This window comes from Streptomyces sp. NPDC086080 (assembly GCF_044540255.1).
In the GTDB taxonomy this organism is placed as follows: domain Bacteria; phylum Actinomycetota; class Actinomycetes; order Streptomycetales; family Streptomycetaceae; genus Streptomyces.
The window spans coordinates 1-57,671 of sequence record NZ_JBITRU010000021.1; the positions used below are offsets into that span (position 1 = coordinate 1).

Annotated in this window: 48 protein-coding genes and 1 pseudogene (1 of these 49 running past the window's edge); 15 read left to right on the plus strand and 34 right to left on the minus strand. The window is 69.6% G+C overall.

Translation table 11 applies throughout. The features are described 5' to 3' along the window. Positions 1 to 257: 257 nt before the first annotated feature. The 3 genes from ACIF9R_RS23670 (at position 258) to ACIF9R_RS23680 (ending at position 4,161) form a co-directional block, all read left to right on the plus strand. Complete coding sequence (locus tag ACIF9R_RS23670; protein ID WP_399983431.1) at positions 258 to 1,475, plus strand: thiolase family protein; 1,218 nt, start codon at positions 258 to 260, stop codon at positions 1,473 to 1,475. Further along, positions 1,472 to 3,601, plus strand: coding sequence for a 3-hydroxyacyl-CoA dehydrogenase NAD-binding domain-containing protein (locus ACIF9R_RS23675; RefSeq protein WP_399983433.1), 2,130 nt, complete (start codon positions 1,472 to 1,474; stop codon positions 3,599 to 3,601). Before ACIF9R_RS23670 ends, ACIF9R_RS23675 begins: the two co-directional genes overlap by 4 nt. 188 nt (positions 3,602 to 3,789) lie before the next feature. Beyond that, positions 3,790 to 4,161: an NTP pyrophosphohydrolase gene (locus tag ACIF9R_RS23680; protein ID WP_399983436.1), complete on the plus strand. Its 372-nt coding sequence runs from the start codon at positions 3,790 to 3,792 to the stop codon at positions 4,159 to 4,161. Positions 4,162 to 4,321: 160 nt separating this feature from the next. Here ACIF9R_RS23680 and ACIF9R_RS23685 read toward each other — a convergent pair whose 3' ends face one another. From ACIF9R_RS23685 to ngcE, 9 genes are all read right to left on the minus strand, one after another. Continuing rightward, complete coding sequence (locus tag ACIF9R_RS23685) at positions 4,322 to 5,845, minus strand: amino acid permease (RefSeq protein ID WP_399983438.1); 1,524 nt, start codon at positions 5,843 to 5,845, stop codon at positions 4,322 to 4,324. Positions 5,846 to 5,992: 147 nt separating this feature from the next. Continuing rightward, positions 5,993 to 7,924, minus strand: a complete 1,932-nt coding sequence (dxs, locus tag ACIF9R_RS23690) for a 1-deoxy-D-xylulose-5-phosphate synthase (RefSeq protein WP_399983440.1) — start codon at positions 7,922 to 7,924, stop codon at positions 5,993 to 5,995. A 262-nt stretch (positions 7,925 to 8,186) separates the two neighbouring features. Next, on the minus strand, positions 8,187 to 9,479 hold the full coding sequence (locus ACIF9R_RS23695) for a sugar ABC transporter permease (protein ID WP_399983443.1): 1,293 nt from the start codon (positions 9,477 to 9,479) through the stop codon (positions 8,187 to 8,189). Then, the gene (locus ACIF9R_RS23700) at positions 9,476 to 10,267 is read right to left on the minus strand and encodes an ATP-binding cassette domain-containing protein (RefSeq protein WP_184761552.1); all 792 of its coding nucleotides are present in this window, start codon (positions 10,265 to 10,267) and stop codon (positions 9,476 to 9,478) included. The genes ACIF9R_RS23695 and ACIF9R_RS23700 overlap by 4 nt, the downstream gene beginning before the upstream one ends. 179 nt (positions 10,268 to 10,446) lie before the next feature. Beyond that, positions 10,447 to 11,559, minus strand: coding sequence for a sugar ABC transporter substrate-binding protein (locus ACIF9R_RS23705; RefSeq protein ID WP_399983447.1), 1,113 nt, complete (start codon positions 11,557 to 11,559; stop codon positions 10,447 to 10,449). A gap of 120 nt (positions 11,560 to 11,679) precedes the next feature. Continuing rightward, on the minus strand, positions 11,680 to 12,891 hold the full coding sequence (locus ACIF9R_RS23710) for an ROK family protein (protein ID WP_399983450.1): 1,212 nt from the start codon (positions 12,889 to 12,891) through the stop codon (positions 11,680 to 11,682). A gap of 182 nt (positions 12,892 to 13,073) precedes the next feature. Beyond that, positions 13,074 to 14,009, minus strand: a complete 936-nt coding sequence (locus ACIF9R_RS23715; protein WP_399983453.1) for a carbohydrate ABC transporter permease — start codon at positions 14,007 to 14,009, stop codon at positions 13,074 to 13,076. A 15-nt stretch (positions 14,010 to 14,024) separates the two neighbouring features. Further along, positions 14,025 to 14,954, minus strand: coding sequence for a carbohydrate ABC transporter permease (locus ACIF9R_RS23720; protein WP_399983456.1), 930 nt, complete (start codon positions 14,952 to 14,954; stop codon positions 14,025 to 14,027). Between the two features lie 76 nt (positions 14,955 to 15,030). After that, positions 15,031 to 16,503 (minus strand): N-acetylglucosamine/diacetylchitobiose ABC transporter substrate-binding protein, encoded by a 1,473-nt coding sequence (ngcE, locus tag ACIF9R_RS23725; protein WP_399983458.1) that lies wholly within the window; start codon positions 16,501 to 16,503, stop codon positions 15,031 to 15,033. A gap of 375 nt (positions 16,504 to 16,878) precedes the next feature. Between ngcE and ACIF9R_RS23730 the strand changes: the two genes are divergently transcribed. Then, positions 16,879 to 20,691, plus strand: a complete 3,813-nt coding sequence (locus ACIF9R_RS23730) for a GH92 family glycosyl hydrolase (RefSeq protein ID WP_399983461.1) — start codon at positions 16,879 to 16,881, stop codon at positions 20,689 to 20,691. A gap of 302 nt (positions 20,692 to 20,993) precedes the next feature. Here ACIF9R_RS23730 and ACIF9R_RS23735 read toward each other — a convergent pair whose 3' ends face one another. The 4 genes from ACIF9R_RS23735 to acnA all read right to left on the minus strand — a co-directional run bounded on the left by ACIF9R_RS23735 (position 20,994) and on the right by acnA (position 26,519). Further along, positions 20,994 to 21,368: a hypothetical protein gene (locus ACIF9R_RS23735; RefSeq protein WP_399983464.1), complete on the minus strand. Its 375-nt coding sequence runs from the start codon at positions 21,366 to 21,368 to the stop codon at positions 20,994 to 20,996. A 248-nt stretch (positions 21,369 to 21,616) separates the two neighbouring features. Further along, complete coding sequence (locus ACIF9R_RS23740) at positions 21,617 to 22,783, minus strand: caspase family protein (protein WP_399983466.1); 1,167 nt, start codon at positions 22,781 to 22,783, stop codon at positions 21,617 to 21,619. A gap of 13 nt (positions 22,784 to 22,796) precedes the next feature. Further along, a complete protein-coding gene (locus ACIF9R_RS23745; protein ID WP_399983468.1) occupies positions 22,797 to 23,276 on the minus strand; it encodes a hypothetical protein in 480 nt (159 codons plus the stop codon). A 519-nt stretch (positions 23,277 to 23,795) separates the two neighbouring features. Further along, a complete protein-coding gene (acnA, locus tag ACIF9R_RS23750; protein ID WP_399983470.1) occupies positions 23,796 to 26,519 on the minus strand; it encodes an aconitate hydratase AcnA in 2,724 nt (907 codons plus the stop codon). Between the two features lie 540 nt (positions 26,520 to 27,059). Here acnA and ACIF9R_RS23755 point away from each other — a divergent pair. Together ACIF9R_RS23755 and ACIF9R_RS23760 are read left to right on the plus strand one after the other, a co-directional pair. Then, entirely contained in the window at positions 27,060 to 27,260 is a 201-nt protein-coding gene (locus tag ACIF9R_RS23755) for a DUF4236 domain-containing protein (protein WP_399983472.1), read from the plus strand. A gap of 70 nt (positions 27,261 to 27,330) precedes the next feature. Beyond that, positions 27,331 to 28,860: a helix-turn-helix domain-containing protein gene (locus ACIF9R_RS23760; RefSeq protein WP_399983475.1), complete on the plus strand. Its 1,530-nt coding sequence runs from the start codon at positions 27,331 to 27,333 to the stop codon at positions 28,858 to 28,860. 27 nt (positions 28,861 to 28,887) lie between these two features. Here ACIF9R_RS23760 and ACIF9R_RS23765 read toward each other — a convergent pair whose 3' ends face one another. From ACIF9R_RS23765 to ACIF9R_RS23780, 4 genes are all read right to left on the minus strand, one after another. Then, entirely contained in the window at positions 28,888 to 29,361 is a 474-nt protein-coding gene (locus tag ACIF9R_RS23765; RefSeq protein WP_399983477.1) for a DsrE/DsrF/DrsH-like family protein, read from the minus strand. Between the two features lie 37 nt (positions 29,362 to 29,398). Beyond that, positions 29,399 to 29,716: a TusE/DsrC/DsvC family sulfur relay protein gene (locus ACIF9R_RS23770; protein ID WP_399983479.1), complete on the minus strand. Its 318-nt coding sequence runs from the start codon at positions 29,714 to 29,716 to the stop codon at positions 29,399 to 29,401. Positions 29,717 to 29,755: 39 nt separating this feature from the next. Continuing rightward, on the minus strand, positions 29,756 to 30,997 hold the full coding sequence (locus ACIF9R_RS23775) for an NAD(P)/FAD-dependent oxidoreductase (RefSeq protein WP_399983481.1): 1,242 nt from the start codon (positions 30,995 to 30,997) through the stop codon (positions 29,756 to 29,758). 91 nt (positions 30,998 to 31,088) lie between these two features. After that, positions 31,089 to 31,301 (minus strand): hypothetical protein, encoded by a 213-nt coding sequence (locus tag ACIF9R_RS23780; RefSeq protein WP_399983483.1) that lies wholly within the window; start codon positions 31,299 to 31,301, stop codon positions 31,089 to 31,091. A gap of 234 nt (positions 31,302 to 31,535) precedes the next feature. On the opposite strand from ACIF9R_RS23780, the gene ACIF9R_RS23785 reads away from it, so the two are divergent. Beyond that, positions 31,536 to 31,988 carry an OsmC family protein gene (locus ACIF9R_RS23785; protein ID WP_399983485.1) on the plus strand — a complete coding sequence of 151 codons (453 nt, stop codon included), beginning with the start codon at positions 31,536 to 31,538 and terminating at the stop codon, positions 31,986 to 31,988. Between the two features lie 2 nt (positions 31,989 to 31,990). Further along, positions 31,991 to 33,697: an aminotransferase class V-fold PLP-dependent enzyme gene (locus ACIF9R_RS23790; protein WP_399983487.1), complete on the plus strand. Its 1,707-nt coding sequence runs from the start codon at positions 31,991 to 31,993 to the stop codon at positions 33,695 to 33,697. Between the two features lie 22 nt (positions 33,698 to 33,719). On the opposite strand, the gene ACIF9R_RS23795 is transcribed toward ACIF9R_RS23790, so the two are convergent. From ACIF9R_RS23795 to ACIF9R_RS23835, 9 genes are all read right to left on the minus strand, one after another. After that, positions 33,720 to 35,096 carry a phosphomannomutase/phosphoglucomutase gene (locus ACIF9R_RS23795; RefSeq protein WP_399983489.1) on the minus strand — a complete coding sequence of 459 codons (1,377 nt, stop codon included), beginning with the start codon at positions 35,094 to 35,096 and terminating at the stop codon, positions 33,720 to 33,722. After that, a complete protein-coding gene (locus tag ACIF9R_RS23800; RefSeq protein WP_399983491.1) occupies positions 35,093 to 36,739 on the minus strand; it encodes a glycoside hydrolase family 13 protein in 1,647 nt (548 codons plus the stop codon). Before ACIF9R_RS23800 ends, ACIF9R_RS23795 begins: the two co-directional genes overlap by 4 nt. Further along, positions 36,736 to 36,897: a hypothetical protein gene (locus ACIF9R_RS23805; RefSeq protein ID WP_399983493.1), complete on the minus strand. Its 162-nt coding sequence runs from the start codon at positions 36,895 to 36,897 to the stop codon at positions 36,736 to 36,738. Before ACIF9R_RS23805 ends, ACIF9R_RS23800 begins: the two co-directional genes overlap by 4 nt. Then, positions 36,894 to 37,910, minus strand: coding sequence for a glycosidase (locus ACIF9R_RS23810; RefSeq protein ID WP_399983626.1), 1,017 nt, complete (start codon positions 37,908 to 37,910; stop codon positions 36,894 to 36,896). Before ACIF9R_RS23810 ends, ACIF9R_RS23805 begins: the two co-directional genes overlap by 4 nt. A gap of 63 nt (positions 37,911 to 37,973) precedes the next feature. Next, on the minus strand, positions 37,974 to 38,867 hold the full coding sequence (locus tag ACIF9R_RS23815; protein ID WP_399983496.1) for a carbohydrate ABC transporter permease: 894 nt from the start codon (positions 38,865 to 38,867) through the stop codon (positions 37,974 to 37,976). 1 nt (position 38,868) lies between these two features. Continuing rightward, positions 38,869 to 39,828 carry a carbohydrate ABC transporter permease gene (locus ACIF9R_RS23820; protein WP_399983498.1) on the minus strand — a complete coding sequence of 320 codons (960 nt, stop codon included), beginning with the start codon at positions 39,826 to 39,828 and terminating at the stop codon, positions 38,869 to 38,871. Between the two features lie 9 nt (positions 39,829 to 39,837). Beyond that, positions 39,838 to 41,118 carry an extracellular solute-binding protein gene (locus ACIF9R_RS23825; RefSeq protein ID WP_399983501.1) on the minus strand — a complete coding sequence of 427 codons (1,281 nt, stop codon included), beginning with the start codon at positions 41,116 to 41,118 and terminating at the stop codon, positions 39,838 to 39,840. A 105-nt stretch (positions 41,119 to 41,223) separates the two neighbouring features. Further along, positions 41,224 to 42,240, minus strand: a complete 1,017-nt coding sequence (locus tag ACIF9R_RS23830; RefSeq protein ID WP_399983503.1) for a LacI family DNA-binding transcriptional regulator — start codon at positions 42,238 to 42,240, stop codon at positions 41,224 to 41,226. A gap of 790 nt (positions 42,241 to 43,030) precedes the next feature. After that, positions 43,031 to 44,167 (minus strand): site-2 protease family protein, encoded by a 1,137-nt coding sequence (locus ACIF9R_RS23835; RefSeq protein ID WP_399983505.1) that lies wholly within the window; start codon positions 44,165 to 44,167, stop codon positions 43,031 to 43,033. A gap of 258 nt (positions 44,168 to 44,425) precedes the next feature. Here ACIF9R_RS23835 and polX point away from each other — a divergent pair, with 258 nt between their 5' ends. Beyond that, positions 44,426 to 46,153, plus strand: a complete 1,728-nt coding sequence (gene polX, locus ACIF9R_RS23840) for a DNA polymerase/3'-5' exonuclease PolX (RefSeq protein WP_399983507.1) — start codon at positions 44,426 to 44,428, stop codon at positions 46,151 to 46,153. Between the two features lie 44 nt (positions 46,154 to 46,197). Here polX and ACIF9R_RS23845 read toward each other — a convergent pair whose 3' ends face one another. After that, complete coding sequence (locus tag ACIF9R_RS23845; RefSeq protein WP_399983509.1) at positions 46,198 to 46,398, minus strand: hypothetical protein; 201 nt, start codon at positions 46,396 to 46,398, stop codon at positions 46,198 to 46,200. A 158-nt stretch (positions 46,399 to 46,556) separates the two neighbouring features. Between ACIF9R_RS23845 and ACIF9R_RS23850 the strand changes: the two genes are divergently transcribed. From ACIF9R_RS23850 to ACIF9R_RS23870, 5 genes and pseudogenes are all read left to right on the plus strand, one after another. Beyond that, positions 46,557 to 48,047, plus strand: a complete 1,491-nt coding sequence (locus ACIF9R_RS23850; RefSeq protein ID WP_399983511.1) for an ATP-binding protein — start codon at positions 46,557 to 46,559, stop codon at positions 48,045 to 48,047. 102 nt (positions 48,048 to 48,149) lie between these two features. Continuing rightward, a complete protein-coding gene (locus tag ACIF9R_RS23855; protein ID WP_399983513.1) occupies positions 48,150 to 48,821 on the plus strand; it encodes a CBS domain-containing protein in 672 nt (223 codons plus the stop codon). 115 nt (positions 48,822 to 48,936) lie between these two features. After that, positions 48,937 to 49,545: a dihydrofolate reductase family protein gene (locus tag ACIF9R_RS23860; protein WP_399983515.1), complete on the plus strand. Its 609-nt coding sequence runs from the start codon at positions 48,937 to 48,939 to the stop codon at positions 49,543 to 49,545. 190 nt (positions 49,546 to 49,735) lie between these two features. Continuing rightward, complete coding sequence (locus tag ACIF9R_RS23865; protein WP_399983517.1) at positions 49,736 to 50,740, plus strand: hypothetical protein; 1,005 nt, start codon at positions 49,736 to 49,738, stop codon at positions 50,738 to 50,740. A gap of 151 nt (positions 50,741 to 50,891) precedes the next feature. After that, a pseudogene (locus tag ACIF9R_RS23870) lies at positions 50,892 to 51,074 on the plus strand (hypothetical protein); the annotation flags it as partial. Positions 51,075 to 51,266: 192 nt separating this feature from the next. Here the strand turns inward: ACIF9R_RS23870 and ACIF9R_RS23875 are convergent. From ACIF9R_RS23875 to ACIF9R_RS23905, 7 genes are all read right to left on the minus strand, one after another. Then, positions 51,267 to 52,736, minus strand: coding sequence for a phytoene desaturase family protein (locus ACIF9R_RS23875; RefSeq protein WP_399983520.1), 1,470 nt, complete (start codon positions 52,734 to 52,736; stop codon positions 51,267 to 51,269). 10 nt (positions 52,737 to 52,746) lie between these two features. Continuing rightward, complete coding sequence (locus ACIF9R_RS23880) at positions 52,747 to 52,953, minus strand: hypothetical protein (RefSeq protein WP_399983523.1); 207 nt, start codon at positions 52,951 to 52,953, stop codon at positions 52,747 to 52,749. Between the two features lie 40 nt (positions 52,954 to 52,993). Beyond that, entirely contained in the window at positions 52,994 to 53,845 is an 852-nt protein-coding gene (locus tag ACIF9R_RS23885; protein ID WP_399983525.1) for a serine hydrolase domain-containing protein, read from the minus strand. A gap of 21 nt (positions 53,846 to 53,866) precedes the next feature. After that, a complete protein-coding gene (locus ACIF9R_RS23890) occupies positions 53,867 to 54,895 on the minus strand; it encodes an HTTM domain-containing protein (RefSeq protein ID WP_399983532.1) in 1,029 nt (342 codons plus the stop codon). Continuing rightward, positions 54,892 to 55,533 (minus strand): DUF5819 family protein, encoded by a 642-nt coding sequence (locus ACIF9R_RS23895; RefSeq protein WP_399983535.1) that lies wholly within the window; start codon positions 55,531 to 55,533, stop codon positions 54,892 to 54,894. The genes ACIF9R_RS23890 and ACIF9R_RS23895 overlap by 4 nt, the downstream gene beginning before the upstream one ends. A gap of 7 nt (positions 55,534 to 55,540) precedes the next feature. Then, positions 55,541 to 55,894 (minus strand): hypothetical protein, encoded by a 354-nt coding sequence (locus ACIF9R_RS23900; RefSeq protein ID WP_399983537.1) that lies wholly within the window; start codon positions 55,892 to 55,894, stop codon positions 55,541 to 55,543. Positions 55,895 to 56,058: 164 nt separating this feature from the next. Beyond that, positions 56,059 to 56,331: a helix-turn-helix transcriptional regulator gene (locus tag ACIF9R_RS23905; protein ID WP_399983539.1), complete on the minus strand. Its 273-nt coding sequence runs from the start codon at positions 56,329 to 56,331 to the stop codon at positions 56,059 to 56,061. A 377-nt stretch (positions 56,332 to 56,708) separates the two neighbouring features. Here ACIF9R_RS23905 and ACIF9R_RS23910 point away from each other — a divergent pair, with 377 nt between their 5' ends. Beyond that, a protein-coding gene (locus ACIF9R_RS23910; RefSeq protein ID WP_399983541.1) for an SMI1/KNR4 family protein crosses the window boundary here: on the plus strand, positions 56,709 to 57,671 show its 5' portion. It continues 930 nt past the right edge of the window; the window shows 963 of its 1,893 coding nt (coding positions 1-963); its start codon is at positions 56,709 to 56,711; its stop codon lies off the right edge, out of view.

Genomic DNA, 57,671 nt, shown 5'->3' on the forward strand with positions numbered 1-57,671 from the left:
CTCCGCCCCAGACCCCGCTCCTCAAACGCCGGAGGGGCTGAAGTCAGCCCCTCCGGCGTTTGAGGAGCGGGGGTCCGGGGGCAGCGCCCCCGGGGGACGGGAACGGGAAGGGGCGGCGGGGGCGGAAAACGTCTCACCGGGCGCCGCCGATCGTGTGATGTTCGCCGCTCCGGGGGCCGGGACTGGGCAGTCACGTTACTCATAAGTAGCATGGCGTAAGCAAGCGCTCAGCATCCCGTACCTGGAGGAGAGCCATCGTGCCTCGTACCGTCAGGGACGTCGTCTTCGTCGACGGCGTCCGCACCCCGTTCGGCAAGGCGGGCCCGAAGGGCATCTACCACGAGACCCGCGCCGACGACCTCGTCGTGAAGGCGATCCGGGAGCTGCTGCGCCGCAACCCCGGTCTCGACCCGAAGAAGATCGACGAGGTCGCCGTCGCCGCGACCACGCAGATCGGCGACCAGGGCCTGACCATCGGCCGCACGGCCGGCATCCTCGCGGGCCTGCCCACCTCGGTCCCGGGCTACTCCATCGACCGCATGTGCGCCGGCGCCCTGACCGCCGTCACCACGGTGGCCGGCTCCGTCGCCTTCGGCGCGTACGACGTCGCCATCGCGGGCGGTGTCGAGCACATGGGCCGCCACCCGATGGGCGAGGGCGTCGACCCCAACCCGCGCTTCGTGAGCGAGAAGCTGGTCGACGAGTCCGCCCTGTTCATGGGCATGACCGCGGAGAACCTGCACGACCGCTACCCCACCATCACCAAGCAGCGCGCCGACGAGTACGCGGTGCGCTCGCAGGAGAAGGCCGCCAAGGCGTACGCCAACGGCAAGATCCAGGCCGACCTGGTGCCGGTCTCGGTGCGCCGCACCAACGAGGAGGCCGGTGAGACGGGCTGGGGCCTGGTCACCGCCGACGAGCCGATGCGTCCGGGCACCACGCTCGAGAGCCTGGCGAACCTCAAGACCCCGTTCCGCGTGCACGGCCGGGTCACCGCCGGCAACGCGGCCGGTCTGAACGACGGCGCCACCGCCTCCCTCATCGCCTCCGAGGACTTCGCCCGCGAGAACGACCTCCCGGTGAAGATGCGCCTGGTCTCCTACTCCTTCGCGGGTGTGGAGCCCGAGGTCATGGGCTACGGCCCGATCCCGGCCACGGAGAAGGCGCTTGCCCAGGCGGGCCTGTCCATCTCCGACATCGGTCTGTTCGAGATCAACGAGGCCTTCGCCGTCCAGGTCCTCGCCTTCCTGGAGCACTACGGCATCGCCGACGACGACGCGCGCGTCAACCAGTACGGCGGCGCCATCGCCTTCGGCCACCCGCTGGCCTCCTCCGGTGTCCGTCTGATGACGCAGCTGGCCCGCCAGTTCGAGGAGCAGCCCGAGGTCCGTTACGGCCTCACCACCATGTGCGTCGGCTTCGGCATGGGCGCCACGGTCATCTGGGAGAACCCGCACTTCGAGGGGGACAAGTGAGCACCACCGCAGAGCTTCTGAAGGGTGCGGCCGAGCTGTTCCCCGGCGAGGTCGTCACCAGCGCGCACGTACGCCACTTCGACCTGCCGCTGGGGGCGGGGCGCTTCGCGCTCATCACCCTCGACAACGGTCACGACCACACCAAGCCGACCACGCTCGGCCCGCAGTCGCTGGCGAACATCGACGCCGCCATCGACCAGGTCGAGAAGGAGGCCGCGGACGGCGAGATCGTCGGCGTCGGTGTCACCGGCAAGCCGTTCATCTTCGCGGTCGGCGCCGACCTCAAGGGCGTCGAGCTGCTGAAGCGGCACGAGGACGCGCTGGCCATCGGCAAGGGCGGCCACGACGTCTTCAAGCGGCTGTCGCAGCTCGCCGTGCCGACCTTCGCGTACTACAACGGCGCCGCCATGGGCGGTGGCGTCGAGGTCGGTCTGCACTGCGCCTACCGCACCGTGTCGGCCGCCATCCCGGCCTTCTCGCTCCCCGAGGTCTTCCTCGGTCTCGTCCCCGGCTGGGGCGGCTGCACCCTGCTGCCGAACCTGATCGGCGCCGAGAAGGCCGTCTCGGTGATCATCGAGAACAGCCTCAACCAGAACAAGCAGCTCAAGGGCAAGCAGGTCTACGAACTCGGCATCGCGGACGCGATCTTCGAGGGCGCGGACTTCCTGGAGCAGTCGCTGATCTGGACCGCGTCCGTCCTCAAGGGCGAGATCGTCGTCGAGCGCCCGGCGATCGACCGCGGCGAGGCCTGGGACCAGGCCGTCGCCAAGGGCCGCTTCGTCGCCGACTCCAAGGTGCACGGTGCCGCCCCGGCCGCCTACCGCGCGCTGGACATCATCGCCGCCGTCAAGAACGGCGACCTGCAGCAGGGTTACGACGCCGAGGACCAGGCGCTCGCCGACCTCATCATGGGCGGCGAACTGCGCTCCGGCATCTACGCGTTCAACCTGGTGCAGAAGCGCGGCAAGCGTCCCGCGGGAGCCCCGGACAAGTCGCTGGCCCGTCCGGTCACCAAGGTCGGTGTCGTGGGCGCCGGTCTGATGGCCTCCCAGCTCGCGCTGCTGTTCCTGCGCCGCCTGGAGGTGCCGGTCGTCCTGACCGACATCGACCAGGAGCGCGTCGACAAGGGCGTGGGCTATGTCCACGCCGAGATCGACAAGCTGCTCGGCAAGGGCCGGATCAACCAGGACAAGGCCAACCGCCTGAAGGCGCTGGTCTCCGGTGTGCTGGACAAGGCCGAGGGCTTCGCGGACGCCGACTTCGTCATCGAAGCGGTCTTCGAGGAAATGGGTGTCAAGCAGCAGGTGTTCGCGGAGGTCGAGGCGGTCGCCCCGGCGCACGCGATCCTCGCCACCAACACCTCCTCGCTCTCCGTCTCCGAGATGGCGTCGAAGCTGAAGCACCCCGAGCGGGTCGTCGGCTTCCACTTCTTCAACCCGGTCGCGGTCCTCCCGCTTCTGGAGATCGTCCGCGGTGAGCAGACCGACGACGCCTCGCTGGCCACGGCCTTCGGTGTCGCCAAGAAGCTGAAGAAGACCGCGGTGCTCACCAAGGACGCCCCGGCGTTCGTGGTGAACCGCATCCTGACCCGCTTCATGGGCGAGATCCAGAACGTCATCGACGAGGGCACCCCGGTCGAGGTCGCCGAGAAGGCCGTCGAGCCGCTCGGTCTTCCGATGTCGCCGCTGGTGCTGCTGGAGCTGGTCGGTCCCGCGATCGGTCTGCACGTCTCCGAGACCCTCAACCGGGCCTTCCCGGAGCGGTTCACGGTCTCCCCGAACCTCAAGAAGGTCGTCGAGGCGGGCAAGCGCGGCTTCTACGTCTACGACAGCGGCAAGCCCGAACTCGACCCCGAGGTCGCCGCGTTGCTCGAGCAGGGCGACACCGTCCTCACCGAGGAGCAGGTGCGGGCGCGGGTGCTGGACGCGGTGGCGCAGGAGATCGGGCTCATGCTCGACGAGGGCGTCGTCGCCGAGGCGCAGGACATCGACCTGTGCCTGATCACCGGTGCCGGCTGGCCGTTCCACCTGGGCGGCATCACGCCGTACCTGGACCGTGAGGGCGTCTCCGAGCGGGTCAACGGCAAGCGGTTCCTGGAGCCGGGCGTGGCCTCGGTTCCGGCGTAACGGCCCCACAGGACACATGAGAAGGGCCTCCGCCGTGATGGCGGAGGCCCTTCTTTCACCTTCCGGCACCGTCCTGCTCCACCGAGGCGAGCCGCGCCCCCGGTCCGGCGTTCTCCTCCTCCGGGGCGGCGGGGGCGGCGGGGGCGGGCGGGGCGGTCCTGCGGCCGCGTGCGTGGGACGCTGGCCGTATGAACGACACCGTCGCCCTGCTCGTGATCGTCGACGCCGCGAATGTGGTCGGGTCGGTTCCCGACGGGTGGTGGCGGGACCGGCGGGGCGCCGCGGAGCGACTGCGTGACCGGCTGGCCGCGGACGGGCTGCCGGGCCGTCCGGGACCGGTGGAGATCGTCCTGGTCGTCGAGGGTGCCGCACGCGGGGTGGAGCCGGTGCCCGGGGTCCGTGTGGAGTCCGCCCCGGGCAGCGGTGACGACCACATGGTCACTCTGGTGGCCGATGCGGGTGACCGCCCGGTCCTGGTCGTCACGGCCGACCGCGAACTGCGCCGCAGGGTCACCGCCCTGGGCGCGGACGTCACCGGTCCGCGCTCCGTGCCCCGCTGACTCCGGGGCACCCGCTGTACGGCCCACCCGCTGTACGGCCCCACCCGTGGGATGCCCGGCCGCGGGACGCCCGACCGGCGCAGGGGGTCACCAGGGCCCCGCCGAGCCGGTGCGCCCGGGTGCGCGGCGCCTCGACGGAGCGGCGCGGGGCCGCGCCGGTTCAGCGGGTGTCGGGGCCGGACGGTCCGACCGGAGCCCCGGGCTCCGTCCCCTGTCCCCGGGCCAATCGGCTGTGGGTGCGGCTGTAGAGGAAGTAGACGACGATGCCGATCGCCATCCAGATGCCGAAGCGGACCCAGGTCTCGGCGGGCAGGTTGAGCATCAGCCACAGGGAGGCGGCGACCGACACGATCGGCAGCACGGGCACCCAGGGGGTGCGGAACGCCCGGTGCAGGTCGGGGCGGGTCCTGCGGAGGATGACCACGCTGATCGCGACGATGACGAAGGCGAACAGGGTGCCGATGTTCACCAGCGCGGCGAGCTCGTTCAGCGGGGTGAAGCCGGCGAGGATCGCGATGACGACACCGAGCAGGATCGTCGGCCGGTGCGGGGTCCTGAACCGGGGGTGGACCCGGGAGAAGAACCTCGGCAGCAGGCCGTCGCGGCTCATCGCGAAGAAGACGCGGGTCTGGCCGAGCAGCAGGATCATGCACACGGTCGTCAGGCCGACGGCGGCCCCGAAGCTGATGAAGCCGGCGAACCACGGATGCCCGGTCGCCTTGAACGCGTCCGCCAGCGGGGCGTCCACGGACAGTTCGCTGTAGTGCTGCATACCGGTGACGACGAGCGACACCAGCACGTACAGCACGGTGCAGATGAACAGGGAGCCGAGGATGCCGCGCGGCATGTCGCGCTGCGGGTTCTTGGTCTCCTCGGCGGCCGTGGCGACGATGTCGAAGCCGATGAAGGCGAAGAACACCACCGAGGCGGCGGTGAAGATGCCCATCACGCCGAAGTTCGACGGTGCCCAGCCGAACATCAGCTGGATGAGCGGGGAATTGAGGCTCTCACCGGCCGGCACGGGCTTGGAGTCCGGGATGAACGGGTCGTAGTTGTCCTTGGTGATGAAGAAGGCCCCCGCGATGATCACCACGAGGACCACGGTCACCTTGATGGCGACGACGAGCGAGGTGACGCGGGCGGACAGCTTCATGCCGAGGACGAGGATGCCGGTGAGCACCAGCACCAGGACGGCGGCGAGGATGTCGAACCCGAAGACGTCGGAGCCCTCGCGGCTGCCGAGCGCCGCGGGCATCTGCCAGCCCGCGTTGTCCATGAGCGACTGGATGTACCCCGACCAGCCGACGGCCACCACCGCCGTGCCGAGCGCGAACTCCAGCACCAGGTCCCAGCCGATGATCCAGGCGGGCAGCTCACCCAGGGAGGCGTAGGAGAACGTGTAGGCGGAACCCGCGACCGGCACGGTGGAGGCGAACTCGGCGTAGCAGAGCGCGGCGAGCGCGCAGACGACACCGGCCACCACGAAGGCCAGTGCGGTGGCCGGCCCGGCATTGTCCTTGGCGACCGTACCGGTGAGGACGAAGATGCCGGTGCCGATGATGACACCGACGCCGAAGACGGTCAGATCCAGCGCGGACAGGGATTTCCTGAGCGCGTGCTCAGGTTCCTCCGTGTCACGGATGGACTGCTCTACCTGCTTCGTCCGGAAAAGAGGGCTTGTCACGGGTACCTCCCACGCTTGTCGTCCTCGACATGATCGAGAGGGGGCGCAGGACGTATGCCCCGGCGCGGGCGTTTTCACGCGGTCGGGCCGTGCGCGCCACTCTTCACGGTGGCGCGCACGGCCCATCCGGACGACGCGTGGGGAAGGTCAGTCCCGGGCGGGCTCCACCGAGTCCACGACGTCCGCGGAGGAGCGCGCGTACTTCCCGTCGAGCTTCGCCACCAGGCCGGTGACCTGGCGGGCGATGTCGGGGGCGGTCAGCCCGATCTCGGCCAGGACCTCGGCGCGCGAGGCGTGGTCGAGGAAGCGCGGCGGGATACCGAAGTCGCGCAGCGGTACGTCCACACCGGCGTCGCGCAGCGCCTGGGCGATCGTCGAGCCGACACCGCCGACGCGCGAGTTGTCCTCGACGGTGACCACGACCCGGTGCTTCTCGGCGAGGGGCGCCATCGCCTCGTCGACGGGCTTGACCCAGCGCGGGTCGACGACGGTGGTGGAGATGCCCTGCCGGTCCAGCAGCCCGGCGATCTCCAGGCACATCGGCGCGAGCGCTCCGACGGAGACCAGCAGCACGTCGGGCGTGTCGGTGCCGGGCTCACGCAGCACGTCCATGCCGCCGACGCGGCCCACGGCGGGCACGGCGGGTCCGACGGCGCCCTTGGAGAAGCGCACCACGGTGGGGGCGTCGTCGACCGCGGTGGCCTCGCGCAGCTGGGCGCGGACCTGGTCGGCGTCGCGCGGGGCGGCGAGCCGCAGGCCGGGGACGACCTGGAGGATCGACATGTCCCACATGCCGTTGTGGGAGGCGCCGTCGGTGCCGGTGACACCAGCCCGGTCGAGCACGAAGGTCACGCCGCACTTGTGCAGGGCCACATCCATCAGCACCTGGTCGAAGGCGCGGTTGAGGAAGGTGGCGTACACCGCGAAGACGGGGTGCACCCCGGCGTGGGCCAGGCCGGCCGCGGAGACGGCGCCGTGCTGTTCGGCGATGCCGACGTCGTAGACCCGGTCGGGGAAGCGCTTGGCGAACTTGTCGAGGCCGACCGGCTGGAGCATGGCGGCGGTGATGGCGACGAGGTCCTCGCGCTCCTCGCCGAGTTTCACCATCTCCTCGCCGAAGACGCTCGTCCAGTCGGCGCCGGAGCTGGCGATCGGCAGGCCCGTGTCGGGGTGGATCTTGCCGACGGCGTGGAAGCGGTCGGCCTCGTCCTGGAGGGCCGGCTGGTAGCCGCGGCCCTTCTCGGTGAGGCAGTGCACGATCACCGGGCCGCCGAAGCGCTTGGCGCGGGTCAGGGCGGACTCCAGGGCCTCGATGTCGTGGCCGTCGATGGGGCCGACGTACTTCAGGCCGAGGTCCTCGAACATGCCCTGCGGGGCGATGAAGTCCTTCAGGCCCTTCTTGGCGCCGTGCAGCGTGTCGAAGAGGGGCTTGCCGACGACCGGGGTGCGCTCCAGGAGGTCCTTGGTCCGGGTCAGGAAGCGCTCGTAGCCGTCGGTGGTGCGCAGGGTCGCGAGGTGGTTCGCGAGGCCGCCGATGGTGGGCGAGTAGGAGCGCTCGTTGTCGTTGACGACGATGACGAGCGGGCGGTCCTTGGCGTCGGCGATGTTGTTCAGCGCCTCCCAGGCCATGCCTCCGGTGAGCGCGCCGTCACCGATGACGGCCACGACGTGGCTGTCGCTCTTCTTGATCTGGTTGGCCTTGGCGATGCCGTCGGCCCAGCCGAGGACGGTGGAGGCGTGGCTGTTCTCGATGACGTCGTGCTCGGACTCGCTCTGCGAGGGGTAGCCGGACAGGCCGCCCTTCATCTTCAGTCTGGAGAAGTCCTGCCGGCCGGTCAGCAGCTTGTGGACGTAGGACTGGTGTCCGGTGTCCCAGAGCACCTTGTCCCTGGGCGACTCGAAGACGCGGTGCAGGGCGATGGTGAGCTCCACCACGCCGAGGTTGGGGCCGAGGTGGCCGCCGGTCTTGGAGACCGCGTCGACGAGGAAGGTCCGGATCTCCCCGGCCAGCCGGTCGAGCTCCTCCGGGCTGAGCCGGTCCAGATCGCGCGGTCCCCTGATGCGGGTCAGCAGCGGCACCCGTGCCTCCTTGCAATAGAGCTGATCGAGCTGTTCCCGGGCGGGACGAGTCTAATGTTCCGCTCAACCGATCGGTCTACGGGCCGTGCGTCATGCGTCACCCGATCACCGGTACCCGGATGCGTACGTCCTACGACACGCCTGTTGCCCGGCGCCTCGAAGGCACCGGGCAACAGGAGCACACCCAGGGGCGCGGGACGGTATCGACATGCGGCTCCGCCGCGTGGGCGCGACCAGCCGCAACCGGCCCGCGCCGGGCGTCCTACGCGCGCCCCGCCGTCTTCTGCGTCCTCCGGGTGACCGCGTCGATGACGACGGTCGCCAGCAGCACACCACCGGTGATCATGTACTGCACCGGCGAGGCGATACCCTCCAGCGCCAGACCGTACGTGATCGAGATGATGACCATCACACCGAGCAGCGCGTCCCAGGTGCGGCCGCGTCCACCGAAGAGCGACGTGCCACCGATGACGGCCGCGGCGATGACGTTCATCAGGAACTCACCGGTGCCCGCGCCCTGGTTCGCGGAGGCGATCTTCGAGGCGACGAACAGACCGCCGATCGCGGCGAAGGTACCGGCGATCGCGAAGACCGAGATCCGGACCATCTCCACGTTGATGCCGGCGCGGCGGGACGCCTCGACACTGCCACCGAGCGCGAAGACCTTGCGGCCGTAGGCGGTGCGGCGCAGCACGAAGTCCGTGAGGACCAGGAAGGCGAGGAAGATCACCACGGCCAGCGGCAGGCCCTTGTACTGGTTGAAGACGATCGCGACGGCGAAGGCCAGGATCGCCAGCAGTACGGTCCGCACGATGATCTCGTTCAGCGGGCGGGAGGGCACCCCGGCGGCCTCACGGCGGCGGTTGTCGAAGAACGCGAGGAGGAAGTACCCCACGGTCGCCGCGATCGCCAGGCCGTAGGCGGCGGCCACATCGCTGAAGTAGTAGCTGGTCAGCTTGACGACCAGGCCGTCGGAGTCCAGGTTGATGGTGCCGTTGCTGCCGAGGATCTGCAGCATGAAGCCCTGCCAGAACAGCAGTCCTGCCAGGGTCACGGCGAACGCCGGGACGCCGATGCGGGCGAAGATGAAGCCGTGGAGGGCACCCGCCACCGTGCCGGTGAGGATCGCCAGTACCAGGGCCAGGATCTCGTTCATCCCGTGGGTGACGCTCATGACCGCGAAGGCGGCGCCCGCGACACCGCTGACCGAGCCGACCGACAGGTCGATCTCGCCGAGCAGCAGGACGAAGACGATACCGACGGCGATCATGCCCGTGCCGACCATGGCGACGGACATGTCGGAGAAGTTGCCGGCGGTGAGGAAGTTGGAGTTCAGGCCGGTGAAGATGCCCCAGATGATCAGCAGGCCGACCACGACGGGGATGGAGCCGAGGTCACCCGCCTTCATCTTCCGCTTGAACTCGTTCCAGTAACCCAGCAGGCCCTGCTCGCGGACCAGCAGCCGGGGGTCGACCACGGTGACCGCGGCGGCGGCCGCCTCTGGGTTCTCCACGACGTGCTCCTCGACGGAGCCGGAGGTCTTTTCGGTGCTCACTTCTTGATCTCCCCATTGGTGCGCGCCGCGCGACGGGTCACGGCATTGTCCGTGGCGCCCGTGATGGCGGAGATGATCTCTTCCTGCGAGGTCGACTTGACCTCGAAGACGCCGTTGTTGCGCCCGAGGCGCAGAACCGCGACCTTGTCCGCCACGGCCTTCACATCGGCCATGTTGTGGCTGATGAGGATGACCGCGTGACCGCGCTCGCGCAGCCGCTCGACCAGGTCGAGGACCTGCGCGGTCTGCTCGACACCGAGGGCGGCGGTGGGCTCGTCGAGGATCACCAGCTTGGGCTCGCCGAGCATGGACCGGGCGATGGCCACGACCTGGCGCTGGCCTCCGGAGAGGGACGCGATCGGGATCCGGACGCTGGGGATGCGGATCGAGAGCGTGTCGAGGAGCTCGCGGGAGCGGCGCTCCATCTCCACCTCGTCCAGGACGCCGCGCCTGCGGAGCTCCCGGCCCAGGTAGAGGTTGCCGACGACATCGATGTTGTCGCACAGCGCGAGGTCCTGGTAGACCGTCGCGATGCCCAGGTTCTGGGCGTCGTGCGGCCGGTTGATCTGGACGGTCTTGCCGTCCCATTCGATGACACCCTCATCGATGGGGTGCACGCCGGCGATGGTCTTGACCAGCGTGGACTTACCGGCGCCGTTGTCGCCCACCAGGGCGACCACCTCACCGGCGTGGACCTCAAGCTCTACGTCGGTGAGCGCCTGGACGGCACCGAACCGCTTGGAGACCCCGCGCAACGCCAGCACGGGCGTAGCGGACACGTGAACCACTCTCCTTCGCCGCCTGACCCGGCGGGAGGTTGGGCAGAAAATTGGGGGGTGTTCCGTCCGGCGCCCCGCTTAGCTTGCGGGGCTGTTGTGTACGGGGCGCCGGCGGAAGCGCGTGGCAGTCGGTCCCGGGAGGGAGTCCGGGTCGCGGACTCCCTCATGTCACGGGACTCGGGGACTGCTTACTTGAGGCCGATCTTGTCGCAGGCGGCCTTGTACTTGTCGGTGCAGATCTCCTGGACGGTGTAGATGCCGTCCTTGATCACGGTGTCGTTGATGTTCTCCTGGGTCAGCGAGATGACCGGGACGAGGACGGACGGGACACCCTTGGTGGTGGGGCTGTCGACCTTGTCCTTGGCGACGGAGTCCAGCGACTTGCCCTGGGCGAGCAGGACGGCCAGCTCCGCGGCGACGTTCGCCTCCTGCGGGAACGGCTTGTAGACGCTCATGAACTGCTCACCGGTGACGATGCGCTGCACACCCGCGAGCTCGGCGTCCTGGCCGGTGACCGGGATGTCGGCGATGCCGGCGGCCTTCAGGGCGGTGATGATGCCGCCCGCCATGCCGTCGTTGGCGGAGTAGACGCCGACGATCTTGTCCTTGCCGAGGGCGGAGATGGCGCCCTCCATGTTGGCGTTGGCGTTCTCCGGCTTCCACTCCTTGGTGTCGTACTCGCGGCCGACCTTCACCTTGCCGTCGAGGACGGAGTGGGCGCCCTCCTTGAACAGGGCGGCGTTCGGGTCGGTGGAGGAGCCGTTCATCATGACGATCTGGCCGTCCTTGGCCTTGTCGCCCAGCGCCTCCAGCAGGGCCTCGCCCTGCGTCTTGCCGACGGTCACGTTGTCGAACGAGGTGTAGGCGTCGATCGGACCCTCGGCGAGGCGGTCGAAGGCCACGACCGGGATGCCGGCGTCCTTGGCCTTCTTCACCGAGCCGGCGATGGCCTTGGCGTCGACCGCGTCCACGATGAGGACGTCCACCTTGTTGGTGATCATCGTGTCGACCTGCTGGTTCTGCAGGCTGGCGTCCTGCTTGGCGTTGGCGTAGACGACCTCGCCCTTGTTGTTCGTGAGCTCCTTGACCTTCTTCTCGATCAAGGGCTTGTCGAACTTCTCGTACCGCGCGGTCTGGTTCTCCGGCAGGAGCAGACCGACCTTGATGTCGTCGCCCTTGGCGGCGGAGTCACCGGACTCCTTCTTGTCGCCGGACTCGGCGGCGCTGCCACAAGCGGCGAGCGACACGGCCATCGCACCGGCGGCGACGGCAAAGGCAATGCGACGCATACGCGTGTTCATTCAGAAACCTCCCTGACGAGGCCGCGTCCTTGCGGCCGAGGTGGCTGGAAGTCAACTCGGCCACACGTGCGACGTCAAGAAGTAAATCCTTAACGAGATGGCAACGGTGCCATCCGTTCTCTAAGTGAAGGCAGGGCTGGCGGCGGTGAGTGACCCCGTCGCAGTACCCTCCAAAAGGGCTGAATCGCCCATCTCGCTCAGTGCGAGGGCGAGCGCTCCGAGCACCTCCGCACGGCCCCCAAGTGCCCCTGGGAGAACGGAGAGTTGACGTGCCGCACTGGGGATCGCGTAGCGGCTCACGGACTCCCGGATCGGCCCGAGCACGAGCTCCCCGGCCTCGGCGAGATCACCACCGAGGACGACCCTGCTCGGGTTCAACAAGTTGCAGAGATTGGCGACTCCACTGCCGATGTGACGGCCGACGTCGGCGATCACGCGACGACAGCCCGGGTCACCGTCCCGCGCCAGCCTGACGACGCCCTCCATCGTCAGATCGGTGCCGTAACCGGGCTGGAGCAGCGGAAGCACGTAGCGCGCCGCCGTGAACGTCTCCAGACAGCCACGGTTGCCGCAGCGGCACACGGGGCCGGATTCATCGAGTGTAATGTGTCCGATCTCACCCGCGGTGCCGCCCGGTCCGCGATAGATCTTGCCGCTGATCACCAAGCCCGCGCCGACACCGCTCGCGACCTTGATGTAGGCCAGGTCGCGCACGCCCCGGCCGCTGCCCCAGACCATCTCGCCGAGGGCGCCGAGGTTGGCGTCGTTGTCCACGTGCACCGGCACGCCGAGCCGCCCCCGCAGCTCCTCGGCGGGCTTGGTGCCGGTCCAGCCGGGCAGGATCGCGGTCGAGCCCAGCGTGCCGGACTCCACGTCGATCGGGCCGGGTACCCCGAGGCCCACTCCCGCGATCTTGGACCGGTCCACGCCGGTCGCTTCGATCAGCCGGCTGACCAGCTGCTCGGCCCGGTCGAAACCCTGCGTCGAGGAGGCGTCCACATCCAGCGGCTCGGACTCCTCGGCCAGCACCTGGTGCGCGAGGTTCCCGACCGCGACCCGCAGATGGGTATGGCCGAAATCGACCCCGATGACGATGCCGGCGTCCCCGCTCAGCGAGACGGCGCGAGCCCTTCGTCCGCCCGACGACGTCGGGGTGACCTCCACCGTGCCGCGGTCCTTCAGTTCCCGCACGATATTGGAGACCGTGGCCGCGGACAGGCCGGTCGTCCTCGCGATCTCTGCCTGGGTGAGGGAACCCGCAAGACGTACTGCTCGAACGACCCGCTCAAGGTTGGCCCGGTGCAGCGACGACTGCGACCCCGGAGTCTCCACGACGACCTCCTGCGCGCGGGGGCCGCATCGATGAGGCCCCTCTCTGTCCAACTAGTGAACTCTAAGATGAGCCGTTCGGGTCGCCTCCCGTCAAGAGGTTGAACCGTTTCCGGGTACATGGACACACCTGGACACGCCACTCCCCGGTGCGGGAGCGGCGTGTGAACGACGGTGCCGGAGCGTTACTTCAAGGTCGCGGACGTGAGGCCGGCCTGCACCTGCCGCTGGAAGGAGAGATAGACCACGAGCATGGGAACCATGGCGATGGTCACACCGGCGAAGAGCACGGGAAGGTCGGAGGCGTACCCCTGCTGCTGCTGGAGCTGGATGAGCCCCTGGGTCAGCACATAGCGTTCCGGATCGTCACCGCTCTGCGGCTGCATCAGCACCGTCGGCAGGATGTACTGGTTCCACTGGCCCAGTGTGTTGAAGATGCCGACGCTCAGCAGACCCGGCTTGGCCATCGGCATCATCACCTGGAAGAAGGTCCGGGTGTGCGAGGCCCCGTCGAGGATCGCCGCCTCGAAGACCGCCGTGGGCAGGGTCCGGAAGAAGGCGTGCATGAAGAAGACCGTGAACGGCAGCGAGTAGGCCACGTACACCAGGGCCAGGCCGTGGTAGGTGTTCAGCATGTCCAGCCGCTTGACCATGAAGAACAGCGGCACCAGCGCCAGGAAGACGGGGAACATCGCGCCCGCGACGAAGAAGTAGTACAGCAGGCGGTTGCCCCGGAACTCGTAGCGGGCCAGCACATAGGCCGCCATCGATCCGAGCAGCATCGTCAGCGGCACGGAGATGACGAGCACGATGACGGTGCTGGTGAAGTAGTCGCCGATGCCCTTCTCCCAGGCGCGGGAGAAGACACCCAGGTCCCAGTTCCGCGGCCAGCCGAAGGCGGAGCCGCCGATCTGCGCGTCGGTCCGGAAGGAGCTGAGCACCAGCCACAGCAGCGGCAGCACGATCAGCACCGCCCACACGGCGAGGAAGCCGTGCGAGAAGACGTTCAGCACGACGCCTTCGCCGCGCCGGTCGCCGGGGCGGTGGTCGCCCTTGCTCACCGGCGGCGGGGGCGGGGTGGGGCCCCCGGTGGGGGCGGATTCCTTGAGAGGTGCGCTCATCGTCGTTGTTCCGCCTCAGAACTCGATGCGCTCGCGACGGGTGGCGCGCAGCATGACCACGGACACGATCAGGGTGAGGAGCAGCATGACCACGCCCATGGCGCAGGCATAGCCGCTCCGGCCGTACAACAGGAAGTTGCGCATCATCACGGTCGACATGACCTCGCTGTGGTGATCCGGTCCGCCGCCGTAGTCGCCGGCGGTCATGGTGGACACCAGGATGAACATGTCCATCGCCGCGATGCCGAGATAGACCCAGGCGGTCTGCACGGAGTCCCAGAGCAGGGGCAGGGTGATGCGGAAGAAGGACTGGGTGCGGCTGGCCCCGTCGATCAGGGCGGCCTCGTAGATGTCCCGCGGGATGGACTGCATGGCGGCGGAGAAGAGCACCAGGTAGAAGCCGACGCCGTGCCAGACGACGACCGCCATGAGGGCCCACAGCACGACGTTCGGCTCGTTGAGCCATTCCACGGGACTCTGGCTGTCGACCAGTCCGAGTTCGATCAGGGCGCCGTTGAGCATGCCGCCGCCGTCGCTGCGGTAGACCGCTCCGAAAAGCACGGCCAGGATCGCCAGGGACAGGACCTGGGGGAAGAAATAGACGACCCGGTAGTACTTCGATCCGGCGACTCCAAAGACCCCTCCGGAACGCCCGCGTCCGCCCGCGTTCAGCATGAAGGCGAAGAACAGCGCGAGCAGAATGGTGATCACCGGGATGAACACCAGGAACAGGATGTTGTGCCAGACGGCACCCATGAAGATGTCGTCCTCGAGCAACGCGGTGTAGTTGTCCAGGCCGACGAAGTCGAAGCTCTGCGACTGGCCTTTCCAGTCGGTCAGTGAATAACCGAAGGTCTGGATGTACGGCCAGATCACGAAGATCAGGTAGAGCGCCACGGGAAAGAGGAGAAATCCCGCGACGAACCGGTGCTGCCCTTTGCGCATGGCGTTCCTGCCCCTGGGTCTGGCGGCCGCGGGCCGGGGGTCGTCCCGGCCCGCGGCGGCCGTCGGTCGAGCGAGATCAGTCGCGGCGGTTCTTCTTCGATGCCGGGTCCTTGGCCTGCTTGTCGACCGCGGCCTGGGCGCGCTTGAGCCATTCCCTGGGCTGAATGCGCCTGGCCATCAGCTCGTTGGACGCGTTCTCGATGGCGGTGCCCATCTCGCTGTACCACTCGGTGTACAGGAAGCGGAAGGTGTTGTCGCCGGCCGCCTCGGAGGCCTCGACGGTGGACTGGGTGCCCGGCCGCAGCTTCACGTCCCGGTCGACGCCGTCCTTGAGGATGGTCAGCGAGTTCGCCTCCTTGGCGAAGATGGTCGACCACTTCCTGGAGAGCATCCGCCGCATGAACTCCTTGGCCGCGGGGAGGTTCTTGGCCTTGGACGGGATGATGAAGGGCTCACCGGAGCCGGCCCGGATCGCCTCGAAGGGCAGTGCGCTGCCGGGCAGCAGCGGCATCGGCAGGAACTTCATGTCGAAGTCCTCGGGCGTCGTCTTGAGCTGCTCGTTCTCGAGCCAGGAGCCGCTGGTGATGAAGGCGGCCTTGTACTGGTTCCAGCGGGTCTGCGACTCGGTGTGGGTCAGGCCGTTCGTACCGGGCATCAGATAGCCCTTCTCGACGACCTCGTAGATGGCCTCGATGGCCTCGGTGGCGGCGTCGGAGCCGACGAACGCCTTGGGGTCGAGGTTGTCGATCGCCTTCATGGCGTCCAGGCCGCCCTTCTTGGCGATCAGGTCCATGATGGCGACGTTGATGTAGTACGGGTACTTGCCCTGGTGGGCGAGGCCGCCTATGCCCTGGGCCTTGGCGTCCTTGCACAGGGCGAGGAAGTCGTCCCAGGTCTTGGGCGCCTCCCAGCCCTTCTCCTCGAAGAGCTTGCCGGAGTACCACAGCCCCCACACCGTGTAGATGTAGTTGAGGGCGACGACCTTGCCCTCCTGCATGCCGGCGTCCAGCGTGCCGGGGATGAGGGTGTCGCGGACCTTCACGTCCGGGTCGTCGACCGACGGGGCGTCCAGCACCTCGGCGAGGTCGAGGAGCTGGCCGTTCTTGTGCAGTACGTCGATCGGGATCTGCTGGGCGCCGGAGTCGTCGACGAGGTCCGGCGGATTGCCGGCGTTGAACCGCGGCTGGAGCTTGCCGGTGATCTCCTGGGTGCCGGTGTGCACGGACGTGACGCCATGCTTCTTCTCGAAGTCGGCCTCCCACGCCTTGGCGTAGTCGTCGCCGTAGCCGCCCTTGAAGATGACGACGTCGAGTTTGCTGCCTTCCTTGACGCCGAACGGGTTGGATTCGGACTTCTTGCCCTCGTTCCCTCCGGAGTCGCCGTCCCCGCCCCCGCTGGCGCAGGCGGAGAGGAAGCTCATCGCCGGGACGGACGCCAGACCGAGTGCGGCGGACCGCCTGATCAGTGCGCGGCGTCCCACGCCGGCCGTGCCGGAGTCACCGGTGCCATTGTTCTCGGTTTCGTTGTTCACGCCGGAATTGGATCCCATGCTCAAGTCCTCGCCTTCTCCAGGACTCAGGCGGTGAACCGGATCCTTACCGGCACCGCGTTCGGGTCACGCAGGGTCGTGCGGGAAGTGCGGCCGTACAGGGTCGGGTGCGGTGAAGATGCCCCGGAGTGCCGACAGGTATAGTCCACTTCCCGCCGACGGAGCAAGATCGAATGCAGGGTTCCCCTCCGGTCTTTTCCGAGTTGAGACCTCACGGAAAGATGAGCCCCCGTCGCGCTGCCCAGCGGAGAAATCCCCGCCGCCCGCCCCGGAGGCCGCATTCAACCCCCTTGACATCACGGTGCACTTGGCCCACTACTGGTCCTTGCGCATCTCGATTGACAACGTTGTCCGGCGCAGAGAGGGAGCTCGCGTATGCAACCAAGGGTTCGGCACAGATGGGGAACGGCGGTCGTCGCGGCGACCGCCTTTGCTGTGGCCGCGGGCTCCCAGGGCGTCGCGGTCGCCCTGCCCACGGCGCCGAAGAAGGCCGACCGGGAGTTCGCCTCGTCCTTCGAGGCCGGCCAGCCCGCTCCGGACTGGCTGAACACCGTGGACACCACACGGGGCGGCGACAAGCGCGCCTCGGGGGTGGACGGAGGGTTCACGTCCGGCATCCCGGGCAATGTCACCGACCATGTCACGGACATCCGGGCCAGCGGGGAGAACACCGGCGCGAAGGAGGTGAAGGGGAACCTCTTCGACGGTGAGCCCGCCACCAAGTGGCTGACCTTCGCGCCGACCGGCTGGATCGAGTTCGAGCTGGACGAGCCGGCGAAGATCGTCAAGTACGCCCTCACCTCGGCCAACGACCACGACGAGCGCGACCCCGTGGACTGGACGCTGAAGGGCTCCGCGGACGGCGAGGACTGGCAGACCCTGGACACCCGCTCCGGGGAGTCCTTCCCTGAGCGATTCGAGACCAGGACGTACGATCTCGCCGAGGCGGCCGAGTTCCGGCACTGGCGGGTGGACTTCACCAGGAACAACGGGGCGCGCGACGCCCTCCAGCTCGCCGAGATCCAGCTCTCGACCGGTATCGCCGACCCCATACCGCAGGACATGCTCTCGCTCGTCGACCGCGGCCCGGCCGGCTCGCCGACCGCGAAGGCGGACGCCGGCTTCACCGGCAAGCGGGCCCTGCGCTACGCGGGCCGGCACACCACGAAGGGCCGGGCGTACTCGTACAACAAGATCTTCGACGTGAATGTGAAGGTCGAGCGCCGCACGGAGCTGTCGTACAAGATCTTCCCGTCGATGGCGGACCGCGACCTCGACTACGACGCCACGAACGTCTCCGTCGACCTGGCCTTCACCGACGGCACCCACCTGAGCGGTCTGAGGGCGACGGACCAGCACGGCTTCCCGCTGTCGCCGCGCGGCCAGGGCGACTCCAAGGTGCTGTACGTCAACCAGTGGAACAGCGTGCGTTCCGCGATCGGCTCGGTGGCCGCCGGCAAGACCGTCGACCGGATCCTGGTGGCCTACGACTCCGCCAAGGGCCCGGCGAAGTTCCGCGGCTGGCTGGACGACGTGGCGCTGAAGCCGGTGAAGCCCGAGCGGCCGAAGGCCCATCTGTCCGACTACGCGGTGACGACCCGGGGCACCAACTCCAGCGGCGGCTTCTCACGCGGCAACACCTTCCCCGCGACGGCCGTTCCGCACGGCTTCAACTTCTGGACCCCGGTCACCAACGCCAGGTCGACGAGCTGGCTGTACGACTACGCGAGCGGCAACAACGACGACAACCTGACGACGATCCAGGCGTTCAGCGCGAGCCACGAGCCCAGCCCCTGGATGGGCGACCGGCAGACCTTCCAGGTGATGCCCTCGGCCGCCTCCGGCACCCCGGACACCGGCCGTGAGGCGCGCGAGCTGGCCTTCCGGCACGAGAACGAGACCGCGCGGCCGTACTACTACGGCGTGCGGTTCGAGAACGGCGTGAAGGCCGAGATGGCGCCGACGGACCATGCCGCGATGATGCGCTTCACCTTCCCCGGTGACGACGCGAGCGTCCTGTTCGACAACGCCGGCGACGAGAACGACACGGACCGGGCCGGACTCACCCTCGACCGGGAGAACGGCACCTTCACCGGCTGGTCCGACGTCAAGTCCGGGCTGTCCACGGGCGCGACCCGGATGTTCGTGTACGGCGAGTTCGACCGGAAGGTCACCGACGGCGGCGCCGAGGGCGTCCGGGGCCATCTGCGCTTCGACGCGGGCGAGAACCGCACGGTCACCCTGCGCATGGCCACGTCCCTGATCGGCGTCGACCAGGCGAAGGACAACCTGCGCCAGGAGATCGGCGCCGGCACCTCGTTCGACAAGGTCAGGCGGGACGCCCGACGCCAGTGGGACAGGCTCCTCGGCAAGGTCGAGGTGGAGGGCGCCACGCCGGACCAGCTGACCACGCTCTACTCCAGCCTCTACCGGCTGTACCTGTACCCGAACGCGGGCCACGAGAAGGTCGACGGGACGTACCGGTACGCCTCGCCGTTCTCCCGGATGGAGCGGCAGGACACCCCGACGCACACCGGCGCGAAGATCGTGGACGGCAAGGTGTACGTCAACAACGGCTTCTGGGACACCTACCGGACCACCTGGCCCGCGTACTCCTTCCTGACCCCGTCCAAGGCCGGTGAACTGGTCGACGGCTTCGTGCAGCACTACAAGGACGGCGGCTGGACCTCCCGCTGGTCCTCCCCCGGCTACGCCGACCTGATGACCGGCACCTCCTCGGACGTCGCGTTCGCGGACGCGTACGTCAAGGGCGTCGACTTCGACGCGGAGGCCGCCTACGACGCGGCGCTGAAGAACGCCACCGTCGTACCGCCGTCCTCGGGGGTGGGCCGCAAGGGCATGGCGACCTCGCCGTTCCTCGGCTACACCAGCACCGAGACGCACGAGGGCCTGTCGTGGGCGCTCGAGGGGTACCTCAACGACTACGGCATCGCGAAGATGGGCGAGGCCCTCTACCGGAAGACCGGCGAGCGGCGCTACAAGGACGACTCCGCGTACTTCCTCGACCGCGCGCAGGACTACGTCAACCTCTTCGACTCCGAGGCCGGGTTCTTCCAGGGCCGGAACCTCCAGGGCGACTGGCGGGTGGAGTCCTCGACGTACGACCCGCGGATCTGGGGCTACGACTACACCGAGACCAACGGCTGGGGCTACGCCTTCACCGCCGCGCAGGACAGCCGCGGTCTGGCCAACCTGTACGGCGGCCGCGCGGCACTCGGGGACAAGCTCGACGCGTACCTGTCCACACCGGAGACGGCCTCTCCGGAGCTCAAGGGCTCCTACGGCGGTGTCATCCACGAGATGATCGAGGCGCGGGACGTCCGGATGGGCATGTACGGCCACTCCAACCAGGTCGCCCACCACGCGCTGTACATGTACGACGCGGCCGGGCAGCCCTGGAAGACCCAGGCGAGCGTGCGCGAGGTGCTGTCCCGCCTCTACACGGGCAGCGAGATCGGCCAGGGCTACCACGGTGACGAGGACAACGGCGAGCAGTCGGCCTGGTACCTGTTCTCCTCGCTCGGCTTCTACCCGCTGGTCATGGGCAGCGGCGAGTACGCCATCGGCTCCCCGCTGTTCGCGAAGGTGACCGTGCACCTGGAGAACGGCCGCGATCTGGTCGTCAAGGCCCCGAAGAACAGCGCGAAGAACGTCTACGTGCAAGGGCTGAAGGTCAACGGCAAGCGCTGGAACTCCACTTCGCTGCCGCACTCGGTGATCGCCCGGGGCGGTGTCCTGGAGTTCGACATGGGCCCGCGTCCTTCGTCGTGGGGCACGGGCAGGAACGCGGCGCCCGTGTCGATCACCCAGGACGACGAGGTGCCCACGCCCCGCGCGGACACGCTCAAGGGCGACGGCGCGCTGTTCGACGACACGTCGGCGACCGGCGCCACCGTGTCCACGGTGGAGCTCCCCGTCACCGGTGGGACCGCGGCGGTGCAGTACACGCTGACCTCCTCGGACCACACCACGGCCCCCACGGGCTGGGTGCTGCAGGGTTCGGCCGACGGAACGACGTGGACGGACCTGGACCGGCGGACGGACGAGACGTTCCGCTGGGACCGCCAGACCCGCGCGTTCTCGGTGGACAAGCCGAAGGCCTACGGTCATTACCGGCTGGTGCTGAGCGGTGAGGCGGCACTGACGGAGGTGGAACTGCTGAGCTGACGCAGGTGGTCGAGGCGGGTCCGGGCGCGATCCGGACCCGCCTTCTCCGTGGAGAAGCTCCTCCGGCCCGCCCCTCTCCTCCGGCCCACCCCTCTCCTCCGGCCCCGCTGCTTCGGCCCGTCTCCCGTCGAGGGGTCGAGGGGTCGAGGGGGACTCCTTCGCTCGCCGCGCGGATCCGAGGGCGGGGACGCGACGCGCTTCCGTCGCCGACTGGAGTGGTCGGGAGAGGTGTGGGGCGAGCGGCAGGGCGGGTGGCACCGATGACCGTCGGACATGCCCCCGGTGCCGGCCGCCAGCGGGGGTCAGCCGGCACGGCAGGGCAAGGGCGTCGCGCTGTCCCCGCCGGGGTCGGAGATCACGTGGCCGTATGCGGCTCTTTCCTCCGGGTCGGGGGAGCCGGTGTGATGGTCCACGGCATAGCGGACCGTCATGTTCCGGGCTCCGGGGGAGGCCGCGTGGCTCCACAGGATGCCGGTCCCCTCTGCGCGGCACAGGAAGGTGCGACTACCGGGATTCAGCTGTGTGCCACGGGATTCCGCCTCGGCGCCCGCCGTCAGAGCCAGGCCGATGGCCGGGATCGTGGCGAGCAGGGAGACCAGGAACAGGAAGAGGGCTGTGCTGCGGGCGGGGAGCACGGGCCGGGAAGCGGCCGCACTCCCCCAGTTTGCCGTAGTCATGTCACACCTGTCCGCGGCTGTGGGGTGGACGGACCGTGCAGGGAGCGGGCGGACGAGGTGGCAGTCCCCAGCGGCGGGTTCCGGTCCACCAAAGATATGGGAGCGCTCCCACCTCGTCCGTGGGGGACGGTATCGCCGCCTGTCCCCGTTGTAAACGGTTGACACAGGGGCGAGTTGAGCCGCGGGTCAGCCAGGGGTGCAGGAGTCTCCGCCCGGCCTGGCTCCCGGCCGGGCCCCCGGTCCGGGCCTCAGCTCCGCCCCCCGGCCGGTCCTGCCGGGTCCCCTTCCGGCCGGAGACGGTGCCCCACCTCGGCGGCGGCCTCCGGCCCCTCGAAGAGCTCGACCGTCGACAGCAGCGCGCTCTGCCCGCCCTCCTGGTTCAGGGCGGCCCGCGCGATCGCGACCACGTCCTCCCGTTGCCGGACGCCCCGCAGATCGATCCGCCGGGCCAGGAACTCCCCCAGCATGGTGGCGAACTGCTGCCGCCCCACGGCGTCCTGCATGCACGGCAGCCCGGCCAGCGCCTCGGTGAGCGGCAGCAGCAGCGTCGCCGGCGCGGGCCGGGGCCGTGGGAGGACGGGAGCGGGTGCGGACTCCGGCACCGTGGGCGCGGAGGCCGGGGCGGGTTCCTCTCCCTCCGGGCGCGGGCCGGGGCCGGGGCCTGGCGGCAGGGCGGGCAGAGCCGATCGTGCCACCACGACGCGGTGCTCCAGCTCGGCCCACATCTGCGGGCGCTGCCGGACACCGGCGTCCCGCAGTTCCTCGTACACGTAGTCGTACATTTCGTGGACGCTGATCACGCCGTCCCGGTCACGGTCCGCCTCGCCGCTGCGCAGGCCCTTGACGAGGGCGCCGGTGAACCGGGAGGGCTCGGGGTCCAGTTCGGTGATCCGCCCGCCCTCCCACGCGTACTCGGTGCGGTTGGTCGCGGTGAGCACCACGCGCCCGTGCCCGGACAGTTCGTCCTTGACGTGGACCGTGGTGTCGCCCTTGCCGCCGGCCAGGAAGGCGCCGCTGTAGCAGCAGTCGAGGAGCAGGACGATCGACCGCGCCCGGCAGAGGTTCATCTGCCGTTGCACGAACTGGGCGGGCACCGAGGTGGAGGCGAGCAGCCGCCGGTCGGTGTCGGCGGTGGCGAAGTGCAGTTCCCCGTTGTCGTCCTTGAGACCGTGGCAGGAGAGGTGCAGCAGGAGCAGATCGTCCCGGCGGCGGTCGAGGAAGAACCGCTCGATGGCCCGGGTCACCTCGCTGTGGGCGCGGTCGACGACCGTGCCGACCTCGAAGTCACCGATCCTCGGGTCCCCCAGCACCTCCGCGAGCTCCAGGGCGTCCCTGGCGGGTGAACGCAACCGTCTCAGGTCCGGGCTGTCGTAGACGCCCGTCGCGACGAGCAGGGCGTGGCGGCCTGCGGACATGGTGGTACGTCCGTCAGCCGGCCCGGCCGTCGGCTCGCGGCTCCTCGCCGTCCGCGGCTCGCGGTTCCCGGCCGTCGGCCGGTTCCAGCTCACCGCCGTCGGCAGGTTCCGGGTCACGGCCGTCGGCAGGTTCCGGGGCACGGCCGTGCGCGGCGAGGAAGGCCTCGATGAGCCGTTGCTGGTCGGCGGAGGACACGGCTTCCAGCTCCAGGCTGTCCTCGCCCAGGGTGAGGGCGACCGTGCGCACCGGGCGGGTCTCGATCCATGTGCGGACCAGGTCGAGCACCGAGCGCAGCAGGAAGGGCGCCGCGGTCACGGCGAGCGCGCCGACCGCGATCGCGTCCACCGGCTTGGCTCCGTCGGGCACGATTCCGGACCGGTCCAGTTCGACGCTTTCGACGTCCAGTTCGAGCAGTCGCTCACGCAGCTGTCGTGTCAGCCAGTCGAGTTCTTCCTGGTCGCTGTCCTGGCCGCCGGTCAGGACAAGATGCAAGCGCTCCGTGCGGCCCACCGCCACCCCCGTCATCAGGTGAGGTGTCAGCGTACAACGGGAGCGACGACGGGGGCCGCATCCCCGGTACGGGAATGCGGCCTACAACTGCCCTGCCCTACTGCTTACTTGCGGATCAGCCGCCACGGCCGGGTTCGCCCTCTACCAGTCGTGGCCGCCCGTTCTGCCACCGGAGTCCCTGGTGGCCGGGCTCCTGGGCGCTGTGGCGGTGGGGGCGGTGGCGGGTGTCTATCCCGCGGTGCGGGCATCCCGGCTGCCTCCGACGCAGGCCCTGTCCGCCGTGTGACCGGGCTCCGTCCCGGGGCGGGCCCGTCGGCCGCGCCGGTCGTCCGCGCTGCCCCGGACTCCGGCCGGGGAGCCCCACGCGCGCGGACGCGGGCGGGCCGACAGGCAAGCGCCCCGCCAGGCCGAAGCCTGACGGGGCGCTTGTGCGGGACTCCGGTGTGACCGCCGGTAGCAGCGAGTCGGCGTCCAGATCCTCCGGCGTCCGAGCCGATCAGCTCAAGAAGCGACAAGCTGGCGCAGTACGTACTGCAGGATGCCGCCGTTGCGGTAGTAGTCGGCCTCACCGGGGGTGTCGATGCGGACGACCGCGTCGAACTCGACGCCCGAGTCGGTGGTGACCTTCACCGTGCGCGGGGTGGTGCCCTCGTTGAGCTCGGTGACACCGGAGACGGAGAAGGTCTCCTCGCCGGTCAGGCCGAGGGACTCGGCGGTGTGACCCTCCGGGAACTGCAGCGGCAGGACGCCCATGCCGATGAGGTTCGAGCGGTGGATGCGCTCGTAGGACTCGGCGATGACAACCTTGACGCCGAGCAGCGCGGTGCCCTTGGCGGCCCAGTCGCGGGACGAGCCGGAGCCGTACTCCTTGCCGGCCAGGACGACCAGCGGGATGCCCTGCTCGATGTAGTTGCGGGAGGCGTCGTAGATGAACGACACCGGGCCGTCCGCCTGCGTGAAGTCGCGGGTGTAGCCGCCCTCGGTGCCCGGCGCGATCTGGTTGCGCAGGCGGATGTTGGCGAACGTGCCGCGGATCATGACCTCGTGGTTGCCGCGGCGCGAGCCGTAGCTGTTGAAGTCGCGGCGCTCGATGCCGTGCTCCGTGAGGTACTGGCCGGCCGGGGTGTCGGCCTTGATGGCGCCGGCCGGGGAGATGTGGTCGGTGGTGACCGAGTCGCCCAGCTTGGCGAGCACACGGGCGCCGGAGATGTCCTCCACCGGGGCCGGCTCCATGCCCATGCCCTCGAAGTACGGGGGCTTGCGCACGTAGGTCGACTCGGCGTCCCACTCGAAGGTGTCGCCGGTCGGGATGGGCAGCGCCTGCCACTGGGCGTCACCGGCGAAGACGTCGGCGTAGGACTTGGAGAACATGTCCTCGCCGATGGCGTTCGCCACGACGTCGTTGACCTCGGCCTCGGAGGGCCAGATGTCCTTCAGGAAGACCGGGTTGTTGTCCTGGTCGTAGCCGAGGGCCTCGCGGGTGATGTCCACCTTCATGGAACCGGCGAGCGCGTAGGCGACGACCAGCGGCGGGGACGCCAGGTAGTTCATCTTGACGTCGGGGTTGATCCGGCCCTCGAAGTTGCGGTTGCCGGAGAGCACCGAGGTGACCGCGAGGTCGTGCTCGTTGACCGCCTGGGAGACCTCCTCCGGCAGCGGGCCGGAGTTGCCGATGCAGGTGGTGCAGCCGTAACCGACGAGGTTGAAGCCGACCTTGTCGAGATACGGGGTCAGGCCCGCCTTCTCGAAGTAGTCGGTGACGACCTTGGAGCCCGGGGCGAGGGTGGTCTTGACCCACGGCTTGCGGGTCAGGCCCTTCTCCACCGCCTTCTTGGCCACGAGCGCGGCGGCGACCATGACGTACGGGTTGGAGGTGTTGGTGCAGGAGGTGATGGCCGCGACCGTCACCGCGCCGTGGTCGAGCGTGTAGGTCGTGCCGTCCGCGGCGGTGACCTCGACCGGGTGGGAGGGCGCGCCGTTGGAGATGGCCGGGGCGTCGGAGGCCGGGAAGGACTCCTTGCTGGCCTCGTCGACGTCGCCGCCGTCCTTGACGTAGTTGCGCACGTCCTGGTCGAACTGGGCCTTGGCGTCGGCGAGGACGATGCGGTCCTGCGGGCGCTTCGGGCCGGCGATCGACGGGACGACGGTGGACAGGTCCAGCTCGAGCTTCTCGGAGAAGTCCGGCTCGGCCTTCGGGTCCAGCCAGAGGCCCTGCTCCTTGGCGTACGCCTCGACGAGTGCGACCTGCTCCTGGGAACGGCCGGTCAGGCGCATGTAGTTCAGCGTCTCGTCGTCGATCGGGAAGATCGCGGCGGTGGAGCCGAACTCCGGCGACATGTTGCCGATGGTGGCGCGGTTGGCGAGGCTCGTGGCAGCGACGCCCTCGCCGTAGAACTCGACGAACTTGCCGACGACGCCGTGCTTGCGCAGCATCTCGGTGATGGTGAGCACGAGGTCGGTGGCGGTGGTGCCGGGCTTGAGCTCGCCGGTCAGCTTGAAGCCGACGACGCGCGGGATCAGCATGGAGACCGGCTGGCCGAGCATGGCGGCCTCGGCCTCGATGCCGCCGACGCCCCAGCCGAGCACGCCGAGGCCGTTGACCATGGTGGTGTGCGAGTCGGTGCCGACCAGGGTGTCGGGGTAGGCCTTGCCGTCACGGGTCATGACGACGCGGGCCAGGTGCTCGATGTTCACCTGGTGGACGATGCCGGTGCCGGGCGGGACGACCTTGAAGTCGTCGAAGGCGGTCTGGCCCCAGCGCAGGAACTGGTAACGCTCGCGGTTGCGGCCGTACTCCAGGTCGACGTTCTGCTTGAAGGCGTCGGGGGTGCCGAACTTGTCGGCGATGACGGAGTGGTCGATGACCATCTCGGCCGGGGAGAGCGGGTTGATCTTGTTCGGGTCGCCGCCCAGCTCCTTGACGGCCTCACGCATGGTGGCGAGGTCGACGACACAGGGTACGCCGGTGAAGTCCTGCATGATCACGCGCGCCGGCGTGAACTGGATCTCCTGCGACGGCTGGGCCTGGGAGTCCCAGCCGCCCAGGGCACGGATGTGGTCGGCGGTGATGTTGGCGCCGTCCTCGGTGCGGAGCAGGTTCTCCAGCAGCACCTTCAGGCTGTAGGGAAGGCGCGCGGAGCCCTCGACCTTGTCCAGCCGGAAGATCTCGTACGACTCGTCGCCCACCTGCAGCGTGCTGCGGGCGTCGAAGCTGTTCGCCGACACGACAGTCTCCTTCATTGATGTGCGCGTACCACCGCATCCTGCCGCCACGCCGCCCCGGCCCATCCGCTAAGGTAAGCCTTAGTTAGGTAACCCTTACCAGGGTGGCGGCTGCGGTGCTCCTCGGCAGATATCTCGATATCGAGATAACTCTAGTACACGCGGACGGAATGGTCATGCCCGGACCCGGCCGACCGCCCCCACCCGTCGAGGGTGACGACGCACCGAACCCGGGCCCCGTTCGACCGCTGCCGCCAGTCAACCCGCTCGTGAGCGTGATCGCACCGGGGTGCGGCACACCCGGCCCGCCCACGGTTCGACCGCGGGCCGCCCCGGCCCCCCTCCTCCGCATACCCGGACCGCACAGGGACATGACACCTACGGGAGCACATGCACGGGAGGACGCGTACGGGAGGACGCGTACGCGTCGCCGGACTCCCGCGGCGGACTGCCATCAGCACGCCCGGACGGGGTAACCGACTGATACGCAGTCAATTCCAGAGACACAGCAGACACAGCAGACACGAGAGCAGGGAGGCAGGTATGCCGCTCACGTTCCGCAAGAGCTTCCAGATCCTTCCGGGGGTGCGGCTGAACATCAACAAGCGGTCGTGGTCCCTCACCACCGGCAGTAAGAACGGCCCCCGCTACACCCGGAGCAGTACGGGACGTCGTACGACATCGATGGATTTGCCCGGACCTTTCGGATGGCGCCGGACCACTCGCGGCCGCCGGACCAGGTGACACTGACGTCACATCACCCGAATGGACCCCCCAAGAGGTGCCATCTCATATCTGAGATAGCCTCAACCTCATGGCAGACGACTACCTCGTACGCATCGGCAAGCTCATCCGCGACGCCCGGCAACACCGCGGCTGGACACAGACGCAGCTCGCCGAGGCACTCGGCACCAGCCAGAGCGCCGTCAACCGCATCGAGCGGGGCAACCAGAACATCAGCCTTGAGATGATCGCCCGCATCGGTGAGGCGCTGGACAGCGAGATCGTCTCCCTGGGGTACGCCGGCCCGATGCATCTGCGCGTGGTGGGCGGCCGGCACCTCTCCGGTTCCATCGACGTCAAGACGAGCAAGAACGCGTGTGTGGCGCTGCTGTGCGCCTCGCTGCTCAACAGCGGGCGCACAGTGCTGCGCCGCGTCGCCCGCATCGAGGAGGTGTACCGCCTCCTGGAGGTACTCAACTCCATCGGCGTGCGCACCCGCTGGATCAACGACGGCGTCGACCTGGAGATCGTGCCCCCGGCCGAGCTGAACCTCGCCGCCATCGACGCCGACGCCGCCCGCCGCACCCGCTCCATCATCATGTTCCTCGGCCCGCTGCTGCACCGCCTGGACCGCTTCATGCTGCCGTACGCCGGCGGCTGCGACCTCGGCACCCGCACCGTAGAGCCGCACATGATCGCGCTGCGCCGGTTCGGCCTGGACATCGCCGCGACCGAGGGCCAGTACCACGCGGTGGTCGACCGCTCCGTCGCCCCCGACCGTCCGATCGTGCTGACCGAGCGCGGGGACACCGTCACCGAGAACGCGCTGCTCGCCGCCGCCCGCCACGAGGGCACCACCGTCATCCGCAACGCGTCCTCCAACTACATGGTCCAGGACCTGTGCTTCTTCCTGGAGGCCCTCGGCGTCAAGGTCGACGGCATCGGCACCACCACGCTCACCGTGCACGGCATGCCCACCATCGACGTCGACGTCGACTACTCCCCCTCCGAGGACCCGGTCGAGGCGATGAGCCTGGTGGCCGCGGCCGTGGTGACGGAGTCCGAGCTGACGGTCCGCCGGGTCCCGATCGAGTTCCTGGAGATCGAGCTGGCGGTCCTGGAGGAGATGGGCCTCGACCACGACCGCACGCCCGAGTACTTCGCGGACAACGGCCGTACGCGCCTGGTGGACCTCACCGTCCGCCCCTCCAAGCTGGAGGCGCCGATCGACAAGATCCACCCGATGCCGTTCCCCGGCCTGAACATCGACAACGTGCCATTCTTCGCGGCGATCGCCGCGGTGGCTCAGGGCAAGACCCTCATCCACGACTGGGTCTACGACAACCGCGCCATCTACCTGACCGACCTCAACCGCCTCGGCGGCCGCCTCCAGCTCCTCGACCCGCACCGGGTCCTGGTCGAGGGCCCGACCCGCTGGCGCGCCGCCGAGATGATGTGCCCGCCGGCCCTGCGCCCCGCGGTGGTCGTCCTGCTGGCGATGATGGCGGCGGAGGGCACGTCCGTGCTGCGCAACGTGTACGTCATCAACCGCGGCTACGAGGACCTGGCGGAGCGGCTGAACTCGATCGGGGCGCAGATCGAGATCTTCCGGGACATCTGAAGCCGGCGCTGCCGGTCCGGGGGCCGGTCATGTGTAGATGATCTGGCCTCCGGCCGCGTGCTCGTAGAACTCGCCGACCGTGATGATGCCCTGGACCTGCTCGATGAGGTCGTCCTTGTCGAGTTCGAAGAGGTCCACGGACGCCTTGCAGGCGTAGATGCCGGCGCCGGTGTCGGAGATCATCTCGATGAACTCGGGGATGGGCGGGATGTCGAGCTTCGCCATCTTGCGCTCCATGTACCGGGTGATCAGGTCCGGGACGCCGGGCAGTCCGCCCAGGAGGGTGGGCAGGTGCAGGCCGGGGTTGCCGACGGTGGCGAGTTTGATGTGGTCGTACTGCTTCTTCGTGATGGCGTCGAGGCCGAAGAAGGTGAAGAACAGGTCGGCCTCGATGCCTTCGGCGCGGGCGCCGTTGGCCATGATCAGGGCCGGGTAGATCCCTTCCAGGGATCCCTTGGAGACGATGATCGAGACCTTCTCGATGGTGGCGCTGGCGGTCATGTCGGACGCTCCTTCGGGCGGCGGGCGGAGGGTGGGGTCAGATGCAGCCGCGGGGCTTGGGGATTCCGGCGATCTTGGCAGCGGTCTTCGCCGGGCCCTTCGGGAAGAGCTGGTAGAGCTCCTTGACGCTCACGCCGGAGGTCTTGCCGAGGACCCGCACGGTGGGGCCGGTGCCCTTGGCGGCGTATTCGGCGCGCATGAAACGGATGACCGTCCAGTGCCGGTCGGTCAGCGTTTCGATGTTCTGTTCGCGGGCGATCTGCTCGGCCATGGGCTCGATCCACTGGCCGGGGTCGGTGAAGAAGCCTTCGTCGTCGACGGTCACGGACGTGTCGGCGTAGGTGGCGATGGTCATGGCGGTCTGTCTCCGTTCAGGCGGGGGGTGTGGGTCTCGTCAGGCGGGGGTGTGGGTCTTGCCGTGCTCGGGCATCGCCGAGCCGATGCCGGGCAGTTCCCGGCCGGGCAGCAGGCTGTGCCAGTACAGCCACTCGAAGGCGAGCTTGCCGAGGTGGTTGGCGCGCGACTCCTTCAGCAGCGGCAGACCCAGCGTGCCCGGGAAGTGACCGGGCAGCGGCTCGGTGTCGTAGTTGAAGTCGATGAGCAGCGCCTTGTGGAAGCCGGTCTCGATGAAGCAGTTGGTGTGTCCGTCGTACGACGCGTCCAGCGGCTTTCCGGCAAGGAAGCGGCCGATGTTGTGCGCCAGCACCTCGCCCTCGAAGTGGGCCACCGAGCCGGCCTTGGACGCCGGCAGGCCCGCCGCGTCACCGATGGCGAACACATGGGGGTGGTCCGGGTGTTGCAGTGTGTGCCGGTCCACGGGGACGAACCCGAGCTCGTCGCCCAGGCCCGGGGAGCGTTCGACGTACTCGGCACCGCCGTGCAGCGGTACGACCACGGCAAGGTCGAACGACACCTCACGCTCGTCGTACGACACCAGCCTGCCACCGGTGCCATCGACCTCACCGAGCGCGAACTCGGTGACCAGTTCGATGCCCTTCTCCTTCAGCAGGCCGCCCAGCGCCTTCGCGGCGACCGGCTTGGTGAAGGCGCCGTCCAGCGGGGTGACGTAGGTCAGCTCGACGCGGTCGCGGATACCCCGGCGCTGGAAGTACCAGTCCGCGAGGAAGGCGAACTCCAAGGGCGCGACCGGGCACTTGACCGGCAGGTCGGCCACGTCGACGACCACCCGGCCGCCCTCGAAGCGCTCCAGTGCCCGATGGAGGGCGACCGCGCCGGGCAGGTCGTAGAAGGTGTGGACCTTCTCGCCCCAGCCCGGCCCGGTCAGGCCCTCGGTTTCCTCCGGCAGCAGGCTCGCGCCCGTGGCCACCACGAGCACGTCGTAGCCCAGCGAGGTGCCGTCGGTGAAGCACACCCGCTCGGCGGCCAGGTCCACCCGGTCGATCGCGGCGCTCCGGTAGGCGATCCCGTCAAGGAGTTGCCGCGGGCGCGGGCGGACCAGGGCGTGGGGTTCGGCCAGGCCGAAGGGGACGAACAGCAGTCCGGGCTGGTAGACGTGGTCGTCGTTCCGGTCGACCACGGTGATGCGGCACTCGCGCTCGCCGTACATCCGCCGCAGCCGGTTGGCGGTCAGCGTGCCGGCGGTGCCGCTTCCGAGAATCACGATGCTCTTGTCCATGCCCCCACTCTCGACCGCGAAGTGAGGCATCGTCAGGGGCCGTTGGTCCCAGCAGGGGTACCCATGGGGGTATATCTCGGCCGCCCTGCGCTCAGCCGGGAGCGCCGGGCCCGGTCGCGAGATACCGGTCGGCGAGCTCGACGGTCTCGTCCGCGAGCCTGGCGTCGAGTCCGGCCTGGGCCTTCGGGGCTCCGAGAACGACGTCGTCACCGGGGTGCCAGTTGGCCGGGCAGGAGACACCGTCGCGGCCGGAGGTCTGCGGGGCGTCGACCAGCCCCTCCACGGAGTTGCCCGGCAGGGCCACGTTTTGCCGCCGATGCAGGGAAGCCGGGCGGGGCCGGCGGCCGGCTGTTCGGCAGCGGCCGTGGGGCACTCTCCTCGAAGGAGCTCCCGAAATACCCCCTAGGGTATTTCGGCCCATGAGGTTCACCCAGGGCCGAACGGCCCTCTCTCCGATCCCCCTGGCCTCTCGCGATCACACGCCGGCCGCGGTGCACTGGATACCAAAGCGACCGATCGGACCCGAGGAGACGCGGCCATGACCCGCACCGCACCCGACACCGCCACCGCCACCCGTCCGCCGGTACCGGATGTGCACCGGCTGGAGGTCGCCCATGTCGACGGGGACGCGTACGCCATCGAGGTACGCGGCCACCGGCTGCTGGTCGACCAGCCCGAGGACGCCGGCGGACAGGACACCGCCCCCACGCCCACCGAGCTGTTCGCCGCGTCCCTGGCGTCCTGTGTCGCCTTCTACGCCGGCCGTTACCTGCGCCGGCACGGCCTGGAACGGACCGGACTGCGGGTACGGACCGAGTTCACGATGGCCACCGACCGCCCGGCCAGGATCGACACGGTCCACGTGACGGTCCTGCCGCCTCCCGGCCTGCCCGAGCAGCGCCGCGCCGCCCTCCTCGCCGTCGCCTCGCACTGCACCGTCCACAACACCCTCCACCAGCCGCCCGAGGTCGTCATCGGGCTGGAGCCCTGACGATGCCCGCCCACCCGGCGACCGGCCGGACGCCGCCCGCGCTTCCCCTCCTGGAACACATCCGCCGGGGGATCATCGGCGACGACGAGGTGATGGACGGCCCCTACGGCCCCCGACGCGTCGTCTACGCCGACTACACGGCCTCCGGGCGCTCGCTGGACTTCGTCGAGGACTTCGTCCGCGAGCACGTCCTGCCGCGCTACGCCAACACCCACACCGAGAGCTCCAGTACCGGGCTGCAGACCACCAGGCTGCGGGAGGAAGCCCGCCGGATCATCCACGACGCGGTCGGCGCCACCGAGGACGACCTCGTCATCTTCTGCGGTTCCGGCGCCACGGCGGCCGTCAACAAACTGGTCGGCATCCTGGAACTGCGCCGTTCGGGCACCGCTCCCCCACCACCCGCCGAACGCCCCATGGTGTTCGTCGGCCCGTACGAACACCACTCCAACGAACTGCCCTGGCGCGAGTCGATCGCCGACGTGGTCGTCATCGACGAGGACGCCGACGGCCACGTCGACCTCGCCCAGCTGGAGGAACAGCTGCTCCGGTACGCCGGCCGACCGCTGCGCATCGGCAGCTTCTCCGCCGCCTCCAACGTCACCGGCATCCTCACCGACACCGACCGCGTCGCCCGTCTGCTGCACGCGCACGGCGCCCTGTCCTTCTGGGACTACGCGGCCGCCGGCCCCTACATCCCCATCCGGGTCGCCGAGAGCACCCCTGCCGCGGGCGACCACAAGGACGCAGTCTTCCTGTCCCCGCACAAGTTCGTCGGCGGCCCGCAGACCCCCGGCGTCCTCGTCGTACGCCGCGAACTGGTCCGCAACCCGGTGCCCACCACACCCGGCGGCGGCACGGTCTCCTTCGTCGGCCCGCTCGGCCACCGCTACCTGGACGACCCGGTCGCCCGCGAGGAGGGCGGCACCCCGGCCATCGTCGAGTCCATCCGCGCCGGACTGGTCGTCGCCCTCAAACAGGCCGTCGGCACCGACACCATCCAGGCCGCGGAGGAACGCCACTGGCGTCACGCCCTGCGCAGGTGGGACCGCGTCCCCGCCATCGAGATCCTCGGCAACCACGACGCCCGACGACTGTCGATCGTCTCCTTCCGCATCCGCCACGGCGACCGCCATCTGCACCACAACTACGTCGTCGCCCTGCTCAACGACCTCTTCGGCATCCAGGCCCGCGGCGGCTGCTCCTGTGCCGGCCCCTACGGCCACCGCCTGCTCGCCATCGACGCCGCCACCTCCCGCGACGTACTCGACGAGGTCCTCCTCGGCTGCGACGGCATCAAACCCGGTTGGATCCGCATCAACTTCAACTACTTCATCAGCGACACCGTCCGCGACTACCTCATCGACGCCGTCGGCCTGATCGCCACCCACGGTCACCGTGCCCTGCCCGACTATCGCTTCGACCCGCACACCGGCGGATGGCACCACCACCGGGCTCCCGCGGGCCCACCTCTCAGCCTGACCGACCTGACCTGGGAACCCGACGGACGACCCACTGTCTCCGACCACCGCGTCCGCGCCGGAGAACACGTCCTGGCCACTCAACTCGCCGACGCGCGAACCGTGCTGGCATCCCTCCCCGACCATCTGGACGACGGACCGACCGGCCTGCCCGCCGAATTCGAGCGCATGCGCTGGTTCCACCTGCCGCCGGTCTGTATGGAACGAACCCGCTCCTCGACCCCTTGAAATCAGTCAGGGCCTGGCCAGGTCATCGGCGGATGAGGGCCAGGACCTCGTCCCGCACCCGGGTCAGTGTGGTGCCGTCGGTCGCTTCGGCGTTGAGCCGCAGGAGCGGTTCGGTGTTGGAGGGGCGCAGGTTGAACCACCAGGCGGGAGTGGAGATGCTCAGGCCGTCGAGTTCGTCCACGGTGGCTTCGGCGTGCGCCGCGAAGTGGGCGCGTACGGCCGCGAGGGCGGAACCCGCGTCCGTGACAACGGTGTTGATCTCTCCTGATGCCGTATGACGCTGGTAGCGCTCGACGAGGTGGGACAGGGGCTCCGGCTGTGAGCCGAGGGCGGCGACGACGTGGAGGGCGGCGAGCATGCCGGTGTCGGCGTTGTAGAAGTCGCGGAAGTAGTAGTGCGCCGAGTGCTCGCCGCCGAACACCGCCTGCGTACGCTTCATCTCGGCCTTGATGAAGGAGTGGCCCACTCGCGTGCGGACCGGGGTGCCGCCGAGTTCGCGGACCACCTCGGGCACGGTCCGTGAGGTGATCAGGTTGTGCAGCACGGTGCTTCCCGGATGGTCGGCCAGCATCCGGGCGGCGATCAGGGCCGTGATGGCGGACGGCGTCACCGCGTCGCCGCGTTCGTCGACCACGAAACAGCGGTCGGCGTCGCCGTCGAAGGCCAGGCCCAGATCGGCCTGCGTCTGTCTGACCGTGCGCTGCAGGTCGACGATGTTGGCGGGGTCGAGCGGGTTGGCCTCGTGGTGGGGGAAGGTCCCGTCGAGTTCGAAGTACAGCGGGACGATCTCCACCGGCACATGACGGAAGACGGCCGGCACGGTCAGCCCGCTCATGCCGTTGCCGGCGTCCACCACGATGCGCAGCGGCCGGACGTGCAGGACGTCGACCAGGTCCAGCAGGTGGGCCGCATAGTCCTTCAGCATGTCGCGCCGGGTGACCGAGCCCGTGGCGCGGCGCGGGGCGGGCAGCCGTTCGCCGGACATCCAGCCCTCGACGAGCGTGCGGATGGCGTGCAGTCCGGTGTCCTGGCCGATCGGTGCGGCACCGGCCCGGCACATCTTGATGCCGTTGTAGCGGGCGGGATTGTGGCTGGCGGTGAACATCGCGCCGGGCAGATGCAGGGCACCGCTGGCGAAGTACAGTCCGTCCGTGGAGCAGAGGCCGATCTCGGTGACGTCGGCGCCCTGTGCGGTGGCGCCCTGCGCGAAGGCGTGGGCCAGCGCGGGCGAGCTGGGCCGCATGTCGTGGCCGGTCACGACGGCGTCGGCGCCGGTCGTCTCGACGAAGGCGGCACCGAACAGCCGGGCGAGGTCCTCGTCGAGCTGGTCGGGGACAAGACCGCGGATGTCGTAGGCCTTGACCACGGCGGACAGGTCGGGGGCCGGTCGGTCGTTCACTGCGGGTACTCCTCGTCAGTCGTCCAGACGGCGGTGTCCTGGGGGACGTCGCGGCCGTCGAGGGGTGCGCTGGACAGCAGCACGCGGACGCCGTCGTCCAGGGGGACGGGGCGCGGCCCGAAGTTGACCAGGCAGCGCAGCCGCGCCGACCGGCCGAAGGCGAACCACTCGCCGTTCGCGGGGCCCTGGACGCGCAGCACGGTGTCCGGGGCGGGATGGTCCCGGCGCAGGCGCAGGGCCGTGCGGTACAGCGCGAGCATGGAGTTCTCCTCGCTCCGCTGTGCCACGACGGTGAGGTGGGCCCAGTCGGCGGGCTGGGGGAACCAGCAGGCTTCGGGCGCGGCCTCGCTGAAGCCGTAGGGAGGGGCGGTGCCGGACCAGGGCAGTGGTACCCGGCAGCCGTCACGTCCGCGGTGGCGGTGCCCGGAGCGTTCCCACAGGGGGTCGCGGATCCGCTCGTCGGGGATGTGGGCCTGCGGCAGGCCCAGTTCTTCGCCCTGGTAGACGTACGCCGCGCCGGGCAGGGCCAGCATGAGCAGGGCCGCCGCGCGGGCGCGCCGCTCACCGAGCCGGCCGCCTCCGTACCGGGTGACCGGGCGGATCGCGTCATGGCTGGAGAGGACCCAGGTGACGGGAGCGCCCACCGCCTGCATGGCACGGGCCGACTGCTCGATCACCTCGCGCATTGCCCGTCCGTCCCAAGGGCACTCCAGGAAGGCGAAGTTGAAGGTCTGCTGCATCTCGCCCGGGGCGACGTAGCGGGCGAGCCGCTCGCGGTCGAAGATGCCCGCTTCGGCCACCATCACGCGTTCGTGCGGGGCAACTGCCCCCTGGGGGGCGGGGTGCCGGTCCAGCAGGGTCCGCCACTGCCTGAAGAGCGGGTGCAACTCCTCCTGGTCGTAGTAGGGCATCAGGTGGTTGCGATGGGCATCCTCGTGCTGGCCGGGGCCGGCGTCGGGCAGGCCCTCGGCCTTGAACAGGGTGTGGGCCACATCGACGCGGAAGCCGTCGACACCGCGGTCCAGCCAGTGTGTGAGGATCCGCTCGAACTCGGCGACCACCCCGGGATGGCGCCAGTTGAGGTCGGGCTGCTCGGGCGCGTGCAGATGCAGATACCACTGCCCGGGCAGGCCGTCCGCCTCCTCGATGCGGGTCCATGCGGGCCCGCCGAATGCGGACTGCCAGTCGTTGGGCGGCAGTTCGCCCTTCTCACCGCGCCCGTCCCGGAACACGTACCGCTGCCTGGCCGGGGAGCCGGGCGTGGCGGCGAGAGCCTCGCGGAACCAGGGATGCCGGTGGGAGGTGTGGTTGGGGACGACATCCACGAGGACCTTGATACCGAGGGCGTGTGCCTTCGCCACCAGGGCCTCGAAGTCGGCGGGCGTGCCGAGGTCTGCCGCGACTCCGGTGTGATCGGCGATGTCGTACCCGCCGTCGGCCAGCGGCGAGGGATAGAAGGGGGTGATCCATACCGCGTCCACGCCGAGCCGCGCCAGGTGGTCCAGGCGGGCGGTGGCTCCGGGCAGGTCCCCGGTGCCGTCGCCGTCGCCGTCCGCGAAGGCGCGCGGGTGGATCTCGTAGCAGACCGCCTCCCGCCACCACACGGCGGGAGCAGCGGGAGCGGGCTCGGGTATCGCTGTCATCGGATGTCTCCGGCCGCAACGGGGCCGGCCGGCGGCATGCTCCGGCCGACGCACGCGGCGCCGGCACCGGGGACGTCGCGTGGCGCGTCCGGCACGTACCCGCCGACGGCGTTGCCGCCGACGGGTTCGGTGGCGTGCCCGGCGAAGCCGGCGGTCATACGGACCGCTCCAGACGGGCCACGCCGATGTGTGCGTCGGCCATGCCGTAGAAGACGTAGGTCGCGCCGTCGATCTCCTCGATCGCGGTCGGGAAGACCACGTTGGGCACGGTGCCCGAGCGTTCCTCCTCGGTCTCGGGGGCCATCAGCGGCTCGCTGGTACGGGCGATGACGCGGCCGGGGTCGGCGGCATCGAGGATCATCGCGCCGGCGGCGTAGTTGACCGTCTGCGCCTGCGCGAAGGGGTCCTCGATGGTGCCGGAGACACCGTGGTGGATCAGCAGCCACCCCTCCGGGATACGGATCGGCGCAGGACCGGCGCCGATCTTGAGCTGCTCCCAGGGGTGCTCCGGCAGGGCGAGAAGGCGGTGGTGGCGCGGCCGGGTCAGGGCGCTGAGGTCCTGCTTCACCTCGTCGACGGGTACGTAGGAGATCCAGATGCCGGGGCGCTCGTCGGTGAGGCCGGCGGGCAGGTGCACGCCTTCGCCGGGACGGAACCAGCCGAGGTCCCACATCGGGCGGTGCAGCATGGCGTAGTACATCGCGCCGTCCGGGCCCGGCACGGGCTCGGGGAAGTGCACGACGTCCTTGTTGGGGAAGAGGTTGAGGTCGGTGTCCAGGTCGGGCTGGTAGGCGAACTGGAGCGGGCCCAGACGCTCCCAGTCGACCAGGTTCCTGGACACGGCGAGGGCGGGCTTGGGGCCGAGCGGTCCGTAGGCCACGTACGACATGACATGCAGGCCCAGATCCTCGATCCAGGTGGTGCGGGGGTCCTCCACGCCGGCGTTGTTCTTGCCGCGCTCCCAGCCGGCGTCGGGCGCGAGGACCGTGCCGCGGCGCTCGACGCCGGTGGGGACGCCCCCCTCCAGGACGACCTCGGCGAGGCCGACACGGGAGACGTTGCCCTTCGCGACGAGGCGGGGCAGGAGGTGCAGCCTGCCGTCGGGGGTGCGGCCGGAGGCCGGGTTGAGCACGCCCTCGGCCTCGTCGGCCTCGCCGGGCAGCGGAGACATCACGACGCCGGCTCGGGTCAGGGTGTAGGGGACATGGGGGGTGGTGCTCTGGGACACGAAAGTTCAGCCCTTCGTTGCTGAGTCGATGTCGGTGGAGTTGAAGCGGCTCTGGAAGACGAGGTAGAGGGCCACCGCCGGGGCGGCCAGGACGCAGGCCCCGGCGAGGATGGCGCCGAACGGATTGGCGGCCGAGGAGGCGACGGTGCTGATGTAGTTGGCCAGCGAGACGGCCAGGGGCTGCATGTCCTGCTGCTTGGTCACCAGGAACGGCCACAGGAACTCGTTCCAGGGGCCCGTGAAGCTGAGCAGCACGACCGTCATCAGAGCCGGTTTGCACAGCGGCACCGCGATGCGGAACAGGATCTGCAGCTCGCCGGCGCCGTCGATGCGGGCCGCCTCGAACATGGCCAGGGGCAGTTGCAGGAAGAACTGCCGGAAGATGAACACGGCACTGGTGTTGATCGCGAACGGCAGGATCATGCCGAGGTAGGAGTCGGCGAGACCGTAGTCGCGGACGATCAGCACGTACAGCGGGATCAGCAGCAGCTGGAACGGCACGACCTGGACCAGCAGGACCAGGGCGAACGTCGAGCCGCGGCCGCGGAAGTGCAGCCGGGCCAGGGCGTAGCCCGCGAGCAGGCCGAACACGGTGGTGCAGATGATCACGCCGCCGGTGAAGATGCCGGAGTTCACCAGGGAACGGCCCAGTGAGATCGCCGAGTCGATCGCCTCGTAGTTGCGCAGGCTCAGGTTGGAGGGATCAGGGAAGGCCCCGGAGGGGCTGGAGTCGGGCTCCTCCTGAAGAGAGCCGATGATCATGTAGTAGAAGGGGAAGAGGAAGGCGAACGCGCCGACGAGCAGCGCGATGCGGGATCCGATCGACCGGGTGCGCCTGTGCGGAGCGCGCTCGGGGGTGCGGTCCTCACCGGTGGGGCGGGGTGCGACGTCGGCGGTCATCTCAGTCCCTCTCCACGAGTCGCCGGTAGCCGAGCGAGACGGCGGTGATCAGCACGACGAGGATCACGCCGATGGCCGCCGCCTCGTCCGGGTGGCCCTGCTGCAGACCCCGCTGGTACATCAGCAGTACGGGCGAGGTCGTCGCGCCGTCGGGACCGCCGCCACCGGTGAGCAGATACGGCTCGGTGAAGAGGTTGGCGCCGGTGATGGTGGCCAGGATCAGAACCAGCAGGGTGGCCGGCCGGACCGCGGGGACGGTGATGGAACGGAAGATGCGCAGCCGTCCGGCACCGTCCATGGCCGCCGACTCGTACAGCTCCTGGGGCACGTTCTGCAGCGCCGACAGATACAGCACCACGAAGAAGCCCAGTTGCTTCCAGGCCACGAAGACGGCCACGACCGGCATGGCGAGGCGGGAGTTGACCAGCCAGGACGGATCCGGCGCCAGCGGGCCGAGCACCTGGTTGACCAGTCCGCCGCTGTTGAACAGGAACAGCCACACACCGACGACCGCGACGCTGGCGGTGACGTAGGGGACGTAGTAGGCGGTGCGGAAGAACGACCGCAGGGGCAGCTTCTTGTTCAGCGCGTCGGCGAGGACCAGGGAGCCCACGACGGTCAGCGGCACGTTGATGGCCAGGAAGACGGCGATGTTGACGAACGAGCGCCAGACCTCGGGGTCGCCCAGCACCGTCGTGTAGTTGTCCAGGCCCACGAAGGGCCGGTCGACCTGGACGCCGGGGGCGGCGAAGAAGTAGTCGTGGAAGGACATCCACAGGGCGAAACCGAGGGGATATACGAAGATCGCGGCGAGGTAGAGCAGGTACGGGGAGACGAACAGCATGCCGATGGGCTGATGGCCGCCCAGCCGCAACCGCAGCCGCCGCCGGGGCGCGGGCGCCTTCGCCGCGGTCCCGGCCGTGGGCCGGGACCGCGGGACGTCAGAGGGGGTGGAGGACATGGCGGATGCTCACTGGCCCTGCACGAGTTCGTCCACCTCGGCCGCAGCGTCCTCGAGGGCCGTGGTCAGGTCGCCCTTGCCGAAGATGACGGCCTTGGTGTAGGCGTCGCGGAAGGTCTGCCAGACCTCGACGGAGTTCGGCACGTTGGGCGCCTCAACGGTGTGCTCCGCCTGCTCGGCGAAGACCTTGTACTCCGGGTGCGATGCGAAGTAGGACGGGTAGGCGCCCGTCAGGTCGGCACGCATGGGCATCTGCCCGGTCGCCTCCAGCAACTCGCCGTCCTGGTCCACGCTGGTGGCGAACTTCATGACGTCCCAGGCCGTCCCGCGGTTCTTGCAGGAGGTGTACATGCCCATGGACTTCTCGTCGCTGAAGGTGCCCTTGCCGGCGGCCCCGTCAGGGGTGGGGACCGGTACCACACCCCACTCGACCTTGTCGCCGTAGACGGAGACCGCCCAGGGGCCCACGGTCGCCATGGCCGACTTGCCGTCGGCGAAGGCGTCGCCGTTGTACGTCTCGTTCGGCGCCAGGCGCTCGGCGTACATGGTCTTCCACAGCTCGGCGACCTTGATGCCGTCGGGCGAGGCGAACTGGGCCTTGCCGTCCTCCACCAGCTGTCTGCCGGTCTGCGCCGTGAACATCGGGTAGTAGTCGAACCAGGACTGGTAGAACTCCGAGGACGGAGCCGGCCAGATCGCGGCCTTGGCGGCCTTGGACGCGACCAGCTTGCGCGAGGTGTCGAGGAAGTCCTCGTAGCTGGAGAGCTTGGGGCTGTCCGGGTTCAGTCCGGCCTTCTTGAACAGCTGCTTGTTGTAGAAGATCATCACCGGGTTGCTCTTCCACGGCATCTGGTAGTACTTGCCGTCCGGCGACGCGTACTGCGACAGCCTGTCGCCGACACGGTCCTGCAGGTACTTCTTGCCGTCGGGGAAGTCGTCGAGCGCGACGAGGCCGCCCTGCTTCTGGAAAGCGGGCACGGCGGCCGGAGCGGTGTTGAGGATCAGGCAGGGCGCGTTACCGGCGGTGATGGCCGCGCCGATGACCTCCTCCGAGCTCTTGCCCGCGGGGATCTCCTGGGCGGTGATCTTCTCCTCGGGGTGCGTGGCGTTCCACTGCGCCACCATCTCCTTCCCCCACGCGACTTCCTGCGCGTTGTTGGAGTACCAGATCGTGATCGGGCCACGGGCGTCGTTGGCGGCGTCGGAGGCATCGGAGTCGGATCCGCCGCTGCCGCACGCGCTGAGCGTCAGGGCGGCCACCGGCAGCAGGGCGAAGAGGGCCTTCTTCATCGGAGGTTCCGTTTCTTTCCGGGCAATCGCTTGCGGGACGGCTCGGCCGGGGCGTGCATGCCCCCTCCCGTCCCGGGGACGGGGGCGCACCGGCGGGCCGCGGGTCTAGCGGACCGGCGCAGGGCCGGTGGAGCCGCGCACCACCAGGGCGGCGGGCTCCAGCTCCACGTCTGCGGTGGTGCCGGTCTCGATCAGTTCGACCAGTGCCTGGGCGGACGCCCGGCCCCAGGAGACGGGGTTGGCACGGCAGGTGGTCATCGGGGGGTTGGTGTAGGAGGCGAGCGGTACGTCGTCGAAGCCGACCACCGACAGGTCCTCGGGCAGCCGGAGTCCGGCGTCCTGGGCCACCGCCATCCCGGCCGTGGCCGAGAGGTCGTTGCCGTAGACGATGGCCGTCGGCGGCGCCGGCCGCTCCAGCAGCATCCGGGTGGCCCGCGCACCGCCCTCGGCGGTGAAGCCGCCCGGCAGTAACGTCCCTTCGGGCAGGCCGGCTTCGGCGAGGGCCTCGCTCCAGGCCTGGCGGCGGCGCCGGGCGTGCACGAACTCCTCCGGGCCGGCCACGTAGGCAATGTCGCGGTGGCCCAGGCCCGCCAGGTGGTGAACGGCCTTCCGTACGGCGGGACGGTCGTCGAGGTTGACCGTCGCCAGCCCCGTGCCGGCACCCGCGCCCACGGCCACGGCCGGCAGCCCCAGCTCGGCGACCAGTGCCGGACGGGGATCGCCGGTCCGCAGGTCGGTCAGGAACACGCCGTCCACGCGACGGTCGGCGGCGAGCCTGCGGTAGGTGTCCACCTCGTTCTCGGGACGGCTCATCTGCAGCATCAGACCGTCACCGGTCTCCGATATGACCGTCTCGATACCCGCCATGAAGGCGGGAAAGAACGGGTCGGTGCCGAGGAGTTCGGGCTCACGCGCCAGGACCAGCCCGACCGCGCGGACCCGGCCCGTGGACAGCGCCCGGGCGCTGGAACTCGGTGTCCACCCCAGCTCCTCGGCCGCGGACCGGACGCGCTGCTGGGTGTCCGCGGCCACGCCGGGACGGTTGTTGAGGACGAAGGAAACGGTCGCCCGGGAAACCCCGGCCAGTTTCGCCACGTCGGCGATCGTGGGACGTCGCGCCATGAGTACACCGCTTCCTTCCGAACGGCCGGGCACGGCCCCTGCGGCGCGGCCGAGCGGCCGAGCAGGCGGGACACCACGCGACCGCGCTGTCCGGGCACCGGCAAGGAGCCGGAACCGGGTGTGCGGGCGGGGCGTCCGTGAGGGCACCGAGCCGGCGTTTAAACCGGTTTGAATGAACGATCCGTAGCCTCAGGGCTGACACCGTGGAAAGTCAAGAGCCCGGGAGAAGGTGGTGCGGTTGCTGCGCTTTCCTTCAAGATGGTCGTTTTGTTCCGGCCGGGTGCGGGCACCCCCGGAACCGGCGACCGCCCGTCAGCCCGGCACTTGTCGCGCCCGCGTGACTGCATTCAGTGGCGCTCGCTCCGCTCGCCGCGCCGCACGGAATTCGGGGACATCCTGGGGCTCTCGCACAAGGCCGTCGACGTTCATGTGCTGGTTCGTTCCGGCAACGGCGTGGACGAATACCGGAACCACAAAATATTCAAACAGGGAATTCTCTCCGGCGTTTTTGTACAACCCCTGGGCCGGGTCAACAGGGTCGATGTGCGAGACGTGGCCATCGTGGCGTCACCTGCACTTTCTCACGCGGCATCGGACGCGATCCCCTGCACGAGGGAGACGACGAGCAGGCATGGACAAGCCCACTCAAGGAGAATCCACACGGTAAAGCGGGATGACATACTGAACGGCTTCACGATGGCGAGGCGTTCATTCTCCTGGGACTTTTCTGGAACCTTTCGGCTTTATCAACCGGCACGAGTGTGAAACAACCGAAAGACCATTGACAGGGTCAGCCACCGCGCCGCTCATCGGTGTGCATCAGCCAGTTCACCGTTCGGCTGACGTCCGAGAGCGACACGATGCCGGCGAGCCTGCCGTGATCCATGACTAGGACCCGGTGCTCGGCTCCCGGCTCCATGCGCGGCAGCAGATCCGCCAGCGGGGTGTCCGGCTCGGCCACGGTGGTCCGTGCCAGCGGCACCATGACGTCCCGCACCGTCACGGCGTGCACCTCGGCCCGCGGCACCTTGTGGGCGCTGTCGTAGGTCACCAGCCCGACGGGCTCCGCGTCCTCCGTCACCGGGAACGCCGAGTGCCGGTAGCGGTAGCGCGCATCGGTGAGGAAGTCCGCGACCGTCGTGGCCCCGGGAACCGTGAGAGGGTCGGGCGTCATGGCCTCCCGCACGGGGACACCGGCCAGCACGCCGCGCAGTTGAGCCTGCTTTCCCTCGGCGGTGGCGGCCGTGATGAGGAACCAGCCGATCAGCGCCAGCCACAGACCGCCGACCGTGCCGGTTCTCATGAACGCGATCAGACCGAGGACGACGAGCAGCCATCCGAAGACCCGCCCCGCCGCGGTCGCGCCTGCGGTCGCCCGCAGCCGGTCTCCGGTGCGCCACCACAGGAACGCGCGCAGCAGCCTGCCGCCGTCGAGCGGGGCCGCGGGCAACGCGTTGAAGACGGCGAGCAGCACATTGATGGCCGCGAGCCAGGCGGCCATCTCCACCACGACCCCGGACACGGACGCCAGGTCGAGCAGCCAGGTGGCGAGGGCGAACAGCCCGCCGAGGAGCAGGCTGACGAGGGGGCCTACGCCGGCGATCCTCAGCTCCCTGCCGGGGCTGGACGCCTCGGACCTGAGCCGGGCCGCTCCGCCGAGCAGCCACAGCACGATGTCGTCCACCTCGACCCCGTTGCGCCGGGCCACGACGGCGTGCGCCAGCTCATGTGCGAGGAGGGAGGCGAAGAAGATCACGGCGGTGCACAGGCCCGCCGCCCAGTACACCACCCAGCCACGCCCCGGATGCGTCTCCGGGAGGCGGCCCTGGGACAGGCCGAACGCGATGAGGGCGAAGATGAACAGGACGCTCCAGTGCACGCCGACCCGGACCCCGGCGATCCGGCCCAGAACGAACGTCGCACGCACAGCGCTCTCCCCTGTTTCCCTGGTCGGCTGTTTCGCTTGTTTCCCTGGTCGGCTGTTTCCCTGGTCGGCTGTTTCCCCGGTCGGCTGTTTCCCCGGTCGGCTGTTTCCCTGGTCGACCGGCGGACAGTCGCTCTCCCAGTACACCCTCGGCCCGACGGCTCCGCGCGCTGGACGCTGGACGCCGGAGGGCCTGAGGACATGGAGCGGGCCGGTCCCCGCGCTGGCATGCCGCACACGACGGTTCCTAGACTGGGAGACGTGGTCCGGCCCAACGAGGAGGTCGAGGCGCTCCTTCAGGAGTATGCGGATCTCATCGCCATCACCGGAGGCGAGGCATTCAAGGCGCGCGCCTACGAGAAAGCCGCCCGCGCGATCGGCGGCTACCCGGCCGATGTCACCCACCTGGATACCGCGGGTCTGAAGGAGATCCCGGGCGTGGGCACGTCGATCGCCGAGAAGGTCGTCGAGTACCTGCGCACCGGCCATGTCACGGTGGTCGAGGAGAGGCGGGCCCGGATCCCCGCAGGGGTGCGGCAACTCATCACCATCCCCGCCCTCGGCCCCAGGAAGGCGATGGCGCTCTACGAGGAGCTGCACATCTCCTCGGTGAGCGAGCTGGCCGACGCCATCAAGGCGGAGAAGGTGCGCGACCTGAAGGGCTTCGGGGAGAAGACCGAGGAGAACATCCTGCACGGCATCGACCTCATGCGGCAGGCAGGGGGGCGGATCCTGCTGAGCACCGCCATGGAGACCGCCGAGGACATCGTCGCCGAGCTCTCCCGGATCACCGGCTGTGAACACTGCGCCTACGCCGGCTCGCTGCGCCGCATGAGGGAGACCGTCGGCGACATCGACATCCTCGTCGCCGCCCGCCGGTCGGCGCCCTTCATGGACGCCCTCACCGAACTGCCCTCCACCGCCGAGGTCATCGCCCACGGCGCGAAGAAGACCTCGGTCCGGACCACCGAGGGCGTCCAGGTCGACCTGCGGGTGGTGCGTCCGGACGCGTGGGGCGCCGGGATGCAGTACTTCACCGGCTCCAAGGCGCACAACATCCGCACCCGCACGATCGCCGTCCACCTGGGGCTGAAGCTCTCCGAGTACGGCCTGTTCGAAGCCGACGGCGGCGAACGGGTCGCCTCCCGCTCCGAGGACGAGGTGTACGCCAGGCTCGGCCTGCCGTGGATCCCGCCCACCCTGCGTGAGGACCGCGGGGAGATCGAAGCCGGCCTGCGCGGCGAACTGCCCCGGGTGGTGACCGAGCGGGACATCCGCGGTGATCTGCACACCCACACCGACCTCACCGACGGCCTCACCCCGCTGGAGGAGATGGTGGCGGCCGCCGCCGGGCGGGGCTACGCCTACTACGCGGTCACCGACCACGCGCCGAACCTGTACATGCAGCGCATGACCGACGAGAAGATCCTCGCCCAGCGCGAGCGGGTGCGGTCACTGGACGGCCGCCACCACGGAATGCGACTGCTGCACGGCACCGAACTCAACATCGGCCCCGAGGGGGAGGTGGACTGGCCCGACGAGTTCCTCCGGGGGTTCGACCTCTGCGTGGCCGCGGTGCACTCCCACTTCAACGTCGGCCGCGGGGCGATGACCCGGCGGCTCGTCCGGGCCTGCGAGAACCCCCACATCAACGTCATCGGTCACCCCACCACCCGGCTGCTCGGCAAACGGCCCGGTGTCGACGCCGACCTCGATGAGATCTTCGCCGCCTGCGCCCGCACCGGCACGGCCCTGGAGATCAACGCCCAGCCCGACCGCCTCGACCTGGGCGACGAGGACATCCTCCGGGCCAAGGAGCACGGGGCGAAGTTCGCCATCGACACCGACGCCCACTCGATCCCCCAGCTCGCGTACCTGCGGTACGGGGTCGGCACGGCTCAGCGTGGATGGCTGACCCCGGACGATGTGATCAACACATGGCCGCTACGGCGACTGCGCCGGTTCCTGCGCAAGGACCACGCGGACTGAAACGGCGGACCGAAGCGGCGGACCGAAGCTACTGCTCCTCGCGGCTACTGCTCCTCGCGCCACATCCTGGAGTCGCCACCGCGCCACTCGACCAGGCGGGGATCATCAATTCCCTCGTGCGCCTCCGGCAGGCCATGACGACGCAGAAGGTCCAGGACGTCGAGCAGGTGATGGGCCGTGCCTGCCTGCTCGCCGCGGATCGTCACATGGCGTCCACCGTCCGGTCCCGGCGGATGCACAACCACGGGTGCACGTTGAGTCACCGTCCCATCGTCACCCCGGCCACGACCTGCCGCAATCCGGCCGACGGCGCCGGCTGCCCCATCGGCCGGTCGCGTGTCGCGGCGTCCGGCATTCGCGGTTGTACTGGTGACAGGGCCGCCGCCGAGCGAGGGGAGCAGCCGTGTCGCCGTCCGACGTTTCCCGCCCCGCGAAACCCGAGATGGTCTTCGACCGCGACGCCGAGTGGGACGCGCTGGTCGCGTTCACCTGTGACGACCGGCCCGACGCCGGGCTCGGTGTCGTGTCGGGGCGGCTGCGACAGGGAAAGACACACCTTCTGAAGGCACTCACCGCCACCCTGGGCGGCTTCCGTTTCGGGGCACAGCAGGCGACCCGGGACGAGTCCCTGCGCCGCCTCGACGACGAGCTCGCCCGATACACGGGGGAAGCGCCGCCCGGTCACCGGCCCCGCTGGGAGGGCGTCGTGGACGCGCTGTTCGCGCTGGGTGAGCGGGGCCGGCCCGTGCCGGTCGTGCTCGACGAGTTCCCCGACCTGGTGCGGCAGAGCCCCGAACTCCCCTCCGTCCTGCACAACGCCTACCGGCGGCTGCGCGGGACGGGGCGGGCCAACCGTACCCGCCTGCTGCTCAGCGGCAGTTCCCTGCCCGTGATGAGCCGGCTGTTCGGCGCGGCCGCGCCTCTGCACGGACTGGCCGACCTGGAAATCACCCTCCGTCCGCTGGACTTCCGGCAGGCCGCACGGTTCTGGGGCATCGACGACCCCCGTCTCGCCCTGCTGGTCCACGCCGTCGTCGGCGGCACCCCCGCCTACCGTGTCTACGTCGCGGACGACACCCCCCGCGGTCCGGACGACTTCGACTCCTGGGTGTGCAGAACCGTCCTGAACCCCCGGACCCCCCTGTTCCTGGAGCCGCATCACCTGCTGCAGGAGGACACCGACCACTGGGACCGCGCCCTGTGCCACTCCGCGCTCACCGCCATCGCCACGGGCTGCCGGACCCAGGGCACGATCGCCGAGTGTCTGGGCACGCCGCTCACCGACGCCTCGCACTGCTTGATGCTGCTCCAGGCGAACGGCCTGCTGCACGGCGAACCCGACGCCTTCCGGCCGAACCTGGTCCGGCTGCGTATCGCGGAGCCGCTGCTCGCCTTCGAGCACGCCGCCATCTGGCCCCAGCGCTCGGCGCTGGAACAGCTGGACGCCGACGAGGTCTGGCGGCGCGCGCGTCCCGTCTTCGACTCCGCGGTGGCCGGTCCCCACTTCGCCCAGATCTGCCGGGACTGGGTGGTGGACCACGCGGACGAGACCGTCTTCGGCGCACACCCCGCGACGGCGGTCCACGGCTCACTGCCCGATCCCGGACACCATGCCGGTCCGGACCTGGAAGCGGACGTCGTGGTACGCGGGCGTGCGGGTGCCCGCTCAGGGGCTCTGCTGTCGGTGGGGCTGGCGCGCTGGGACGAGGTCATGGACCTGCACCACCTGCGAGACATCCGCCGCCTCCTCACGCTGCTCGCCCCCGGCGAGGACGTCACCCGCACCCGCCCCGCCTGCTACAGCGGCGTCGGCTTCACGCCCGCGCTCCGGGCGGCCGAAGCCGACGGAGAGGTGGTGCTCGTCGGCCTCGACCGGCTGTACGGGGGTGAGTGACCCGGTGACGGCAGCGAGGACCCGCTCGGCCGTGCGAGCGCATCCCGGAGGACGGACAGTGGAGGGAGGACCTTCCGCGAGCGTCCGAGAAGGGAGCACGCCATGCTGCATCGCCGGGTCGGAGACCTCATGACCTCGGCCGTCGTGAGTGTGCGGCGGGAGACGGGCTTCAAGGACATCACCCTGCACCTCGCGGAGCACGACATCAGCGCGGTGCCCGTCGTCGACCACCAGGGCCGACCGGTCGGCGTGGTGTCGGAGACGGACCTGCTGCGGAAACAGGAGAGCCAGGCGGATCCGGGCGGACATCTGGCCGCCGCGCACCTGCTGCCCGAGGAGCGTGCCAAGGCCCAGGCGCTGACCGCCGAGGAACTGATGACCAGCCCCGCCGTCGCGGCCCGGCCCCACTGGTCGGTCGTCGAGGCAGCCCGTACGATGGCCCGCCACCACGTGAAGACGCTGCCCGTCGTCGACGACAGGGGCCGGCTGGTGGGGATCGTCAGCCGTTCCGACCTGCTGCGGGTCTTCCTGCGGCGAGACCTCACGGTCGGCGAGGAGATCACGACGGACATCCTCACCCGCACCCTCGGCCTGTCCCCCGGCACGGTCACCGTCCACGTCGCCGACGGCCGGGTGACACTCAACGGCACCGTCCCACAGGAAAGCCTCATTCCCCTCGCGGTACGCCTGTCCGAGAGCGTCGACGGTGTCGTCGACGTCACGAGCCACCTGCGTCCGGAAACCGGCACCCCCGTCGACGCACCGCGACGGTGACCCGGACCCCGCCCCGGCCAGCGGTCCTCCCCTCACATTCGCGCGCCGCCCACTGATGAGTTCCGGTGGCCGGCACGGTCGTATCCGGTACACGCACCAGGATTCGGAGGACACCATGCCGCGGAAGATCACCGCCAGTCTGTTCATCTCCCTCGACGGCGTCGTCGAGGCGCCCGATCAGTGGCATTTCCCTTACTTCAACGACGAGATGGGCGCGGCCGTGGGCGCGGGTCTGGGCAACGCCGACACCATGCTCTTCGGCCGCGTGACATACGACAGCTTCGCCGGAGCCTGGCCGGAGCGGGAGGCGGCGGGCGGGGAGGACGCGGGCTTCGCCAAGCAGCTCGGCGACCTGCGGAAGATCGTCTTCTCGCGCAGCCCTCTCGACTTCCAGTGGCGCAACTCCGAGCAGGCGCAGGGCGATGTCGCCGAGGTGGCCGCCGCGCTGAAGCGGGAGCCGGGCGGCGACATCGGGCTGAGCGGCTCGATCTCGGTCATCCGGCAGCTGCTCGCCGCCGAGCTGCTGGACGAGCTGCACCTCCTCGTCCACCCGATCGCCGTACGAAAGGGCATGCGTCTGTTCGACGAGGGTGAGCCGTCGATCCCGCTGAAGCTGCTGAAGTCGGAGACGTTCACGACGGGCGTGCTGAACCTCGTGTACGGCCCCGACACCGCGCCCCCGACGGGCGGTTACGAGGAGGCCGTCGCCACGCTCGGGGAGTGAGCGCACGCCACGACCGCTCCGGCGACGACCGGCACACCCTCGCGCCTTCGCGGCCGACGAAGGCCGAGCGAACCACGTCCTGGAGGTCTCACCGCGGCCGAACGTCAGCCAACCTCAGAGAACTCCACCAAACGGGTGATCACATCTCATAAGTCAACGAATGTTCTTGCCTCTCGCATATTTTTACGTCATGCCCAACGTCAGTCACGACACCTTGCACGGCTTTCTGCCGGGACGTCCGAAAGCGCTGAACCGTGCGCTGGACCTCCTGGACCTCGGAATCCCACCTGGTGTCACCACCGAGACTCTCCCCACGGACGCGTCCAGCGCCCCGAAGATGTTCACCCGGCAGATGGACTCCGTGCTGCGGGTGGTCCGTCCCGACGGGCACGATCCGTTCATCCTGCTGGTCGAGGCGCAGACCGGCATCGAGACGAAGAAGGAAACCTCGTGGCCGTACTACGTCGCGTACTTGCGTGACCGGTACAAACTTGAGGTCGTCCTGCTGGTCCTGTGCGTGGACACGGCGACGGCGGCCTGGGCGGCCAGACCTCTGCGCACCGGCCTGGGACGCCCCACCCAGGTGACAGTGCCTCACGTACTGGGCCCGGCCAACGTTCCGCGTGTGAGCGGAGTGCAGGACGCCTCGGCCGACTTGGACTTCGCCACGTTCTGCCTGTGGATCCACAGCAACGACCCGGACATCGAGGGCATACTGACGGTAGTGGGCGAGGCATTGGCCCAGGACACGGACCGCGAAGCGCGGGACGACCTGGCGGGACTGATCGAGGACGGCTTGGGCAGTGAACAGGCCCGGAAATTCTGGAGGAACCTGATGGAAACCCTCTTCACCCCCAGGCGAGGCACCATCGTGGGCGACGCCCGCCTCGCGGGACAGGAAGAAGGACTCAAGGAAGGACGCCAGGAAGGACGCGCGGCCGGAAAGGCCGAGCAGTTGCTTCGCCTGATGGAGCGCCGCGGCTTCTCGCTGGCGGAAGAGACCCGACAGCGTGTCACCACCTGCACGGACATGCCGCTCCTGGATCTCTGGTTCGACCGCGCCATCGACGCCACCACCCTCGACGAGATCTTCACCGCGCCCACCACGGACCGAGTCCCCGCCCCCGCCCAGAGCCCGGAGCACACCCCAGTCCCCAGCCAAGGGCTGAGGGACCCCGGGTCCCCGGCCAACTGACACCCGGGACGCACACCCGGACGGCCGGGTGATACCGCACCGGCCAAGAGACCGCCTCACATTCACCGCGCGTCCCATGGATGCCGCCCCGTACGGTCACCCCCGTACGGGGCGCGGCACTCGCCCTCGCTTGCATCCGGCCGCCACTCTGGCGGAGGCCGACCGGGACACCGCGCGCCTGGCCCGGTTGGTGGATGCCGCCGCCGAACGTCTGCACGCGGGCGCCGACATCTCGTACGGCTGCTACCTCGAGCGCCCCTCGTACCTCTCCCTGGCGGTGGTCACGTGCTCCCCGAACCGCGTGGCCCCCGAACTGCCCTGCCCGTGCGCGTGACCAAGGCCCCGGGGCCTCCCACGCCCGGCCGCACCGTCGGCCGGATCGTCGAGTGGGGCGGGACGCACGGATCCGGCTCGGTCCTCACGCCGCACGAGGCCGGAGGAAGCGGGACATCCTTCCGGAACCGCCCCGGGAGGCGCGTCGCGTCGAAGTGCCGGCGGGGCCGGTTGTTCCGGACCACGGAAGGCGTCATCCTCCGCGCGGGTGATCGCCCTGCTCCAGCGCGCCGGGAGGGGTCCGGTCCGCCTCCGGCCAGGTGGCCAGTGCCGCCCGGGCCGCGTGGTACCCGCACATTCCGTGGACCGAGGGACCCGGTGGAGTCGCCGAGGAACACAGCCACGTGCCGGGCAGGGGCGTCCGGTAGGGGTTCCAGCGCGGGACGGGGCGGGCCAGCGTCTGCCACAGGGTCATCGCGCCGGAGGCGATGTCGCCACCGACGTAGTTCGGGTTGTACGCACCCAACCGGACGGCCGACACGCCGCGTTCGGCGATCACCGTGTCGGTGAAGCCCGGGGCGTGGCTTTCGAGGGCGGCGCGGATCGTCGGCAGGGGGTCACGGGGGTCGCCGTGGGGTACGTGCGCGTAGGCCCATACCGGTCGCCTGCCCCGGACGGTCCGTGCCGGGTCCGCTGCCGCCGGGTCGACCACGATGATGTACGGGTGCCGGACCCTCAGGCCCCGGGCCGTCGCGGTCCCGGCGCGGGCCAGTTCCGGTGCCGTGCCGCGGGTTCCGCCCAGGTGGATCGTGGCGGCCCGGGAGAGGCGGGGGTCGGCCCAGGGGATCGCGCCTTCGACGAGGAAGTCGGCCTTGGCCGCGCCCGGTCCGTACCGGTAGCGGGACAGCGTGCGGAGGTACCCGTCGGGCAGCGGAGCGATCCGGGCCAGTTCGCGGGGCGAGACGTCCAAGAGGGTGAGCCCCCGGGTGGGCAGGTCCCGCAGGCTGTCCACCCGGACACCGGTGTGGATCCGGCCGCCGAGCCGTTCGATCTGCAGGGCCATGACGGTGGCGACGGCCCGGGAACCGCCCTGGGGGACGGGCCAGCCGGTGGTGTGGGCGAGGTGCCCGAGCAGCAGTGCGACAGCGGCGGATGCCGGTGAGGGGAGCCGTCCGATGCCGTGGGCCGCGACACCGGTGAGGAGCGCCCGGGCCGCCTCGGTGCGCAGGCCGCCGCCGACGCGCAGGGCCTGTGCCGGCAGGCGGGTGGCCAAGAGGGCCAGGGCCTTCGGGTTCGGCGGGGTGCGTTGTGTGGAGAGCATCAGTTCCACCACGTCCGCGGAATGCTCCATCAAAGGGAGCATCAACCGCCGCCAGCGCTGTCCGTCCCGGCCGAGCTCGGCGCAGGTGGCGTCGAGGTCACGCCATGCCAGGGCGGCCGGGCGGCCCTGGAGGGGGTGCCCGTAGGCGGCGGGCGAGTGCAGCAGGGCGACGCCGTGCGCCTCCAGATCGAGTGACCGCATGAACGGGGACACCGGCGCCATGGGGTGGACGGCCGCGCAGATGTCGTGGAGCACCTCGGAGTCGAACAGCGGTTCCGTGCGCAGCCCTCCACCGATGCGTTCGTGTGCTTCGAACACCTCGACGCGGAGCCCGGCACGGGCGAGGGTGAGCGCGGCGGCGAGCCCATTCGGCCCGGAACCGACGACGACGGCGTCCGTCATGGGCGTCTCCTCAGTGGAAGGCCAGCCATCCGATGCCCAGAGCGCAGGTGAGGCCGACGGCGGCCATGGCGGCGGGCCGGTTGCGGTGCAGTGCGAACCAGAGCAGCGCGGCGGTCACCAGCACGGCGCCCGTGCCGATCGAGGCGCGCAACGGCCCGTCGCTGTAACCGTATTCATCGACATGCTGGGCCAGCCAGGCGAACCAGGTGATTCTCACGACGCTTCCCGTGACCCTCTCGTTGTTGTGGTGGTGGTGTTCAGGTGCCGCCGTGCGGCGCGGGAGCCGCCAGGAGGGTTTTCCTGGCGAGACGGTCGGTGCCGGCCGCGGCGCCCAGGCGGTGCAGGACGATCCAGCGGCCGTCGTCGTGCGCGGCGGCCACGACGGACGAGCCGCGCGTGGCACCGTTGTGCCACGTGATCGGGGAACTGCGCTGCCAGCTGGGGGTGGGCGGGCCCAGCCGGCGTTCGACGAGCAGCCCGGTCACGACCTGGGACAGGGTCCGGCAACTGGACCACAGGCCGCCGGCCGGCAGGATCGGCCCGGTCAGCGTCCACAGGGGGCGGGGCCGGCCGAACAGGCCCCGCGGCACGAGACGCTGTTCCCGCGGCGGCAGCGCGGTCACCGCACCCGCCTCCAGTCCCAGCGGCAACAGTACGTAACGGTTGAGCAGTTGCTGGTACGAGCATCCCGTGACGGTGGTGAGGGCGTGCCCGAGCACGGCGTACCCCAGGTTGGAGTACTCCTCGGTACCCAGTGGGCCCGTGGCCACCCGGTCCAGCTCGCGCAGCGAAGCCCGCAGCGCCTGCTCGGTGAAGGTGGCGTACGGGTCGTCGGGCGGACCGGCGGGCCCGGTCGGCAGACGCGGCAGGCCCGAGGTGTGCTCGGCGAGGTGCCGGAGGGTGATGCCCGTCCCGGCGGGCACCTCCTCCAGGCAATCCTCCAGCGGAGTGTCGAGGCCGAGGACCCCTTCCTTCGCCAGCCGGGTCAGGACGGTTCCGGTGAACACCTTGCTGAGCGAACCGATCTCCACGAACCGGTCCCGGTCATGGCCGTGTGCGGCCCGGTCTTCGACACCGGCACCGCCCAGCAGGCAGAGCGGGGTGAGCATGTTGTCCGTCACTCCTGTCGGTCAGACGAGTTCGGCTTCGGGTGCGGGCTTCCTCGTTCCGTGCTCTCCGCTCGGTCGCTCCGCCTTCGAGAGGTCTGCCGATGCCGTGTCGGCCTGGGCCTTGCGGGGCCCGGCAAGCCTGCCCCGCACCCACAGCAGAGCACGGTCGAGAGCGCCGGACAGGAAGACCAGATCGCAAGCGATCATCGTCAGGGCGAAGCCGGTCAGGCCCATGAAGAACGCGATCGACAGGTGGAAGCAGATGGATGCGGCGGCCGCCCAGGGACGCAGTGCCGGGACAAGCACGCCCATGGGGAAGTAGACCAGGAAAGCGACCGTGCCGTACGTGCCGAGGACGACCAGGACGTCGTTCTCGTACACCAGGCTCGACCAGCCGGGCAGTTCGAACTCCGCGACACGCATGATGTAGAAGAGCGCGGTGCCGTCCTGCCATTCCTCTCCCATGACCTTGTAGAGACCGGAGACGACGTAGACCAGGCAGATCTGCGCCGCCACCATGAGGACGCCCAGGTTGTGGAACGGCACGGACATCGCCCGCAGGGGTTCGGGGACCCGTCGGATGAGACGGCTCGCGAGACCGGTGGGCAAGGAGAACCGGTCGTAGCAGTGTGTCAGCAGCAGGAAGGGAATGACGACGTACGCGAGGTTGTCGCCGCCGTCCAGAAGACCGGGCTGCCGCTGGTAGACCGACCACAAGAGGGCCCAGTGCAACGCCAGTCCGGGCCGGCCGCCGACTCCGAGCATCACCGCCAGCGCGGCGGCGATCCCCAGGTGGTAGACGAGCTGGAAGTACCAGGGCGACGCCGACAGCGCGTAGAGGCTGAAGCCGGTCAGCTGCGCCTTGAAGTCCTCGTGCGGGAGCACCCCGTCCGGGCCGAACAGGTAGTTACGCTCCTGGTACTGGCTCACGTAGTACATGAGCCCGACGAAACCGAGCAGCAGCCGTGTTCCCGAGACACCGGTCACGGCCACGGGACGCAGGGACCAGAAGTCCAGCCGGTCGGTGATGTCTTTCAGGAACTTCTTCATCGCAGATCCCGGGTTTTCTGCCAGGCGAAATCGTGCACCAGGACTTTCCCCTCTGCGGAGGGGTCGTGACGCTTCGACCACGGCGGCAGCTCGTGCACGTACATACGGATCTGGATTTTCGCCGTTTCTCCGCCACAAACGGCAGGCAGCTGGTCGTAGGCGTACTGGGACAGTCCTTTCACCGACTCCGTCTCGGTGGCCTTCTCATAGGGCAGCGGGGGCAGCAGGGGCTTCTTGTCGTTGGTCTGCTGCTGGCGGATCCTCCTGAGGAGCTCCTCGCTGCTGGTGATGTTCTGGAGATGCGCGGAGACGATGCGGTTCTCTCGCGAGGGAAAGAAGCGGGAATTCTGCGCTTTCTCCACGCCACGAGCCGACACGTCGTAGTACTGCGTCACCGATCCGTCGGCACAGGCGGCCCTCGCGAGGATGCCACGGTCGTCGGAAAGGGGCGTCGGGGCGAAAAGCTGCCAGTTCTGCGAGAAGTACGGGTCGAGGTATTCCGCCACCCGGTCGCCGTAGACGAGCTTCGCCGGGCTGAGTGGCGCCTGGGACAGGGCGGCCATGGTCATATGAGCACCCAGGAGGGCGCCGCCGACAACGAGCGCCGCCCTCCTGGTGGTGCGGTACGTGTTCGTCACGTGGTGCTTACCGGTCGAAGACCGTGTCGGCCGAGACTCCCTGCGGCAGATCGGCCGGAGGGGCGAAGACGCTGCCGTGCGACAGCATGTTGTCGGCATTGCTCTTCGCCACCACGGCCATTCCCTTGCCGACGGCCGTGGCCCTGTTGGCCCCCTTGGTGGCGGCCTTGCCCACGGACTTGGCGGCCTTGCCCACCAGAGAGGCGATGGCCTGCGGCGCCTTCCCCTGCGACGGCTGGGCAGCGGCCACGGGCGCGGCCGGCTGCGCCGGGGCGGCCTGAGCGCTGCTCTGAGTGGCGACGAAGAGAGCGACACCGGCGGTGGCGACACCGGCGGCGGTGACGATCTTCTTGATGTTCATGCGGGTTTTCTCCCGAGGACGGTAATCCAGGTTTGGGTACGGCCGGGTGCCCGGTCAGGTGTTCCGGGTATGTATCGACGCGCGGCCAACAACGGCGTCGAGCCTGCCAGTGTGCGGCGGACCCTTCCATTGCCTCTTGCGGCATTGCCGTATGCGGCAATGCCTCAGGAGGCGGTTGCCTCCTCGGCGAGGGCTTCATAATGATGGAACGCCAGCAGACTGGCCTCGAACCTGGATCCCACGCCCAGCTTGCGCACGATACTGGTGACATGGGCCCGGACGGTTCGTTCGGCGATTCCGAGCTGCCGGGCGAGTACGCGATTGGTCTCGCCTCTCGCAAGGCAGCGCAGAACCTCACGCTCCCGGGCAGTCAGGCGCGCCAGCGTCGCCACATCAACGGAAACGTCGAACGGTCGGGTCTCTACGACCGTGGTCAAGTGAAATCTCCCCCTGCGTACGTACCCCTACCGGACCGCAAGCGGCGCAGCAAGGCAAAGCGGTCACGCACTCAGGCAGCGGTGGTCAATCGCTGCGCCGACGCGTCACCCGGATCATTTCTCTACTCGCAGTTTAGTGACGCGAGGCGAGTGGACAGCCGCCCCACGGGTGAATTGAATCACAGTCAACTTCTATCATTCATATGAAAGTTGAATCACTCGACCGACCCTGCTGCGTGCATGCTCCAGGACACCGGGGCGTCGAGGGAATCCGGGCGTACCGCCTGTCTCCACCGTCCGTACGCTCGCTCTCCGTACGGGGCGCGGGCGAGCGTGAAGCCGGCAGCGGTGTCAGTGGTGGCTGCCACCATCGACGCATGACCGAGCAGACCGAGAACGGCTTCGACTGGCAGCAGTTCCTGCGTCGTTGGCAGGACGAGTGGATCCCCGGTGAGGACGACGGGGAGGATGTGGCGGAGGACGGCATGGCGATCGCCGCGCCGCCCGCGGCCGAGGCGGAGATAGCCGCCGCCGAAGGGCGTCTGGGGGTCCGGCTGCCTCCGTCCTACCGGGGGTTCCTCGGAGCCAGTAACGGCTGGCGGTTCGACACGGGGTCGGTCTACCGGCTGGGCGCGGTCCACGAGGTCGACTGGTTCGGGGATCCCTTCGACATGACCCCGTTCTACCAGCAGAGTCTGGACGAGCGTTCGACCGAAGAGGCGGTACGGATGGCCGGGATGTGGCGGCGGGCGCTGCAACTGGAAACCGACTCGGACATGTCCAACGCCCTGCTGGACCCGGGTGACACCGACGAGGACGGTGAGTGGGCCCTGTACGTTTACCAGGGGTGGAGCGGCGAGTATCCGGTCCGGTATCCGTCGTTCCACGCCTACATGCAGCGGATGTACCAGGACTTCCACGCCGACCGCGCGCCCGGCTTCGTGAACGACACCACCCGGGCCCTGGACGCCGATGTGGAGCGGGCGCGGGAGGAGGCGCTGAGCGGGAGGTGGGAGGTGGCCCGGGACCTGCTCGGCGAGGCGGAGCGTTATGGGCGGCCCCGTGCCCGGGGCATGCTGACGCAACTGAGGGCGCTGGCACATGAGAGCGTCTCCCACGGCTTCGGTGAACTCGTCGCCGATCCGCGGTACACGGGCGAGCTGGTGTCTGTGCTGGCCGCCGCACGCCTGCGGGACGACCCCCGCCCCGGCCGCCCGCCGCGCCGTCGCCCGCTGGTCCCCGGGGCCGACGCCGACGTGACGGCGGCCGCGGAGGAGATCATGGCCCGGATGGGTGACCGCGTCTACCGTTATGCGCCGGACGGGTCCTTCGGCCGGGCG

Excerpts from the sequence above, each read along its gene's own strand:
- ngcE (WP_399983458.1), bottom strand. The coding sequence starts at position 16,503 with ATGGGATCCAATTCCGGCGTGAACAACGAAACCGAGAACAATGGCACC.
- ACIF9R_RS23740 (WP_399983466.1), bottom strand. The coding sequence starts at position 22,783 with ATGTCCGCAGGCCGCCACGCCCTGCTCGTCGCGACGGGCGTCTACGAC.
- ACIF9R_RS23680 (WP_399983436.1), top strand. The coding sequence starts at position 3,790 with ATGAACGACACCGTCGCCCTGCTCGTGATCGTCGACGCCGCGAATGTG.
- ACIF9R_RS23775 (WP_399983481.1), bottom strand. The coding sequence starts at position 30,997 with ATGGACAAGAGCATCGTGATTCTCGGAAGCGGCACCGCCGGCACGCTG.
- ACIF9R_RS23810 (WP_399983626.1), bottom strand. The coding sequence starts at position 37,910 with ATGTCTCCGCTGCCCGGCGAGGCCGACGAGGCCGAGGGCGTGCTCAAC.
- ACIF9R_RS23765 (WP_399983477.1), bottom strand. The coding sequence starts at position 29,361 with ATGACCGCCAGCGCCACCATCGAGAAGGTCTCGATCATCGTCTCCAAG.
- ACIF9R_RS23730 (WP_399983461.1), top strand. The coding sequence starts at position 16,879 with ATGCAACCAAGGGTTCGGCACAGATGGGGAACGGCGGTCGTCGCGGCG.
- ACIF9R_RS23805 (WP_399983493.1), bottom strand. The coding sequence starts at position 36,897 with ATGACCGCCGGCTTCGCCGGGCACGCCACCGAACCCGTCGGCGGCAAC.
- ACIF9R_RS23790 (WP_399983487.1), top strand. The coding sequence starts at position 31,991 with ATGCCCGCCCACCCGGCGACCGGCCGGACGCCGCCCGCGCTTCCCCTC.
- ACIF9R_RS23825 (WP_399983501.1), bottom strand. The coding sequence starts at position 41,118 with ATGAAGAAGGCCCTCTTCGCCCTGCTGCCGGTGGCCGCCCTGACGCTC.
- ACIF9R_RS23705 (WP_399983447.1), bottom strand. The coding sequence starts at position 11,559 with ATGAACACGCGTATGCGTCGCATTGCCTTTGCCGTCGCCGCCGGTGCG.
- ACIF9R_RS23735 (WP_399983464.1), bottom strand. The coding sequence starts at position 21,368 with ATGACTACGGCAAACTGGGGGAGTGCGGCCGCTTCCCGGCCCGTGCTC.
- ACIF9R_RS23860 (WP_399983515.1), top strand. The coding sequence starts at position 48,937 with ATGCCGCGGAAGATCACCGCCAGTCTGTTCATCTCCCTCGACGGCGTC.
- ACIF9R_RS23855 (WP_399983513.1), top strand. The coding sequence starts at position 48,150 with ATGCTGCATCGCCGGGTCGGAGACCTCATGACCTCGGCCGTCGTGAGT.
- ACIF9R_RS23720 (WP_399983456.1), bottom strand. The coding sequence starts at position 14,954 with ATGCGCAAAGGGCAGCACCGGTTCGTCGCGGGATTTCTCCTCTTTCCC.
- ACIF9R_RS23830 (WP_399983503.1), bottom strand. The coding sequence starts at position 42,240 with ATGGCGCGACGTCCCACGATCGCCGACGTGGCGAAACTGGCCGGGGTT.
- ACIF9R_RS23800 (WP_399983491.1), bottom strand. The coding sequence starts at position 36,739 with ATGACAGCGATACCCGAGCCCGCTCCCGCTGCTCCCGCCGTGTGGTGG.
- ACIF9R_RS23715 (WP_399983453.1), bottom strand. The coding sequence starts at position 14,009 with ATGAGCGCACCTCTCAAGGAATCCGCCCCCACCGGGGGCCCCACCCCG.
- ACIF9R_RS23885 (WP_399983525.1), bottom strand. The coding sequence starts at position 53,845 with ATGCTCACCCCGCTCTGCCTGCTGGGCGGTGCCGGTGTCGAAGACCGG.
- ACIF9R_RS23760 (WP_399983475.1), top strand. The coding sequence starts at position 27,331 with ATGGCAGACGACTACCTCGTACGCATCGGCAAGCTCATCCGCGACGCC.
- ACIF9R_RS23875 (WP_399983520.1), bottom strand. The coding sequence starts at position 52,736 with ATGACGGACGCCGTCGTCGTCGGTTCCGGGCCGAATGGGCTCGCCGCC.
- ACIF9R_RS23815 (WP_399983496.1), bottom strand. The coding sequence starts at position 38,867 with ATGACCGCCGACGTCGCACCCCGCCCCACCGGTGAGGACCGCACCCCC.
- ACIF9R_RS23755 (WP_399983472.1), top strand. The coding sequence starts at position 27,060 with ATGCCGCTCACGTTCCGCAAGAGCTTCCAGATCCTTCCGGGGGTGCGG.
- ACIF9R_RS23900 (WP_399983537.1), bottom strand. The coding sequence starts at position 55,894 with ATGAACATCAAGAAGATCGTCACCGCCGCCGGTGTCGCCACCGCCGGT.
- ACIF9R_RS23865 (WP_399983517.1), top strand. The coding sequence starts at position 49,736 with ATGCCCAACGTCAGTCACGACACCTTGCACGGCTTTCTGCCGGGACGT.
- ACIF9R_RS23890 (WP_399983532.1), bottom strand. The coding sequence starts at position 54,895 with ATGAAGAAGTTCCTGAAAGACATCACCGACCGGCTGGACTTCTGGTCC.
- ACIF9R_RS23820 (WP_399983498.1), bottom strand. The coding sequence starts at position 39,828 with ATGTCCTCCACCCCCTCTGACGTCCCGCGGTCCCGGCCCACGGCCGGG.
- ACIF9R_RS23770 (WP_399983479.1), bottom strand. The coding sequence starts at position 29,716 with ATGACCATCGCCACCTACGCCGACACGTCCGTGACCGTCGACGACGAA.
- ACIF9R_RS23785 (WP_399983485.1), top strand. The coding sequence starts at position 31,536 with ATGACCCGCACCGCACCCGACACCGCCACCGCCACCCGTCCGCCGGTA.